Genomic DNA, 57,671 nt, shown 5'->3' with positions numbered 1-57,671 from the left:
AGATGAGATACTCATTAGTTATTTGTTAGATAGTGAGTATCTATTGCAAGGAAGTAAAAAGGAGGCTGCATACGGCCAAGAAGCAAGATATGATGGCTATGCTCAACGTGCTCGAAGCCGACGCCAGAAGCACGACCGCAAGGAAACCAAAGCGTTCGCTAGAACCACGAATGGTAAACAGGAAGAAAGCGAATAGACGACGCACGCCTCCGAATACGATGCCGAGAACCCGGCTGAAGCGAAGAGCAAGGCAACGTTCTCAGATGCTGAGTACAGACGTGTGATGATTCATGTCAACAACCATAGCGTTTACGAGTCCGAGAAAATCATCCGCGATAAGTACGTGCCAACGCCGAATAACGGTAAGACCGTGTATCTGGATTTCTTCAGCTCCGACATCTACCGAAACATCTATCAGGCAACGATGGACAAGACGCACAAGGGCAATGCCGTCTATAGGAACAGTTACGATATGACGATTCTCATCGACGGCCTGCCGAGGGTGCAAATCAAGCTGAAGCGCCCCGGCGCAGGAATCAAAGAGGCAATCAATCGGGTTGTCAGGTCTTTACAGTTAATCGTGAGTATCGCGTCAGGACAGTTATAAAACTCTCGCTAACTAAAACAGGCGACGGATAAACATAAACAAGTAATGCCTATGAAAGAAGCCTCGACGGCAGATTCTCCTTGACACCTGTGGTTAGGTTAACCGACACATCTAGAACGCATCCAGTTCGTTTAAGCGCCTTCACCAACAGCATATACACTTTCTCGAATCTATATATAAACTTACGTGACAATTCGCGCCAACGTAGTCTGTAAATTAAAGAAATAATCGTTACACATCATATAGGAAACAGTGTTATATGCTAGATCTATGTTTCAAAGCACAAACATCGATAAGTTAAAGCAATTAACGAAAGAGCATACTATTCGAACCCAACAGGTCAACTACGATATAAATACGCTTATAAAGCAAATAGATGACAACAAAATTAAACTAAACCCTGAATATCAGCGTAAATACCGTTGGGACGAAGGGAAGTCGTCAAGACTAATTGAGAGCCTGATACTTAATATTCCCATTCCTTTTATTTACTTGTCGAATGACGTAGATATTGATTCTGATGAAACCGCGGGAGATGGATATTACTCAGTTATCGATGGCCAGCAGAGATTGACATCGATCAAGAACTATTTTGAGGATAAATTTGCTCTTACTGATTTAGGGATTATTTTAGAACTAAATGGCCGGAAATTTAGCCAGCTACCCGATTTCCTGAAACGACGAATTAGGGATCGGACAATAAACTGCTTACGTATCGATTCAACTGTTGACGAAACAGTTAAATTCGATGTATTCGAAAGATTGAACACGGGTTCTGTGCAACTTACTTCTCAAGAATTGAGGAATTCAACATATGGTGGCCCATTTAATAAACTGCTACAAGAGCTAGCCAAGGATCCTACGTTTATTGGACTGACGCATTTCTCGCAAAAAAGGATCAGCAAGATGGACGATATCGAATTCATCCTGCGCTTTTTTGCACTTACGAACGGGCGTTATCGTGATTACACCCCCCTGATGTCGAATTTCCTTTCGAATTTCATGAAGAAGCATCAATATGCCGACGAAAAGGAAATAAGCAGCTTTCGAGTGCAGTTTACATCCGCAATGCATCGCATAAAAGAGAACCTAGGTGAAGATGCATTTGCGAAGAAGAATCCTTCTGGCTCAAAACGAGAATTTGCATCGCGCTTTAATGCCGCTGTATTCGACGCGGTGATCATAAGCGATGACGACATGCGCCTCTCCAATAGGCACTATAAGAAAAATGCACGCGCAGAGTTCGCCAAACTCTTTGACGCCGAAGAATTTATTTCAGCGACTAGTGGATCAATTACAGATGCAAATGCCCTGAAAACTCGAACCCAATTAGCTGAGCAGGCCATAATCGATGAGCAGTAATCTTCATGACGAGATCATAGTTCTTGAAGAGCGCTGGAAAGAGCTCTCTGAAATGATCAGATTAGTTAAAGACAAGCGAACTCCTTCACGCAAAAAACCGATTTATCTTAAAGCGGCCTTTTTGATGCTATGCTCGCATTTCGAGGGTGGTTTTTATGGCGTACTAAAAGGGATACTAAGTGACATCAATGAGGCCAGTGACTATGTTTCCCTTCCAGAGCCGCTTGTACGAGCATATGTCAAATATACACTGCTTGGAAACCAAGATGTCAAAGGGCAGCAAATTACTAAAATAACAAAAGAACTACTCCGCCAAGAAGTAAACCTCAAAATCAAAGATGACTTTCTTAACCACTCTAGCAATTTAACGTCAGACACAGTAAAACAATGCTGTGAGCATTTTAGTGTCAGAGACATCAATAGGACACTATATGATTCTGATTTTGAGATTGTATTCAAAAATTCTTTTGAAGATTCAGATAATTTTATTAAGAAAGAGACTGCTTACTTGTCTAGGATGACAGTTTCATTCCCCTACCAAATTAATGAAAACCGTCATGAATTAAAAACTAATGAAAACCGTCATGAGTCAGAATCTGCAAAACAGTCATCTTTATTCACCGATTTCCTTGAATCTTTGATTCAGAACAGAAACGAGGCAGTTCACGGCGGAATGATGAGCGATACTAATTTAACTCTCGAAGAGTTGGAAAATGACTTATTTAAAATTCAGTCGTTAACCCTGGCAGAAATCTATTGCTTTGGTAGCAAAATCCAAAGTGATTACAATCAAAAGTGCAAAAAACGGGAGTAAACTACATATAATATGCAGCTCCTGGAAAATCCCGACTACACGGGCTGCAACTACATTACATGGTCTTCCCTATTACTGTTTATAGCTTGAGCAACACAAATCTGCTATCACTATATACGATATTCGGCGTTCTCAACCCTTGTTCTAGTACTTTACAAGTGAATCACTGCGCTTTGCCCGTTCATTTGTACTTCCTGAACCTACAAGCAGTCGAGAAGATCGATAACGAGACTAATGAAAGACTGATTGAACCGGTCTACATAGACTGCTGAAACTCCACTTGGACGACTCTGCTATGACAATTTGAACTGCGGCTGTTTTAATTTTCTAAGCTAATTTTAAACAGTCCCGAATCACTATTCTTCTATTTCCATAACACAGATAGGCTGAAACTGTGAACCCAATCCGATTATCCAACAACATGACTAATTGAAAAGAGAAAATGATAGATTCCAAATTTATAATTGACCAGCCGATAGACAAGATGCGAATGCGCAACAATCGACGTAATCAGAAACACTAGATTGCATCAGAATCAGCCTATTAGCTACAAAGATTCATACAAATCTTCCACCATCTAGCGACAACAGCCGATTGACCTGGGCCAGGACCGAGGGCCGGTGGGAGACGATCAGGTAGGCCCTGTCACCCTGTTGATCAATCAGGGATTTGAGCACCTTGCCCTCCAGGAGGGCATCCATGTTGCTGGTCGGTTCGTCCAGCAGGAGCAGGGAGGCCTGGCTCAGGAAGGCGCGGGCCAGGGCCACCCGCTGCTTCTGCCCTTCGGAGAGTTCGGATCCGTTGCCGGTCAGAACCTGGTCCAGTCCCTTGGGCAGCTGGTCAATCAGATCATCAAGGCAGGCCTGGCTGGCGGCCTCGGCAATCTCCTCCCGGCTGGCACCAGGTCGGGCTATGGCGATGTTGTCGGCCAGGGTTTCACTGAATATATAGGTATCCTGGCTCACCAGGGTCTGTCGGGCACGCAGATCAGCGGTGTTGATGGTCTCGATGGACAGGCCGGAGACGGTCAGGTCGCCAGCATTCCTGTCTCGGAAGCGCATGAGCAGGTCGATGAGCGTGGTCTTCCCGGCCCCGTTCTCACCCTGGACCCCGACCAGGTCCCCTGGCTTGATGTCCAGTTCCAGGTCATGCAGAACCAGGGAACCGCTCCCATCCTGGTCAGACCCGGTGGCATAACCGAAGGAGAGCCCACCGGCATGGGTGCCTGAATAGGCAGGCAGTCTGGACCCTTCAGCCACCTCTTCAACCTCAGGCTCCTCGTCCAGCAGGCCGAAGACCCTTCGGGCGGCAGCGATGGTGGGCTGCAGGCCCGAACCCAGTCTGGCCACAGGAATCAGGGGACCGAAGGAACTGAGGAAACCAACCAGACCAATCATGGCCGGGGCCAGACCAATCGCTCCTCTGCCTGCGAGCGCGCAGACGGCCAGGGTGAAAGCGGCCATGCAGACGAGGGTGGCCACCTGGGTGGCCAGGTCGTTGTAGAGGGTGTTGCGTGAGGTGCGGCGCCGAGATTCCAGCATGTCACCGGTGGCCTCATCCAGGTTCTGCCTGACCTGATCGGCGGCACCCAGAGCCACCAGCTCACGCCGCCCGTCCAGGGTCTCCAGAAGAAGGCTATGCAGGCGCCCCTGGGCTGTCCGCTCCGCCATGGCCACGCGGAAGGTGGGCGAGGCGCTGAGCAGGGGGATGACCAGGCCTACGATCAGGTAGGAAACCAGGGCCATCAGTCCCATCCACCCGGACAAGACAGTCAGCGTGACCAGGTTGACCACGGCGGTGATCACGGCAATGGCGATGGGTGAAAGGGTATGGGCGTAGAAAATCTCCAGAGCCTCGATGTCATCGGTCAGGACGGTGACCATGTTGCCCCTCCCACGCCGCGACAACTTGGCCGGGGCCAGAGTCCGCATCTTATCGAAAACGGTCACACGGATGTCGCGCAGGACACTGAACGCCATTTCATGGTTATAGTACTGCTCGCCGTAGGCCATAACCCCCTTGAGCACCCCGGCCACAATGGACACCACCGCCCAGGCAATCCAGGTCCAGCTCAGCCAGCTGCCGTTTCCGGCCAGTCCACTCAGACCTATCAGGGCCGCCGTCGCGGCCATGACGCACCACACAGAGCACAGGTGGCCGAGCGACCCGCATCCTATGGCCTTACCTTCGGTGGCTGCCAGGGGCCTCATCAGTCCGGCCATTCGACGCATGATGCTCAGAGAGCCGCCGCCGGCCAGGGGGCCGACCTCCTCCTTGGACATGGCACTTGTACTGGTACCGCTCAACGATCCGGTTCCCTTCTGCTTGGAAGTCCTCTGTCGGCTCATCGTGCGGCCTCCAACTCTTCGTATCGTTCCTGCTCGTTCCACTGGGCCGCAAAGAGTCCGCCCGCTTCCATGAGCTGGTCAAAATCGCCGCTTTCCACCAAGTGCCCCTGATCCAGAAGCAGGATCCTGTCCGCATCCCGTACCCCGGCCAGGCGGTGGGTGATGGTGATGACCAGGCTGGACCTGCCAAGCCGATCCATCAGGGCGGCCAGGCTGGCATCGTGCTCACGGTCGACGGCGCTGGTGGCCTCGTCGAAGATGTAGAGCCTGGATCCACGCAGGAGCCCTCGTGCAATGGAAAGGCGCTGCCTTTGCCCTCCCGACAGGTTTGAGCCGCCTGGCTCAAGTCGAGATTCCAGCCCCTCCGGCCGACTCAACAGGTCTTGGAGGTCCACATCCCTCAAGGCCTGCTTCAGAACCTCATCCGAGTACCCGACACCCGCCGGGTCAAGGTTGGACCGCAGGGTGCCACTGAAAAGATGATCGGTACCCCTGACCACGGTTTGGGAAGTTATCAGGTCCGAGGGGGACATCCGGCTTACCTGATTACCGAATACACTCAGGCTTCCCTCATACCCCTTGAGCTGCCCGCTCAGGATGGAAGCCAAAGTCGACTTGCCCGATCCGGAAGCACCGACAATACCGATATGTCCTTGTTGCGGAAGTTCGAAATTCAGGGCATGCAGTGCAGTGAACCCGTCGGGATACGTAAACCTGAGATTGTCGGCCTTGATCCCGCACTCAATCCCAGCGCCCTCACCATCGTCTGGATCGACCTGCTCAACAGTCGCGCCTCCCTGCCTCGCATCCGTATCGGCACATGCACCCTGGGAGGACTCGGAACCGGCCGGGCCTGAAACCTCTCGGTCGGCCCGGTCATGTGCTTCCTCCTCCTGCCTTTCCCGGCGTATGGCGGCAATGGCCTTACCCTGACGGGTGGCCACCACACCGGCATGTGCCAGGTAGCTCATACGTTGAGCGGGGGCAAAAAGACGGACACCGGTTAGGACGACCACGATGGAGGGCAGAAGCCAGATACGTGGGCCCGAGCCCCACTGGACCAGCACGGTCAGAACGGCAGCCAGGATGACGGTCAGGTGGATCATCATGTCGGCATTGATCAGACTACGCAGCTGCCCGGCCAGAACCGCCATGGTCTGGCGGCGGAAACCTTCGGAGTCCTCTGCCAGGCGGTCGGCTTCGGCCTGGTCAGCGTGGAAGATCTTCAACGTATTCAGGCCACGCAGGGACTCCTCGAAGTGGACCCCCACCTTGTCGTACTTGCGCAGATGCGCCGTTTGGACCTTGGTGTTGCGCTTGGTTCCCATCCTGAGGGTAAAGGGCATGACCACCATGCCCACCAGCACGACGATGGCACCCACAGGGCTGACCGGCAGGAGGACAAGCAGCACGACAGGCAGCATCATGACCGACTGGAAGAGAATGGGCAGGAAATCCGTGAAGTAGGAAGCCACCCGCTTCACGCCCTCCGTGGACAGCATGGCAAGGCTCTGGTTGGGGCGGTTCCCATCAACCTTTCGCTGCCTGCCGTCAAACATGGAAAGGTAGAGATCCTCCGAAAGGGCCGTGCTGATTGAGGTGCCCAGAGAGGCGGAACACCGGCTGATCGCCAGAAGGCAGAGTCCTCGGACCAGAATCAGCACCACCAGGCTGACCGCCAGGGCGGGAATCCGTCCGACAAGGGGGCTCAGCAGCCCCGGAACCGGCAGGCCCCAGAGGAATCCCAGAGCGTAGATGGACAGGATCATGATCACCAGCTCCGCCACGGCCCCCACCGTATGCAGGAGGCCCAAAATGACGCTGCCGGATACCTTGGCACCCGGCAAATGCAGAAGTTCCTTATTGATCATGCTTGATTCCATCCGAAAATTATCATTGCTCGTTTGTAGATGCAGACTAACAAAAGGGCTTTCGGAAGGGCAATACCCGAAATTTGGAAATCCTGAAGAGAAGCATGGAAAACCAGGAAACAGGACCGTAATCAGCGACAGCAAGTCCAGATAGAGTAAATCTTCACGAAATCTTCATTGCCAAATCCACAAGAATCATCTTAGACTCGTTCCACATCCATCAGACCGGCCGGGTGAGCCGCGGATCAAACTGCAGGATTGAGCCTGGGCCGTTTCTGCAGGGAGCCGATACTCCCCGCCCGGAGACTTTGGGGGGACGAGCCAGGAAAACGGTGGATGCCCAGAATAATTGCCATGACGGCCCACTACGCCCGAACGGGAGCATACATACCCATGAACACACTCAAAGCCAAGGACCTCATCAACATCGGCATATACAGTGCCCTGTATTTCATCTGCATGGCCCTGGCCGCCTTCCTCACGGGGTTTGTGACCGGCATGATTCTGCCCGGTTTCTCGTCCATCCTCCTGCCCGGTATCGTCGGCCTGATTGCCGGACCGGTCTATATGCTCATATCCAACAAGGTCCCCCGCTTCGGCGGCATCACCATCATGGGCATCCTGATGGGCCTCTTCTTCCTGGTCTCCGGACACTTCGCCTTCTCGTTCATCCCCTACGTGTTCTGCGGGGTCCTGGCCGACTTCCTGCAGAACGTGGTGGGCAAGGGCAAGTCCGAACCCATGCGTTACCTGAGCTACACCATATTCGCCTTCGGCAACACCGGCCCTGCCCTGCCCCTCTGGTTCATGAAGAACGCCTACGTGGCCAGCCTCGTCAGGAAGGGCAAGAACCAGGCCTACATCGATAAGGTCTTTGCACAGATCAGCACACCCACCCTGATAATCTGTGTGGTTGTCACCATCGCAGGCGCCCTGCTGGGAGCCTGGATCGGATCAATGATCGTCAAGCGCCACTTCGCGAGGATACCTGCCAAGGCATGAAAAGGATATCGATCTACAGCAAGTTCTTCCTGGTTGTCTTTGCCAACGGGCTGCTCTTTTTCACCCTGCCCGACGCATTGACCCTGGCCATCACCCTGTATTTCTGCAGTTTCCAGTTTGTGGATGGCAGAATCAGGAAGGGCTTGAAGTGGGTCGGCATCACCGCCGTATTCGCGGTGGGGACCTATCTGGCATACCTGGCCCCCGAGAACCTCTTCGGACGTTACATACTCTTCTTCTTTGTAGGCCTGGGCAAGATGCTGCCGGTCGTGATTGTAGGGGCCTACATATCCGGAACCACCAAGGTCTCCGAAATCATCTGCAGCCTGCGCCGTCTGCACGTTCCCCAGTGGATAGTCATACCCACCAGCGTGCTCTTCCGCTTCTTCCCGACCGTACGGAACGACTACCGGCAGATTCGCAAGGCCATGAAGTTCAGGGGGATTGCCACCACCACCGGCGACATGGTGCGTCACCCCGTCAGAACCATGGAGTTCATCTACGTGCCGCTGCTGAGCAATGCCACCAATGTGGCATCCGACCTGGCATCGGCTGCCTTGACAAGGGGGCTCACCGACCCTGGCCCCAAGACCTCCCTGGTCCGGGTCAGGTTCACCCTGGCGGATGCCGCCATGTGCCTGCTGGGACTCGTCCTGATTGGAGCTGCCTTCTATGCTCTCCGGTAAGAACATCAGCTTTGTCTACGAAGACGCCGCGCAACCATCGCTGGACCATGTCGACATGGAGGTCGGCAAGGGGCAGCTCCTGGTGATTACAGGCAAGAGCGGATGCGGCAAGACCACCATATCCAGGATTGTCAACGGCCTGATTCCCGAACTCTACGAGGGTGAGCTGGATGGGCACTGCCTTCTGGACGGTACCGAGACCATCGATCAGCCCATATACCAACTGTCCAGAAGGGTGGGCTCGGTATTCCAGAACCCCAAAACCCAGTTCTTCACCACCGACGTGCGCAGCGAACTGGCCTTCCCCTTGGAGAACATGGGGATGGAGCGGGAAACCATCAGCAAGCGCATGGACCAGGTGACCGCCCTCTTCGGCATCGAACGCCTGCTGGATCGCAGCATGTTCTCCCTATCGGGCGGCGAAAAACAGATGATTGCCATAGCCTCATCCTGCATGGCCGACCCCGAGCTGTTGGTCCTTGACGAGCCTTCCAGCAACCTCGATGTAGAGGCCATAGAGGCGCTGACCGCCATTCTCGGCAAGCTCAAGGCCCTGGGGCTGACCATCCTGGTCATCGAGCACAGGCTCTACTATCTGAGGGACCTGGCCGACAGGTTCCTGGTCATCCGTGACGGCCAGGTGGCCGGCACCTTCACCCCGGAATCCATGGCGGCCATCAGCCCCGAAGAACGCGAGCAGCTTGGCCTGCGGGCCCTGGTCCTGCCCGAGCCACACAATGCCGACAGCCAGGCATCGGCCACCGTAACAGCGACCGGTCGGAGTGAATCCAGCCTCCGGGTAACCAATCTCTCCTTCTCTTACGACCACGGACAGACCCCGGCCGTACAGATTGACGATCTGACGGTATCCAACCAGCAGATCACCGGTATCATCGGCAGAAACGGAGCAGGTAAGAGCACCCTGGCCAACCTTCTGACCGGACTGCACAAGGCCGAACACGGCAGTGAGTTCTTCCTGAACGACAAGCGGCAGTCGACAAGGGAGCTGATAGAGAACTCCTACATGGTCTTCCAGGACGTGAACTACCAGCTCTTCTGCGAGAGCGTCCGCAAGGAGCTCCTCCTGGGTGCCAGACGGCCCGAACTCCTCGATGACGTCACCTCGGAACTGGACCTGGACGGCCTGCTTGACCGTCATCCCAACACCCTGTCGGGCGGAGAGAAGCAGCGGGTGGCCATAGCAGCGGCCATCATGGCCGACAAGCATCTGGTCATCCTGGACGAACCCACGAGCGGCCTGGATCTGTATCACATGAACCAGGTGACTCGGGCCATACGGTACATGCAGGACCGGGGCACCATAATCCTGATAATCTCCCACGATGAAGAGTTCCTCCGGCAGACCTGTCAACGCTTCCTGACCTTCCGCCAGGGCAGACTGGTGACCGACCAAAACAGTATGGAAAGCCTGATCGGCGCCCTCTAGTCATACCCTGCGACACGCCTGAACCACAGTGCTTCCCCTTGGACCTGACCACCCCTTGTGTCTACAGTTTTACAGGGGAATACCGGTATCGGGATGCGGAGCAACCATACGCTTCGGTCACCAAACCCGGCTGTCAAGGAAAAGAAGGACACGAATGGGCTACATCGACGTCATCGGAGAAACGAAGCGGTATGTGACCGGTGCAACGACCATTGCGGCCAACAAGGACGTCACCTTCTCCATCGACAAGGGGGAACTGGTCGTCATCCTGGGAGCCTCTGGCGCGGGCAAATCGACCGTTCTGAACATCCTGGGCGGAATGGACACCTGCAGCGAGGGCCAGGTGGTCGTGGACGGCAAGGACATCGCCGGCTATGACGCCCGACAGCTGACGACCTACCGCCGCTATGACGTGGGATTCGTCTTCCAGTTCTACAACCTGGTAGCCAACCTGACCGCCCGGGAAAACGTGGAGTTGGCATCGGAGATTGTGGAAAACGCCGCCGACCCGGTCCAGACCCTGATTGATGTCGGTCTGGGTGACCGGATTGACAACTTCCCCGCCCAGCTTTCGGGCGGCGAGCAGCAGCGGGTGGCCATCGCCAGGGCCGTGGCCAAGAACCCCAAGATCCTTCTCTGCGACGAGCCCACTGGGGCACTGGATTATCGGACCGGCAAGCAGGTGCTGCGCATCCTCCAGGACCAATGCCGCAAGCACGGCGCCACTGTGGTTATCGTCACCCACAATGCAGCCATCGCCCCCATCGCCGACCGGGTGATTCGTATGCATGACGCCCGAGTACAGTCCGTAGAGACCAACAGCAGCCCCGAAGACATCGACAACGTGGAGTGGTGAAGATGCAGACCGTCAGAAGGGTGCTCTGGCACGACATCCGCATTTCCTTCCGCAAGTCCCTGGGACGGTTCATCTCCATCGTCTGCCTGGTCGCACTAGGGTCCTTCGCCCTGGTGGGATTGAGCGTGGCCGGACCGGACATGCGGCAGGCAGGCAACGCCTACCTTTCCGAACACCACCTGGCCGATTTGACGGTCATCAGCAGCTATGGGCTGGACCAGGATGACCGAAAGGCCATAGACACCGCGCCGGGCAGCTCCGGAATCGAGTACGGCTACCTCAAGGACGTGGTCCTGAAAGGGGGCGACCAGAGCCTGCGCATCTACTCGGCCCCCAAACGAATATCCACCTACGAACTGGTGGAGGGGTCCATGCCCACCAGGCCGGACCAGATAGCCATCGATACGGCCCTGGCCGAAAGCCACCCCATCGGCACCAGCATTGAAGTGGACGAAAAGGCCGACCAGCTGGGCAGGAAGATACTCAGACACCGCAGGTTCCAGGTGGTTGGGACGGTCAAATCGACCGAAATCCTGAGCAAGGTCAACATGGGGCCGTCCACCGCCGGGTCGGGATCCCTGGATTCATATGCCGTATCCACACCGGGTGCCTTCGATTCCGACGAGGTCATGATTGCCCGCCTGACCTTCAAGGACCTGGACCGGATTCAGGACCACTACTCGGACCGGTATATCAATGCACTGCAAGGTCACAAGGACGCCCTGAACAGGATTCTGGCCGATCGCCCCACGGCAAGGCTTGCCACCGTCAAACGCCCCCTCAAGGAAAAGCTGGACCAGGGGCAGGACCAGGTGAATCAGGCCAGGAGGGAACTCGAAGGAAACCGACGACAACTGGACGAGGGCCGACAGCAACTGGACCAGGCTGCCCAGAGCCTCCAGGCAGCCAGGGACCAGATGGCATCCCAGACGTCCGAGGCCCAGGCAGCCATCGACCAAGGGCAGCGGCAGGCGGACCAGGGCCAGGCCGAACTGACTCGGCAACAGGCCATATACCAATCTTCGGCGGACCAGGTGGCCCAAGGCAGGGGGCAGGTCGACCAGGGACAGGCGGCCATCAACCAGGGGCAGGACCAGCTTGATGCCTCCCGCCAGCAACTGGAGAACGGGAAGACCCAGGCCGACCAGGCCGTGGCCCAGACCCAGGCGGCTCAGACCCAATGCAGGCAAGGCATCGCGCAGGTCACCAGCCAGATTCAGGCCGTCGACACGGAGCTGTCAGCCCCCGGGCTGACCCCCGAACAGGAGGAGAAGCTCAACCGCACGAAGGCGGAACTCCAGGCCCAGCTAGACGAGCTCAACCGTCAGTCACCCCAAATCGATGCCATGGTGGCCGAAGTCCAGGCAGGCCGCGAGGCCTTCCTGTCCAACCAGTACACCCCGGGCATGGCCCAGGTCGCAGCCACCCAGCAGGAACTCGACGGGCGGCGCCAGGATCTGATTCAGGCGAGGGCAGAGGTGGAAGAGGGCGAGCGCCAGCTGGCCCAGGGGAAAACCCAACTGGACCAGGCCACCGCCCAGCTCGACCAGGGCCGGGCAAGGCTGGATCAGTCCCGGCAGACCCTGGCTGCCAGTAGGGCTTCGGCACAGGAGCAAATCGATCAGGGTCAATCCGACTTAAACCAGAACACCGCGGATTATCAGGCCAAACTGGACCAATTCAACCGGGAGAGCCCTGAGGCCTTGAAGAAAATCGACGACTCCCAGGAGGAGCTGAACAAGTCGGCCGACCGGCTGAAGCGCATGGGGGAGCCCGTCTACGCTCTGGACTCACGCAGGGAAGCGCCCGGTTCAGAGGGCTACAAGGTCTACGTCTCCGTCTCCTTCATCGTGGATTCCCTGGCCAAGATCTTCCCCTACTTCATGTACCTGGTGGCCGCCCTGGTCACCTTCACGACCATGACCCGCTTCGTGGATGAGGAGCGAATCAACGCAGGAACACTGAAGGCCCTGGGTTATCGGGACCGCGATGTCATGGCCAAGTTCCTGGTCTACGGCGGGGTGGCCTCGGCCCTGGGTGCCATCATCGGCATCATCACCGGCCACACCCTCATGCCTTGGATTATCTACCAGGCATATTCCCCTGCCTTCGACATGCCACCCATCCACTACGGCTTCCACCTGCCAATCACCCTCCTGGCCTGCCTGCTGGCCTTCCTGAGTGCCGTGGTCCCGGCCTTCCTGAGTGCCTGGCGGGAGCTGCGCGAGAAGCCCTCCGCCCTCCTCCTGCCCAAACCGCCCAGCGCCGGATCGAAGATTCTCCTCGAACATATTCCGCTGATTTGGAATCGGCTCAATTTCACCCACAAGGTCACCGCACGGAACATATTCCGCTACAAGCAGCGGATGCTGATGACCATCTTCGGGGTCTGCGGCTCCGTGGCCCTTCTGATGACCGGGTTCGGCGTACAGGGGTCCATATCGGCCATCAACGAGCATCAGTTCGGCCAGGTGGTTCGCTACGACCTGATTGCCGCCGAGAGCAGTCAGGCCACCGCCGACCAGCAGGCCACCATCAGGAAGCGGCTGGACAGGGCCGACGTGAACGGGTCCATGAACGTCCGTTACGAGGAAATGAGCAAGACAGCAGGCCACAACGCCGACAAGCAGGCCATCACGATGCTTGCGCCGGCCTCGGTCAGCCACCTGAACGACTTCATCAACCTGGACACCCGCTCGGGCCACAAACCCCTGGACCTCACGGGCGACGGGGTGGTCATCTCCGAGCGGATAGCCCAGCTGACCGGAACCAAGGTCGGTGGGTCCATCACCCTCCAGGATTCCGGAGGCAGGGACAGAACCATGCGGGTGGATGGAATCTGCGAGATGTATCTGGGGCACTTCGTCTTCATGAGTCCGACCACCTACCAGGCCGTTTTCCACCAGGACTACTCCGCCAATGCCCACCTGGTCACCTTCAAGGATTCCAGCGTGGAGAACACCCGGAAGCAGGCCGCCTCCTTCATGCGGATCGACGGCATCCAGGGCGTGGTGCAGAACACCACCATGATGGGCCAGATCGACACAGTGGTCCGGTCCATGAACATAATCATGCAGGTGCTGGTTATCGTGGCCACCCTCCTGGCCCTGGTCATTCTCTACAATCTGACCAACCTGAACGTTGAGGAGCGCATCCGCGAGCTAAGCACCATCAAGGTCCTGGGCTTCTACGACCACGAAGTGACCATGTACATCTACCGGGAAACCATCCTCCTCTCGGCCATCGGAGTCCTTGCCGGGTACGGATTCGGAGCCTGGCTCCACCACTACATCATCACCACCGTCCCGCCCGACAACATCATGTTCGACCCCTCCATCAGGTGGGTGGCCTTCGCCATTCCCCTGGTCATGATCGTGGTCATCACGGCCGTTCTGGGATGGCTGGTCAACCACAAGCTCAGAAACGTAGACATGCTGGAAGCCCTGAAGTCCGTGGATTAGACGGCACCCAGGCTTTACCCATACTTGTGGCGTAAGCTTGAGCTTCTGGAATCGATATCACTGAACAGCCAAGAAGCGGGGAATCATAGTGCTGCAGATTGAACACGTCTCCAAACAGTACAAGACCGGGGATTTTGTCCAGCAGGCCCTGGATGACGTCAGCGTCAACCTGCGGGACAACGAGTTCGTGGCCATCCTGGGCCCATCGGGATCAGGCAAGACCACTCTGCTGAACATCATCGGCGGCCTGGACCGGTACGACAGCGGAGACATGATCATCAACGGGACATCCACCAAGAGGTACAAGGACCGGGACTGGGACTCCTACCGTAACCACACGGTTGGCTTCGTATTCCAGAGCTATAACCTGATTCCCCACCAGACCATCCTCTCGAACGTGGAGCTGGCCCTGACCATTTCCGGGGTATCCCGCAAGGAACGCCATACCCGGGCTGTCAAGGCTCTGGAGCAGGTAGGCCTGGGCGAGCATGTCAACAAGCGGCCCAACCAGCTCTCCGGCGGCCAGATGCAAAGGGTTGCCATAGCCCGTGCCCTGGTGAACAACCCCAGCATCCTCCTGGCCGATGAGCCCACCGGGGCACTGGACTCCGAGACCTCGGTCCAGATCATGGACCTCCTCAAGGAGGTGGCCAAGGACCGCCTGGTCGTCATGGTCACTCACAATCCGGAGCTGGCCCACCAGTACGCCACCCGAATCGTGGAACTGCACGACGGGGTCATTCTCAGCGATTCCAATCCTGTGGTCGAGGAAGAGGTTCCCAAGGAGCAGGCCCAGCACCGCACCTTCGGCAAGGCCTCGATGGGGCTCCTTACCTCCCTCTCCCTGAGCTTCAACAACCTGCGGACCAAAAAGGCCAGGACCCTTCTCACCTCCTTCGCCGGGTCAATCGGCATCATCGGCATAGCGCTGATCCTGTCCGTATCCACCGGCGTGAACCGGTACATCGACAACATCCAACGTGAGACCATGACCTCCTACCCCATCACGATCCAGGAGCAGTCCTTCGACCTGAACAAGATCATGGACTCGGCCCAGGAATCCGAAAAGGAGGCCAAGTCCCACAAGGACCTCAAGGCCATATACCCCGATGATTCCAGCATCAAGGGGGCCTCGAGCCTGACCAGCAGCATCACCCAGAACAACCTGACAGGCTTCAAAAAGTACCTGGACAACCCCAAGAGCGAGATTCACCAGTACGTAGGGTCGGTGGGCATTCAGTACTCCTACGACACCAAGTTCGCTGTCTTCGGGCATGATCCCGAGGGCAAGCTGGTCTCCGCCGACAAGGTGACCATGGGTGCGCAGGACACCGGCTCCGCAGCCAGTCAGATGGCCTCCGCCAACACGAACAGCGATATGGGCGACATCCAGTCCATGCAGATGTCGCACCTGACCGGCAAGACCGACAAGAACAAGGCTCCGGAGATCTTCGGGGAGATCATGCCCGGTGCAGATGCCAAGACCACCATCAGCAAGGTGGTGACCGACAACTACCAGGTGGTTGACGGTTCCTGGCCCAAGGCCAAGGATCAGGTCGTTCTGGTGCTGGACAAGAACAACCAGATCCCCGTCACCAGCCTCTACAAACTTGGCGTCCTGCCCTCCAACCAGTACTCCGACATCATGAGCAAGCTCAACAGCGGCCAGGAGGTCGAAACCGACACCTCCCCCATCGACTACTCCAAGGTCATGCAGCAGAAGCTCTCCATGGTGCCGGCCGCAGACCAGTACGTCAAGGGTGATGACGGCCACTACCGCTACATCGGCGACAACGCGGACGAAATGGCCAAGGTAGCCGACAAGGCCATGCACCTGCAGATCGTCGGGGTCGTCCGACCCAACGAGGACGCCAAGGCCACCCCGCTCAAGGTGGGCGTTGGATACACACGGCAACTGACCGACTACCTGATTGACCAGGCCAAGACCAGCCCCATCGTCACCGACCAGGAGGCCGACCAGGACCATAGCGTCCTGAACGGCATGGCCTTCGCCCCTGCGGACGATGCGGCCAAGGCCAGCGACGCCAAGGATTACATCGCTTCCCTTGGGGTCAGCCAGAAGGCCAGCATGGCCCAGGGCTTCATGAGTGGTTCAGCGGCCGGGGTTCAGATGGGAGCCGGCTCCCAGGGATCTGCAGCCACCGCCCCGTCGGAGCAGGCCAGCGCCTCAGGTGCCATGGCCGAGCAGCAGACCGCGCAGGCCTTCGACCAGTACATCGCCACGGCCCCGCAAGATGTTCTGGTCGCCATATACAACCAGTATGTTTCCACCGGCACATACGCCGACAACCTGAGTGACTTCGGCATGGTCTCCCGGAACGCCCCCTCCCGAATCAGTATCTACACGGACAGTTTCGAGAACAAGAATTCCGTGGGTGATGCCATCAAGCACTATAACGACAAGACCTCGGAGAAGAACAAGATTGTCTACACGGACTACGTAGGCCTGATGATGAACTCGGTGACCACCATCATCAACGTCATCACCTACGTCCTGATTGCCTTCGTGGGGGTCTCCCTGGTGGTCTCCTCAATCATGATCGGCATCATCACTTACATCTCGGTCCTGGAACGGACCAAGGAGATCGGGATTCTCCGTGCCATGGGAGCATCCAAGCGGAACGTCTCCAACGTCTTCAATGCCGAGACCGGCATCATCGGCCTCCTGGCCGGACTCCTTGGTGTGGGAATCACCCTCCTCCTGATAATCCCGGCCAACAGCATCATGCATCACTTCATGGGAACCACTGAAGTCAACGCAGCCCTCCCTGTCTCCGGCGGGGTGGCTCTGGTCGTTCTGAGTGTGGTCCTGACCCTGATTGGCGGCCTGATTCCCTCCCGGAAGGCAGCCAAGCAGGATCCCGCCACGGCATTGCGCACCGAGTAAGGCATAAGGACCCGATGCCGGCAATGACGGATAAGTGAATTCCCACACAGTCGGCCCCGGAGACCGCTCTTCCCGGGCTCTGGAATGCCATAATGGACCCGTGAACGAACAATTCAACCAGATGCCCAACCAAGACGGCGGGTCCGGTAAGTCAGCCCCAGGGGGGCAGCCCCTCTTCCCCGGGCGGGCCTTCATCAGCACTGTCCTGGACGTGGTCGAGAGCAAGAAGACCATGAGCGGCGATCTGACGGGGAAGTACCTCCAGCGGGCCACCGCGGCCGGCCTGTTCATAGGCATCTTCTTTACGGCCTATTTCGTCATCATGGGGCAGGCCGGTCAGAACCCGGACAACCATGGCCTGGTCCTGGCGGGGAAGGTCCTGGCCGCGACCACCTTCGGGTGGGCTCTGGTCCTTATCTACTACACCAACTCTGAACTGCTGACCTCCAACATGATGGTGGTCACCATAGGCGCCTACCACAAGCGCCTGGGCTGGCTGACATCGCTGCGAATCCTGGGCCTCTGCTTCCTGGGCAATCTGGTTGGACTCCTGATTGTGTCCGTCATCCTTCGATTCTCTTCCATCGTCAGCGGGCCGACCCTTGACCAGATGTTGACAGCGGCAGCCACCAAGACCGGCTATGTCTCGGGAGGCCCCATGGGCTTCGCCGACCTCTTCGTCCGCGGTATTCTATGCAACTTCTGCATCAACGTCGCCATGCTCATGGTGTACAACGGCAAGCTCTCCAACGACTTCACCAAGTGCACCATCATGATTGTGTCCGTCTTCGTGTTCTCCTTCTGCGGCTTCGAGCACTCTGTCGCCGATTCCGCCCTTTTCCTCACTCTCGGGGTCTTCGGGCAGGTCAATGCCTGGAAGGCCATCCTGGTGGTCATCGTGGCCATGCTGGGCAACTACGTGGGTGGTGGCATCCTGATTGGACTGAACTTCGCCACCATGAACGACGAGAGGCATTTCAAGGCCTAGAAACGTACGGCACTCATTGCCCGTCAGAGGTGCGGATGTGCTTACAAGGGTGGGTGAAAGGACGTTCCTGAAGGAAATCGAAGTCGGCAAGCGAACCGGCGCTCAGTTCTGATGGATTCAAGGCATTGCTCGCTATTGCTGGGGAGAATGAGCGTCGCCATTTTTCAGATAGCCCTTTATGGATTAGAGTCATTGCCGCGGTAGGATATATCATCGGTCTTCTCTAACACTGCAAGGGTGGCAGTGGACGTAATCAGATGGTTCACCTAAGAATCGAGAGATGCGTATGTTTCTGTTGAAGCTTGTGGTGCGTTCCGTGGCTATTGATGTGGCATCGTGGCTGGCATTGATCGTCACTTCTGCGATTCTGGCGGTGACGGTCACTCTGGACATTGGATTGGTGGTTGCCGGTGCTAACACATCCGGCGAGGCGCAGCAGGCGTTCGTCGCGTTCGGAGGCGTGGCGTTGGGGTTCTGTGTTCTGGTGGGTTTCCTGTCGCTGATGATGGTGATTCGCGTATGTCTGGGATTGCAGCGTCGTTCCGTGGGGCTGTGGCAGTTGGCAGGCGTTCTGCCCCGGACGGTGTTCGTGGTGCTTCTTGGCGAGGTGCTTCTGGTAGGCCTACTGTCCTCCCTGCTGGGAGCGCTAGTGGCGGGACTGGCATGGTTTCCGTTCGCGCGTCTTATTTCTTCCAGCGGGCTGCCCTCGAATGACGTGCTGGCTCAACCTCTTATTCCACTCGCTCTGTGGATCGGCGCCGGATCCACAGGCGTGATCTGCGTTCTGGGCGGGCTGCTTCCGGCCAGGAGAATCGCGCGCGGCGATGTTCTGGAGGCAGTACGCGGTGACGGTCAGACATCGCGGAGTGGATTTTCTTTGTGAAAGCGCATTTTAAGAGCCGTGCTGTCAGTCGCCATTATCGTGGGAACCGCGGCGCTCTACATAGCGATAGGCAATGCGCGACCGCTTATCTCGAAGCGAGCTGAGGGAGATTTCATGACCGTGTACGCGGGTATGGGCATGCTTGTGTGCCTGGTGGTCGCATGCTGCGCCACTCCTCTGATACGAGGGCTGCTCGCACTCATCGGACTGGGTTCCAATCGACTCGGCACTCCGTGGTTTCTGGCAGTAAGTGAAGCTTCCTCGCACCCCGACCTGACCCGCGGACTGATAATGCCCATCGGGCTGGCCGGCGGCGCGGTCGGTGTGATGATGGCGTGGGTCGGCAAACTGAGTTCAGTGCTTTCAGGATCCGGCGAGACCGTGTCTGCGCCCCCGAAACAGATGGCGGTGCTGTTCGGCGGGGCTGTCATCGTCGGATGCGTCGCCGCCTCATCGGTCGTGTTCGCCACCATGCGCAGCAGAGGCAGGGATGCTGCAGTCCTGATCGCCGGCGGCGGCACCAGCAGACTGGTCTGGATGAAGGTCGCATGCGAGACTGTGATTTATCTGGCCCTTTCGCTCGTCTTCGCCTATGCAATCGTGTGGGTCAACGAGCTGGCCATGGACCACGCACTCACCTCGGGTCCGATACCATCCGCACCATTCACCCTGCCAGGCTGGCAGGCCGCAGGAATCGTGGCTTTCGGCATGCTCTTCGTTGTCGTGATGCTCGCCGCCATCACTGCAGGAATCACCCACAGACAGGTAATCGACGTAGTTCTCGACGAAAGGTAGATCATGACATCACCATTGCTCGCAGCCTCAGGGATCCGCAAGGCCTACCACACAAGAAGAGACCGTGTCGAAGTGTTACGTGGCATTGATCTGAGCGTGCACCCCGGCGAGTTCGTGGCCATCGTCGGCAGGTCGGGTTCAGGCAAGTCCACGCTGCTTTATTGCCTGTGTGGACTGCTTAAGCCAGATTCCGGGTCCATCAGTTTGTGTGGACAGGACGTCACAGGACAATCCAACGCGCAGCTCTCACGACTACGACGCGATCACGTCGGATTCGTGTTCCAGGATCTCAACCTGGTCAGTGCACTCAACGTCGCTGACAATGTGCTCCTCCCTGCCAAGATGGCCGGCATCCACGCCTCTCGTAAGCAAGTCTATGCACTCCTGAAACAGGTGGGTCTCGACGGGATGGGCCATGAACGGACGGACAATCTGTCGGGAGGACAGCGTCAGCGCGTCGCCATCGCAAGGGCGCTGCTGCGCAGTCCCGATATCCTATTCGCAGACGAACCAACCGGATCGCTCGATCCTTCGACCGCACAATCGGTCATGCATCTATTGCGACAGACCGTTACACCACGCAGCTCCCTAATCATGGTCACCCATGACCTGGAGATCGCCGCGACCGCTGACCGGGTCGTCGTGCTTTCCAACGGCATCTGCGATGATGTTCTGACCCATCCCACCGTCGAGCAGCTTTTCGAAGTAACCCAAGAGGAAAACGTCAGACCGGCTTGAGAGCAGCGTGAGCCAAAAATACTCACGCCTGATGTAATCGATACATACATTATGACGCCTCAATCGATGCTTTGTCCGCAGAATCATCCGCAGGCATCAGCAGGCCTATTCGCACGTCCCCGTTTGCGATGGCTTCAGCCATTCATAAAGAGCGCAGAACGTGGGTGTGGTGGTGCTTGTGATGCGAGGGGTGCCTTCCATCTGCGGCCGAAGGGGCGGGCGCGGAGCGGGGCAGGCATGGGCCCGGTTGTAGCAGTGTCCGTCAGGGCGGTGTCCGGCGGTTCGGTTGGGTCCCGCAGCGTTGTGGGTGGGGGTGTCGGTGTATGTGGAAGGGGTCCCGTGCGGCGTGTGCCGTGCGGGACCCCTGTCCGATGTTGTGGAGCGGCGGTGTGCTACTCTCCCACACCCTTCCGAGTGCAGTACCATTGCCGTGCTGGGTCTTAGCTTCCGGGTTCGGAATGGGACCGGGCGTCTCCCCCAGGCCATGACCGCCGCAAATTCTGTTGTACCGGCCCTGCGCTTGGCGCGGCGGGCGGGTCGTGGTGACGGTTCGGGGACCGGACGGTGGACGCGTGTTTCGTTGTCGATCGCCTGTGGCCGTTCGTGTTCATTGCCGCAGGTCTCGTTCGCAGTGGTGTCGATGCCTCCACCCCTCGACGGGGGTGGGTGTTGTGTTGTCTTCGACCATTAGTGCCGGTCGGCTTCGCCCCTTGCGGGGTTTCCACGTCCGGTCTATCGACCATGTGTTCTGCATGGGGTCTTCAGGAACCGAGGTTCCATGGAATCCTTATCTTGGAGGGGGCTTCCCGCTTAGATGCTTTCAGCGGTTATCCCATCCGAACGTAGCCAACCGGCCGTGCCGCTGGCGCGACAACCGGCATACCAGAGGTTCGTCCACCCAGGTCCTCTCGTACTATGGGCAGGKCTCCTCAAGATTCCAACGAGCGCAGAGGATAGAGACCAAACTGTCTCACGACGTTCTGAACCCAGCTCGCGTGCCGCTTTAATCGGCGAACRGCCGAACCCTTGGGACCTGCTCCAGCCCCAGGATGCGACGAGCCGACATCGAGGTGCCAAACCATCCCGTCGATATGGACTCTTGGGGATGATCAGCCTGTTATCCCCGGGGTACCTTTTATCCGTTGAGCGATGCCGCGTCCGTACGCCGGCACCGGATCACTATCTCCGACTTTCGTCCCTGCTCGACCCGTCGGTCTCGCAGTCAAGCTCCCTTGTGCGATTGCACTCAACACCCGATTGCCAACCGGGCTGAGGGAACCCTTGGGCGCCTCCGTTACTCTTTGGGAGGCAACCGCCCCAGTTAAACTACCCGCCAGGCACTGTCCCTGACCAGGATGACTGGTCGAGGTTAGAGGCCAGATGAGGACAGAGCGGTATTTCACATTTCGGCTCCACGGATGCTGGCGCACCCGCTTCGAAGCCTCCCGCCTATGCTACACAGTCCGCACCTAACGCCAATACCAAGGTATAGTAAAGGTCCCGGGGTCTTTTCGTCCTTCTGCGCTTAACGAGCATCTTTACTCGTACTGCAATTTCGCCGAGCTCCTGGTCGAGACAGTGGGGAAGTCGTTACGCCATTCGTGCAGGTCGGAACTTACCCGACAAGGAATTTCGCTACCTTAGGATGGTTATAGTTACCACCGCCGTTTACCGGGGCTTGAATTCACCGCTGCCCCCCCGAAGGGGATGACGGATCCTCTTAACCTTCCGGCACCGGGCAGGCGTCAGTGCATATACAGCGACTTTCGTCTTCGCATGCACCTGTGTTTTTGGTAAACAGTCGCTACCCCCTGGTCTGTGCCACCCCCCTCGGCTCCGCGCGCTGGGCGCCTCACCGCAAGGGGTCTCCCTTATACCGAAGGCACGGGAGTGATTTGCCGAGTTCCTTGACCAGGATTCGCTCGATCGCTTTGGTATACTCTACCTGACCACCAGTGTCGGTTTAGGGTACGGGCGGCGACAGCCCTCGCACCGAAGCTTTTCTTGACGGAACGGCACACCGGATTCGGGGCACGAGGCCCCCCATCATCACACCTCACGCTCATGCCGGACGGATTTGCCTGCCCGACGCGCCACATGCTTGACCACGGATAACCACCACCGCGGCCCGGCTCCCGTTCCGTGTCACTCCTGTGCTACCCGCCACGCATCCACACACCGGTCCCGCACCATCGGACGGTCCGAAGACCGCCGCCCGATACGGGTAAGGGCATGCTTCCACGTCTTGGATTGGGCGGTCTGACGCCGGTAGGAGAATATCGACTCCTTCATCCATTCGACTACGCCTGTCGGCCTCGCCTTAGGACCCGACTCACCCGGGGACGACGAACGTGGCCCCGGAACCCTTGGTCATCCAGCGGACGGGATTCTGACCCGTCTCTCGCTACTCATGTCTGCATTCTCACTTCCACACGGTCCACGGCCGGCTCACGCCGCCGCTTCGCCCCATGCGGAACGCTCTCCTACCCAGTACAGCAACTGCACTGCCGCGTCTTCGGTGGTGTGCTTGAGCCCCGCTACATTATCGGCGCGGAACCACTAGACCAGTGAGCTGTTACGCACTCTTTCAAGGGTGGCTGCTTCTAAGCCAACCTCCTGGCTGTCTATGCGACTCCACATCCTTTCCCACTTAGCACACACTTAGGGACCTTAGACGACGATCTGGGCTGTCTCCCTCTCGACGACGGAGCTTATCCCCCGCCGACTCACTGCCGCGATACACCTCACACGTATTCGGAGTTTGGCTGCTGTCGGTACCCGATACGGGCCCTCAAGCATCCAGTAGCTCTACCCCATGGAGACATTGACGCGACGCTGCACCGAAATGCATTTCGGAGAGAACCAGCTATCACGGAATTTGATTGGCCTTTCACCCCTAGCCCCAGGTCATCGGCCCGGTTTTCAACCCAGGTSSGTYCGGTCCTCCACGCGGTCTTACCCRCGCTTCAACCTGCYCAGGGCTAGATCATCCCGCTTCGGGTCCAGGGCACGCGACTCAAACGCCTTTTAAGACTCGCTTTCGCTACGGTTGCCCCACACGGGTTAACCTCGCCACGCACCACTGACTCGCAGACTCATTTTTCGATAGGCACGCCGTCACCCCGAAAGGCTCCGACGGATTGTAGGCACACGGTTTCAGRAACTGTTTCACTCCCCTCCCGGGGTGCTTTTCACCTTTCCCTCACGGTACTCGTACGCTATCGGTCAGACAGGTATATTCAGGCTTACCCCACGGTCGGGGCGGATTCACACGGGATTCCACGAGTCCCGCGCTACTTGGGAACAAGGATCGGCAGACGACGCGTCTTCGACTACGGGGCCATCACCCTCTACGGCCGGGAATTCAATCCCGTTCGTCTCACACGTCGTTTTATCACTGCCGCCGGGTCCGTCGGAACCCGGGCACCAAATCCCACAACACCCATGCCGCAACCCCCGACGGGTATCACACGGCACAGGTTTGGCCATCATCCGCTTTCGCTCGCCACTACTCACGGAATATCTCTTCCTGCAGGTACTGAGATGTTTCACTTCCCTGCGTACCCCCCGCACGAATGCGGTGCCAGCCCATGACGGCTGGCGGGTTTCCCCATTCGGACACCCTCGGATCAAAGCCCTGTCGGCGGCTCCCCGAGGCCTATCGCGGCCCCACGCGTCCTTCATCGGTCCTGTCTGCCAAGGCATCCACCATGCGCCCTTACCGACAACACGACCACAGGCCATGCCACGGCAACAACAACTGCGAACTGCCAGACGACAAATCATCACACTAATAGATCACAAAACGATCGACCCGAACCCACCATGTGGGCTCGGACGAAACAATACAAGCGGACGGACAGGCACAAAGCCAGCCATCCACTCGCGTCCACTATCCAGTTCTCAAACCACCACCACACCACCAGGACCCGCCACGGGACGACACCCGCACAGGAACCCGATGGGCGACAGGAACACCACCCACAAGGGTGGCGGTCCGGGAACCCAACAGCGCATCCATGCCACAGCCCATTCGACCGTTCCACGCCAGCACGCCCACACCATCCGACCGACCGGCCGGACCCATGGACACGACCCCACGACCCAGACACGGGCGGGGGATTTTACTCATATCTCCGTAGAAAGGAGGTGATCCAGCCGCACCTTCCGGTACGGCTACCTTGTTACGACTTAGTCCCAATCGCGGACCTCACCTTAGACGGCTCCCCCCCAAACGGGTTGGGCCACCGGCTTCGGGTGCTGCCCACTTTCATGACTTGACGGGCGGTGTGTACAAGGCCCGGGAACGCATTCACCGCGGCGTTGCTGATCCGCGATTACTAGCGACTCCGCCTTCACGGAGCCGGGTTGCAGRCTCCRATCCGAACTGAGACCGGTTTTMAGGGATCCGCTCCATGTCGCCATGTCGCATCCCGTTGTACCGGCCATTGTAGCATGCGTGAAGCCCTGGACGTAAGGGGCATGATGATCTGACGTCATCCCCACCTTCCTCCGGGTTAACCCCGGCGGTCCCCCGTGAGTTCCCGGCATGACCCGCTGGCAACACGAGGCGAGGGTTGCGCTCGTTGCGGGACTTRACCCAACATCTCACGACACGAGCTGACGACGACCATGCACCACCTGTGAACCGGCCCCGAAGGGAAACCACGTCTCCGCGGTCGTCCGGCACATGTCAAGCCCAGGTAAGGTTCTTCGCGTTGCATCGAATTAATCCGCATGCTCCGCCGCTTGTGCGGGCCCCCGTCAATTTCTTTGAGTTTTAGCCTTGCGGCCGTACTCCCCAGGCGGGATGCTTAACGCGTTAGCTCCGACACGGAACCCGTGGAACGGGCCCCACATCCAGCATCCACCGTTTACGGCGTGGACTACCAGGGTATCTAATCCTGTTCGCTCCCCACGCTTTCGCTCCTCAGCGTCAGTAACGGCCCAGAGACCTGCCTTCGCCATTGGTGTTCTTCCCGATATCTACACATTCCACCGTTACACCGGGAATTCCAGTCTCCCCTACCGCACTCCAGYCCGCCCGTACCCGGCGCAGATCCACCGTTAAGCGATGGACTTTCACACCAGACGCGACGAACCGCCTACGAGCYCTTTACGCCCAATAATTCCGGATAACGCTTGCACCCTACGTATTACCGCGGCTGCTGGCACGTAGTTAGCCGGTGCTTATTCGAAAGGTACACTCACTCTCGCTTGCTCCCAATCAAAAGCGGTTTACAACCCGAAGGCCGTCATCCCGCACGCGGCGTCGCTGCATCAGGCTTTCGCCCATTGTGCAATATTCCCCACTGCTGCCTCCCGTAGGAGTCTGGGCCGTATCTCAGTCCCAATGTGGCCGGTCGCCCTCTCAGGCCGGCTACCCGTCGAAGCCTTGGTAGGCCATCACCCCACCAACAAGCTGATAGGACGCGACCCCATCCCATACCGGTAAACCCTTTCCCACACCATCATGCGATGATGCGGAACACCCGGCATTACCACCCGTTTCCAGGAGCTATTCCGGAGTATGGGGCAGGTTGGTCACGCATTACTCACCCGTTCGCCACTCTCACCAGACAGCAAGCTGCCTGGATCCCGTTCGACTTGCATGTGTTAAGCACGCCGCCAGCGTTCATCCTGAGCCAGAATCAAACCCTCCACAAAAAAACAATGAAGAAGCCGAAACGACTCTCATAATAAATTGACGGATCCGCTTCCATAAGGAGGAAACAGACCCACGAAAAACCCCGACACCCCTCACAACGCTCCCGCGTACCCGGCAAAACCGGGCGGGCATCGGACTGGCAATCAAAAAAGCTATAAAAGTAGCACAAACACGCTCTTGAGTTCTCAAACCACCACCACACCAACAGTCTCAAGTTATCCGGGAGATTCCTTGTCGCTGTCGGGCAGCAAAAGAACAATTTACACGAACTACCTGGTTGTTGCAAATTGGTACGCTTGAGTATCGGAGAAGCTCAATCATTGCAACGGTTTTACGGCGTGTCGGCATTTTGAACGCCGCCCCTTGCAATCCGACCTTCACCTTTTCAGGAATCCCCTCTGCACTCTCCAGCGAGATTCAAACCAGTATCGTCGCTTCCATATATTAGTAGATACTCCCCCATTAAATGCAAGTTACATCCGATCGACTTCCGGAACCGCTCTTAATTCAGGCACAGTTCCCTGACGACAGCGGCGAAGTGAGCAGGCTCATCCCAGTGCGGGCAGTGTCCCGAGTGTTCGAACAGCAGAAAGCAGTGTTCCGTCCGTATCGTGGCCGCATACTGCTCAACCAGCATTGCCGGAAGATGCCGGTCATACCTGCCGCTGATGAAGGTGACGGGCGCACCGAAGGACGTGACCCCGCGGAAATCGACAGCTTCGAGTTCCCCCTTCAGCCGGGCTCGGGACTGCCTCACGCCTTTCTGCTGGTTGACCAGGGCACTCCAGGAATAAAAAGGGGAACGTACGTAGGCCATGGCCCGGTCCAATATGCCGAGCGCGGTTCTGGTACCGCCGCGGTCCATCAGCTCACGCACCAACATGACCAGATCGGCCTGGGAGCTCTCACTGCCCACCAACCGCTGACCCCATTTGGGCAGGGTTCCCCGACTGAGCCTCTGCCTGAGCATCAACGCCCCCTGCATGGTGACCACCTGACCCAGGCCTATGTAGTGCCTCACCAACGAGGAGTACCTCCGCGCCATCTCCAGGCCCAGCACACTCCCCCAGGAGTGCCCGACCAGAACCAGGGAATCCTGCTGGTAGGTCTGCAGAAGAGTGAGCACGAACTGGTGGATGTCCTCGACCATGGAATCGATGGTGACCACCTCATCCAAGGCAAAGCGGTGATAGGAGAGACCGCTGCCGCGCTGATCCAGATTGATGAAGCGGAAGTCTCGTTCCAGCTCGGCATTGCACCTTATGGTCACGGGGATGCAGGCGTCGCCCGGGCCACCGTGCAGGTACAGGATAATCGGCGCCTCACGCGGGGCAGGATTCATGGAGAAGACCAGGCGGGCACCGTTGACCCTGGCCTGGTGGATGTGCGAGTGGCTCGAAACCGTAAGGCCTGACATGCCACCATTCTACCGATTCACAACCGGTTCTGCGCTTATAACCAGGTCGATCCGCGTTCAATCAATCTGTAGTCGGTGACCCGCGAGCGCGCCGGTCCGGCATAACCCTGGATTCGTTCGATCAGCATCTCCACCGCCTGCTTCGCGAAATCCGAGGCATGCGGATCAATCGAGGTCAGAGATGGATTTGCGAACCTTCCCTCGCTGACATTATCGAATCCGACGATCTGCACATCGTCGGGAATCTTGTATCCTCGCCGTTGTAGTTCGTGCATCGCACCCAAGGCAAGGGCATCATTCAGACAGACTATGGCATCCGGCGCATCTGATACCGCCAGCATGTTGCTGACAGCCCGTTCGCCATCGCTGCTGATCCACTTGTTTCCCGATACCACAATGCGCCAGTCGATTTTCTTGTGGACCTGGTCGAAGGCCTCGACATAACCCCGTGTTCTCATCGGCCGACCACCCTCCTTGGCCGTAAACAGGGTCTGCCTATCGGCACCGTCCGGGGCTCCGATAAGACCTATGCGGTCCACTCCACTGTCCAGCAGCCTACCCACGGCATCACGCACGGCAGCGATATTGGGCATCATTACGTTGTCCACCTCGCCGCCGGAAATGTAATCACCGACCAGCACCACCGGGAAGTTCTGATTCAGCAGGGATTTGGGTTCCACCGGGCGGTCCGCGAGGAATATCCAACCATCTGCTCCAAGTCGGGGAATCTCATCCACGAGATCGACGAGTCCCGCGCCATTGGAGTCATAGGTATCGATAACCACGCCATAGTGGGCTTGCCTGGCAGTTTTAACCACCGCATCGACGAACATGGCGGGGAAGGGTTGGGCGAAGTCGAACGTCGCTACACCGATGAGTTTGGATCCGCCGGTTTTCAATCTCCTGGCGGAGATATTGATGGAGTACCCCAGGCGGTCTATCGCCTCTTCGACCCTCTTCCTGGTCTCGGGCCGCATGCTCCCCGACTGATTGATGACATTGGAGACCGTCTTTATGGAAACGTGCGCCTCGCGTGCCACATCCTTGATCGTCGGACGACTCTGCATGTCACCCACCTTACAGAGACCCCATACCAGCGAAGGCTTTCGTCGGAGCGGGCTCCCATACCGCCCCGACGAAACTGACCTAGGCCTTGACCGATCCCGCCGTAAGGCCGCCCACCCAGTATCGCTGCAGGAAAAGGAAGGCCAGAATCAGGGGAATGACCGAGACCAGCGCCCCCGAAGTTATCAGATTCCACACCTGCTCGGACCCTGCGCCAGCATTCGATTTCACCTGCCACTGCGTTAGACCGACGGTGATGGGGAACAACTTGGTATCCGATAGGACCACAGAAGGAAGGAAGAAGTTGTTCCAGCATCCGACCACGGACAGGAGAAAGACCGTGGTGATGGCGGGGGTCATGATCGGAAGGGATACCTGGAAGAAGGTCCTCAATTCACCGGCTCCGTCTACGCGAGCAGCCTCCATCATCTCGTCGGGCAGTGATTGCATGCAGTACACCCGCATCAGATAAGTGCCGAAGGGCGAAAGCAGGGAGGGCAGTATCACCGCCCAGATGGTATCCGTCATACCGAATTGAGACATAAGGATGAAGGTCGGAATGACCAGGGCCGTGGTGGGAATCATCAGAGCGCCCAGCACTATGCTGAAGTACAGGTTCCGACCTCTGAACCTGAATTTGGCGAATCCATATCCTGCCATCACGGAGATGGCTGTGGCGCCGATTCCACCGACGATCGCGTACAGGAACGAGTTGACGAGCCAGTGCCAGTAAATGCCACCCTCATAGGTGGTCAACTGACGAATGTTGCTCCAAAGCGAGAAATCACGGTCGAACCACATGGCACCGTGGGCTCCGGAGAAGAGGCCGGCATTACTCTTCGTTGCGGCAACGATCAGCCACCAGACAGGGAAGAGGAAATACACCAGGCAGATGGCCAACAGAACATAGGCCAGGGTATGCGATGTCTGTATTTTCCTACCGGCCGCAGCACCGTAATTACCGTTTCGAGTCGACATGACTCAGCCCTCCAACCCGGACTGATTACGGGTCAGTCTCATGAAGATGACGCTGAATACCACCACAAGCAATCCCAAAGCGAAGGAGATTGTCGCCGAGTAATTCAGCTGGTTGTAATTGAATGCCAGAGCCTGGGCATACATGTTCGGCGTATATTCAGGCTGAATCACCGATGGGACGTTATTACGCAGGATCATCGGTTCCGTATAGAACTGGAGCGTCCCTATCAGGGCGAACACCGTCACCATGACCAGAGAGCTGGAAATCATAGGGGTCTTGATTCTCAAGGCAATCTGCACCTCTGAAGCCCCGTCGATCCTGGCCGACTCATACAGTTCCGGCGAAACCGACTGGAGGGCGGAATACAGGATGACCATGTAGTACCCGGTCCACTGCCAGGTCACAACATTGACCAGGGAACCGAATATCCCAACCGGTTGCAGGAACCCTGGGGGCTGCAGGCCAAAAAGACCGAATATCGAGGTAAACGGCCCCATCTGCTTCGAGTAGAGGAACCCCCACATCAGAGCACCTATCACCACAGGTATGGCATAGGGAAGGAAAAAGACCAATCGGGAAAACGAGGCGAACCTGTTGGTCATGGTGTCCAGCACCAGGGCCAGAAGGAGGGCAAAACTGAGCTGAACGGGAACCATGACCGCCGCATACAGAACCACCCTCCACATCCCTGACAGGAAGATGGGATCGGAGAATGCACGCGCATAGTTGCTCAGCCCGGCAAAGACGGTACCCTTCAGCTGTGTGTACGAGAACAGGGAAATATACCCCGCATAGATGAGCGGTATCACGAGGAAAAGCAGGAAAACAAGACCGAAGGGGGCTGTGAAGAACCAACCCCAGGCATTCTCCCTACGCCGCCCAGCGTCCTTCGCTTTAATGCCTGATCGCTTTCGCATAGTTGACATTGCTATACCTCCCGATGTGGGCCCGGATGTACCGGGCCCACACCATTTCATTCACTCAACCGTGAACCCTTGCTGACGTGCATAGTCAGGTTCTTGTTCAGGGTGCCCAGGGAAGCAGAGATATCCGCACCGTCGCGGACAATCTTGGTGAAGGTCTTGGTCTGCTCGTCATAGGCATAGGGTTGGAAGGGGAGAAACTCATATCCCTTGTAACCAAGGGCCACCGGAGCGATGACCTCGTTGATTTTCTGATCACCGTAGAAGGGATCCGTCATATCCTTGAAAGACTGGGAATTAAGAACCCCAGTCCAGGTGGGGAAGAGGCCACTGTCAGTGATGGCCGTATGCTGCACCTGATCGTCCTTGAACAGCTCCATGGCGACCTTGGCGGCCATTTCGGTGTGCTTGGCCTGGTCAGTCACAGCGAGTGAGGACCCTCCGAAATTGACGGTCGGAGTCGTCGAATCCCAAACGGGGGCCGGGGCAACCTTCCAGTCGGCCGTGGTATCGGCCCCACTGACACCGCGCAGGGAGCCGACCAGCCATGAAGCACAAACGGCTGTGGCCCATGAACCATCGACTATCTTCTTGTACCACTCGGCCGTATACGCATCATCTGTGGTGACGACCCCCTCTTTGGACAGGCGCTGCCAATACCCCATGACCTTCTGTGCAGGCTTGGAAGTGAAATCGATCCCGACCTTGTCGGGTGCAGAGGCCGAATAGTGGTACACCTTGCCACCGGCCTGGGCCATCAGGGTCACATTGGATCCGTTGCCGCTGGGTTCATAATTCCCGATATGCCCGGTGAAGCCTTTCTCACGCAGCTCCTTGCCGGCCTGCTCATACTCATCCCAGGTCGTGGGTACCTTCACCTCGTACTTGTCGAATATATCCTTCCTGTAGATCATGACGAACGGCCCCTGATCGACGGGAATGGCGTACACGGACCGGCCGCCGCCCAGGCTCACAGAGTTCCAGGATCCGGGCGTATATTCGCTCTTTATCTTTCCTGCACCAAAGCGGGAAAGGTCCACCAGGTGGTTTTCGACGCCGGAAACATATTGCCCCAGAACGTCATACTCAATCTGAACCACATCGGCCAGCCCGGACTTGGCCTTTATCGCGGTCGTGATTTTCTGGTACTGCGTCTGCCCTGAACCTGCACGCGTCCAGCAGACCTGAACGTCATCATGCACCTCATTGAACCTGTCCACCATTTTCTCCATGGACGGATACCAGGCCCAGACCGTCACCTTCTCCACACCCGGCTTTTTGATGGTGTTCTGGCATTTGGCATTGTCGTTCGCTTTGGCGTCGCTGTGAACCGTCTGCTCCTTATCAGCGCCACCTGCCGACGAACCCGATGAGCCACAGGCCCCGGTCCACAGTAGGGCCAGACACGCTACACAAGCTGAAGCAATCCTCATTGATCTCTTCATTTCACTACCTTCTCCGTGGTTGATTGAGCTACCTTTGAATCAATATCCGGGTACCGGTTCCACGGCCCCGTCACTCGTTCCCTCCTTCCATAAGCTGTCAGGGCCGACACAGATCGACCGGATAGTCAGCCGACATGGATGACGTTCCATGACACCGGCGCGAGTTCCGCCACAATCATGTTCCGATCGGGAAGGAACTCGACCTGCCCGTTCTTCCTGGGAAGCACCTGGTCAGGGGCCTCCACGGTGTTGGCCAATGTATAGTCCTCCTCATGAAGGGTGGTCATGCCGACCGTCTTGTACGAACCGGTTGGTCCGATATCAAGGGTGAGTCTATTGGACCTGTCCAGAGAGCGGTTCACTGCGAATACAGCCAAGGAACCATCGGCGCACAGAACCGGAACAGCATTGATGTCATCGACGACCCCATACTTATCGGTCTGGTGGCCGGTGCCGGTCAGCAGGCTCCGGACCACTGTGCCGCCCTTCGAAAGGTGAGCGGCCTGGGAGAACGGGTAGAAGGTCGTCTGCCTCCAGGCGCCGCCTCCGGGAACAGTCATGATTGGCGCTATGACGTTCACCAACTGCGCCAGCGATGCCGCATGAACACGGTCGACATTGCGCAGGAGGGTAACAAGCAGGTCACCAAACGCAACCGCATCGGCGGCCGTGTAGATATCCTCTAGGAGGTGTGGGGCAACCGGCCAGTTGCCGATTCCTTTCGGGGTCTGCGACTGTTCGGCATCCTGATACCAGATGTTCCACTCGTCAAAAGAGATGAACACATCGTGACTGCTCTTCAGCTGGGCCTTGGTCGCATCGATGATGGATCCCACATCCTTGATGAAACCATCCATATCGGTCCCTGAAGCCAGGAAACTGGCCATATCGTTGCACACCGGCTGATAGTAGGCATGGGCGGAAATGAAATTGATGTTCTCGTAGGTCTCTTCCAGAACAGTCCGCTCCCAGCTGCCGAATGTCGGCATGGAGTGGCTCGACGAGCCGCATACAGCCAACTCGATATCCGGATCGATCTGGCGCATCCCCGCAGCCGTTATGGCGGCTATCCGAGCATACTCTTGAGCTGTCCTGTGCCCCAGTTGCCAGGGACCGTCCATCTCGTTGCCCAAGCACCACATGCGAATATCGAATGGTGCATCGCTGCCATTGGCCCTGCGCTGTTCCGACAAGGCCGTACCCGAAGGGATGTTCGCGTATTCCAGCAGATCCAGAGCCTCTTGGGGGCCCTGGGTGCCCAGATTGACCGCTTCCATCAGCTCGTTACCGCCCAACTTGTCCAACCACTTGGCCATCTCATGGAGGCCGAACTCATTGGTTTCCGTCGAGTGCCAGGCAAGATCGAGCCTTCGTGGGCGCTGGCTCTGGTTACCTATGCCGTCACGCCATCTGTATCCGGAAACGAAGTTGCCGCCCGGATACCGGATGGTCGTCACCCCCAGCTCCTTGACCAGCTCCATGACGTCGGTTCGGTACCCGTCTCCATCAGCACTGGGATGCCCCGGCTCATAGATACCGGTATAGACGCATCTGCCCAGGTGCTCCACGAAAGAGCCAAACAGCCTGCTGTCGACCGAGCCGATGGGATCGCGATCCTCAATGACCAACTTGGTCCAACCGTTTTCCTTGGAGTTTGGTGCTTCCACTCTTCCAACCATCCTTTGCACATATAGAGAAACAAAAATACAACGTTGTTTCTTCTGTCAGTATTTATGTTCTGATTTTCCTTGGTTAAGTTAGTACAACCTTGTACTTCTTCCCAATACTATATACCGATCCTTCATAATGGACAAGTCAGGAGCGCGTATCCTCCGGCACCCGTCCTCGCGAGCCCTTCGGCTACCACATGCAGGTTATGACGCAAAATCGACAGTTCATGCCAGGGAAGCCGTCCAGCAAGGTTTCAGCATGGTTCACTGGGGACATGGCATAAAGGCGTGTCGATGAAGCTAAAGGTCGCTCGCCCACCGTGGAGCGGATTGTCAACCTTGAACGTCTGTCTCCTATGTGACCAGGTCTGCCTCGTGTGGTCCGGTTCAGGCTTTAGCAGAGAAAAACAAGAAAGTAGCGAACATGTTCAGTATTAACCTGAGCGATGTAGTCGCAGTGCTCAAATCGCTGATACCCGAATTGGTGGTTATCGGCGTTTTCCTGGTACTGGCGATCATCATCACCATTGCGGTCAACAAGCGCACCGTCAAGAGTGTCGCCAACCGCAAGATGATTCACTCACAGTCCTGGCTGGTCACCTTCGTGGCCATCGTCGTGGCCCTGGCCACGATGCTCCTGGGCCCCCTGTCGAACCTGATCACCAAGTCGACCAACAAGCACGAACTCCAACCGGCCACCGTCACCGCCGCGCGCGACCTTGCCAAGGACATCCAGCGCGAGTCCGTCACCATGCTCCAGAACTCGGATGAGACCCTGCCCCTGAAGGACAGCAAGGTCAACGTCTTCGGCTGGGCCTCGACCAATCCCGTCTATGGTGGCACCGGCTCGGGCTCCATGTCCCCGGACAACCCCACCACCAGCCTCCTGGACGGCATCAAGGAAGCCGGTCTGGAAACCAACACCGAACTGAGCAAGTTCTACACGGACTACCGTGAGGACCGCCCCAAGGTCGAGATGTTCGAACAGGACTGGACCCTTCCCGAGCCGACCGCCGCCAAGTACAGCAACAAGCTCATGAAGGACGCCAAGGACTTCTCCGATACCGCCATCGTGGTCATCGGTCGCGTCGGCGGCGAGGGTGCAGATCTTCCCGTCAACATGAAGTCCAAGGACCTCACCTATCACGACAACGACAAGTCCGACCCCGATTTCCAGGATGGACAGAGCTTCCTGGAGCTGTCCAAGCCCGAAAGCGACATGATCGCCAAGGTCACCGGCACCTTCGACAAGGTGGTCCTGGTCTACAACGGCGCCAACACCTTCGATCTGAACTTCGTCGGCCAGTATCCGCAGATCAAGTCCGTCCTCTGGTGCCCGCCCCCGGGACAGGCCGGCTTCACCGCCCTGGGTGAGGTGCTGAAGGGCACAACCAACCCCTCCGGCAAGACCTCCGACACCTTCGTCCGTGATCTGACCAAGACACCCACCTACAACAACTTCGGTGCCTTCACCTACACCAACATGGACGACCACAAGGCGACCTTCGTCGGCTTCACCGGCAAGTCCGAAACCGTTACCCCCACCTTCATCAACTACAACGAAGGCATCTACGTGGGATACCGCTTCTGGGAGACAGCCGCCAAGGAAGGGCTGATCAACTACGACGAGATGGTGCAGTATCCCTTCGGTTACGGCCTCTCGTACACCAAGTTCAGCCAGAAGATGGGCAACATCAAGCACGCTGACGGCAAGATCTCCTTCGATGTGACCGTTACCAACGACGGCACCAAGGCCGGACGCGACACCGTCCAGACCTACTTCGATCCCCCCTACACCGATGGTGGCATCGAAAAGGCCAGCGCCAACCTCGTCTCCTTCAAGAAGACCAAGGTCCTCAAGCCGGGACAGAGCGAAACCGTCTCCGTCAGCTTCAAGGACGAGGACATGGCCTCCTACGACGCCAACACGGCCAAGGCCTACGTGCTGGATCAGGGCGACTACGGTATCTCCATCCGCTCCGATTCCCACAAGGTCATCGAGTCCCAGAACGTCAGCATCAACAAGACCATCACCTACGATGAGAGCAATCCCCGCTCCATCGATAAGGTGGCGGCCACCAACCGTTTCGATGACGCCAAGGGCACAGTGACCTACCTGTCGCGAGCCAACCACTTCGCCAACTACGAGGATGCGGTTGCGGCCCCCAAGAGCACCGAGATGCCCGAAGAGGCCAAGGCCAACTTCTACAACAACGAGAACTACGATCCCAAGAAGTTCGACAAGGACAGCGATCAGATGCCCACGACCGGGGCGAAGAACGATGTCAAGCTTTACCAGCTGCGCGACAAGAAGTACGACGACCCCATGTGGGACAAGCTGCTGGACGAGCTCACCGTCAAGGAGATGGACACCCTGATCGCCATGGGCGGCTACGGCACCCAGGCAATCAAGAGCATCGGCAAGATCGAGATGACCGACGCCGATGGTCCCGCCGCCCTGAACAACAACTTCACCAAGGTCGGATCCCTGGGCTTCCCGTCATCCACCTCCCTGGCCTGCACCTGGAACCCCGAGCTGGCCACCCGCTTCGGCGAGATGATCGGCACCATGGCCCACGACATGGATGTGGCCGGCTGGTACGCACCGGCCTTCAACATCCACCGCAGCGCCTTCTCCGGCCGTAACTTCGAGTACTTCTCGGAGGACCCGCAGATCAACGCCGTCATGGGATCCAACGAGATCGCCGGTGCCCGCTCCAAGGGTGTCTACTCCTTCATGAAGCACTTCGCCATGAACGACCAGGAGACCAACCGTAACAACATGCTGGCCACCTGGGCCGACGAGCAGACCATCCGCGAGATCTACCTGAAGCCCTTCCAGGCTGCAGTGGTCGATGGTGGCGCACAGGCCGCCATGACCGCCTTCAACTACCTCGGCAACACCTACGTAGCCGCCTATGCTCCGCTGATGCAGGATGTTCTGCGCGGCGAGTGGGGCTTCCGAGGAATGGCCCTGACCGACTACTTCGGAGTCTATGGCTACCAGAACGCCGATCAGCTGATCCGCAACGGAAACGACATCATGCTGGCCACCACCGAGGTGACCAACCATGTGAAGGATCAGAGCGCCACTTCGGTCAAGGCCATGCGTGAAGCCAGCCACAACATCCTGTACACGGCCGTGAACAGCTACAAGTACGCAGATGGCGACCCCAAGGTCCAGACCCCTGCATGGCAGATTGCCCTCTATGTGGCTCTCGCCGTCATGGCTCTGATCTTCCTCGCCCTCGAGTGCCTGGCCTTCCGCAGGTTCAACGCCCGCCGCAGTGCGGTTGACGTGCAGACCCTGACCGACATGGCCGACCAGGCCAAGGATGTCAGGATGCAGGACCCTGCCAGCGAGGAGACCACCCCCGCAGAGGATGGCCCGTCTCACGACACCATTCAGTAAGGGAAGAGCACAGCAAGGCCCGCGGGCATGAATCTGGTCAGGTAATCTGATCGGGCTCCGGGCCTGGGCTCTACCGAGGGGCGGACGACTACAAAGTCGTCCGCCCCTCTTTTTTTATCGTCACCCACATTCCCCGCCGTCTTGTCCGCTGGGCCCGTCTCACAGACGCGCCCATCCTCCTGGATTTAACGGTGGAGTCAGGTGCACCATTCATGCCGGAAAAATGACAGGTTATGCTCTGGTGATTCCAGCGTACGCAACGGTTGACGATACTGGAACTATATATGGCAGAGTTACGCGGTGGAGACACCGGTGCTGACTGTGGAAGCGATGAGGGTTCCAATCCAGGGGCTCATCTCATCAGGGAAAAGGAACACAATGGAAGTCAAAGATCTGACAGTCCTGGAGAAGGCATCGCTGCTCTCCGGAAATTCTATGTGGGGCACCCGCGAAATCAAGCGGGCAGGCATTCCGAGCATGGTCCTGAGCGACGGCCCACACGGGCTGAGGCGGCAGATGGGAGCCGGAGACAACCTGGGAATGGGCGAGTCCAAGCCGGCCACCTGCTTCCCCACCGCCGGAACCGTGGCCTGCTCGTGGGACCCGGATCTGGCCAAGGCCATGGGCGAGGCGCTGGGCCGAGAGGCCAAAAGCCTGGGCGTGAACATCGTGCTGGGCCCGGGTATGAATATCAAGCGCAACCCGCTGTGCGGCCGCAACTTCGAGTACTACTCGGAGGATCCCCAGGTGGCTGGACACATGGCTGCGGGGCTGATTGAAGGCATCCAGTCCCAGGGAGTGGCCGCCACCCCCAAGCACTTCGCCATGAACAGCCAGGAACTGCGCAGGCAGGCCTCCAACTCCGTGGTCGATGAGCGGACCATGCGTGAGCTCTACCTGACCGCCTTCGAGATTGCCGTACGCCAGGCCCACCCCTGGGCCATCATGACCTCCTACAACATGGTCAACGGCACCTACGCCAACGAGAACGGACACCTCCTCAACGACATCCTGCGCAAGGAGTGGGGCTTCGACGGCATGGTGGTATCCGACTGGGGTGGTTCCAACAGTGCCGTGGCAGCAGCCGCCAACGGTTCCTCCCTGGAAATGCCCGAGGCAGGATTCGATTCCGTCCGTCAATTGGCCAAGGCCGTCAAGGAGGGGAACCTGGCTGAGGCCGACCTGAACGCCAGGGCTGAAGAGGTCGCCAAACTGGCCAAGCTGACCTATGACCCGAAGATGGACCCGGACGGAAACCTGACCGACGAGCAGAAGCGGGACCACCACGAAATGGCCCGCAGAATCGCCGAGGAATCGGCTGTGCTCCTGGTCAACAAGAACGGGCGCCTCCCCCTGTCCGCCGGCACCAAGGTGGCCGTTGTGGGCGATATGGCCAAGACCGCACGCTTCCAGGGTTCCGGTTCTTCCAAGGTCAATGCGACCAGGCAGGAGAACATCCTGGAGCTGATTGAACAGGGCCATGCCGGAGGGTTGGAACTGGCATCCTACAGCCAGGGCTACGACCGCCACGGAGACATGAACCAGGACCTGGTTGACCAGGCCGTGAATGCCGTTGATGGATCCGATGTAATCCTGGCCTGCGTGGGTCTTGACGAGCGGAGCGAGTCCGAAGGTCTGGATCGTTCCACCATGGATATTCCCCGGGCCCAGGTGAACCTCCTGCAGGCCCTCGGCAAGACCGGCAAACCTCTGGTGGTTGTGCTGGTGGCAGGGTCCCCCGTCTCAGCAGACTGGGTCGACCTGTGCGATGCCGTTCTGTACATCGGGCTGTCAGGTCAGGCAGGTGCGTCCGCCACCCTGAACATCCTTACAGGCAAAACCAACCCCTCCGGCCACCTGGCTGAGACCTGGCCCAAGTCCTACGCGGATTGCCCCAGCTCCGGTTGGTACCCGGAGTCCGAGCGTGACTCCATTTACCGCGAGGGACCCTTCGTGGGGTATCGGTATTACCTCACCGCCGGAGTAGAAGACCTCTTCCCCTTCGGATACGGCCTCTCGTACTCCCACTTCACCTACTCCAACCTGGCACTGGACGAGAAGGGCGCCTCCTTCACCCTGACCAACGATTCGGAGCACGACGGTGCCACCGTTCCGCAGCTCTACGTCCAGGCACCGGAAGGCGGCGTGCTCAGGCCCATGCGTGAGCTCAAGGGCTTCCGGAAGGTATCCCTCAAGGCAGGCGAGTCCACGACCGTACGTATCGACTTCGATCAGACCACCTTCCGTCACTTCGATACGGACCAGGACTCCTGGCAGACCGAATCCGGCGATTGGACGATCATGATCGGTTCGGATGCCCGGACCATGGAACTGACCGGCACACTGTCCGTAGCGGGCACTGTCCAGCCCCACCAGGCCGACCCCGCCCTGGGCGCCTACCTGACCGGCAAGGTCAAAGAGGTCACGGACGACAACATGACCGCCCTCTTCGGGCACCCGGTCGAGCGTCAGGGTGCCATCAGCACCTTCGGCCCCAACGATCCCATCTCATCCTGGAAGGACTCCAGGAGTGGCCTGGCCCGGTTTGTCGCCAACTTCCTGTCCAAGCGAGAGCGCAAGCAGGAAGCCAAAACCGGCAACCCGGATCTCAATACCCTCTTCCTGCTCAACATGCCCCCCAGGGCCATGAGCAAGATGACCAACGGCATGATCGACATGGCCATGGTCGATTCGATCGTACGTATACCGAACGGCCACGTCTGCAAGGGACTGGGAGGCTTCATTGCAGGCTTCTTCCGGAACATGTCAGCCAACCGCAGGACCAGAAAGGAACTGAACCATGAGTGACCAGAACGCACAGACCGGCGGAAAACCCGCCAGCGCAGAGGAGGCGGCCACCTCCAAGTACGGCATTGTCCGCTGGTGGCAGCGCTTCTCCTTCCGTCACGAGACCGCGGCACAGTTCATCGTCTTCTTCCTGCTCTCCAACGGTGTCACCGTTCTGCAGCTGATCATGATGCCTGTGCTCAAGGCCATCTTCAACGGCACCTCCCTTGTCGGAACCAACTTCCAGATCTGGCACATGGGAACCGTGGGCGGCAAGCCTTACTACCTGTTCGACTATGCCGCAGGTGCCATCAGCAACGGCGGAGGCGGCGGCCTGGCTTACTTCCTGGCTGTGGAAATCACCCTGCTGATTGCGCAGATCATCAACTTCTTCCTCCAGAGGAACATCACCTTCAAGTCCAATTCCTCTGTTTGGAAGGCCGCTTTCTGGTATCTCCTCGCCTACATCATCATCACCATCATCGCTGCCGCCCTTCAGGGCTGGTACAAGGACCCGATCTACGGCTTCTTCCAGCACAGCCTGAACTGGGGAACGGTCGGCACCACCGTGGCCGATCTGGTGACGATGATCATCAACTCGGCCATATCCTTCTGGGTCTTCTTCCCCATCTTCAAGGTCATCTTCAAGCAGGTGCCCGATGAGGAGACCAAGCAGGAAGCCTGAGTAACCAACCAATACGTGGCCTCGATCGTCCCCTCCCGTTAGAACCGGCATTCAGGGAGATTCGGGACGACCGGGGCCCATTCCATATATACAATTGGTACGGTGCAGTACAGTGGTCGGATACGGCAGCGCGGTCGATCCGCCTGTTGATTCGGTTCCCTTGAATCGGGAATCCCCATCACTCCCCTGCCCTCACACAACCCGTCATACACATGAGGTGATTCCGTTCATGACATCGTCCACACGAGCCGACGACCGACCTGTCATCACCTTCATCATCCCGGCCTACAACATGGCCGATCATCTGGATACCTGCCTGAACTCCCTACTGTCGCAAGCGGCCGAGGACCTGGAAATCATCGTCGTGGATGATGGATCGACCGACGACACAGCGAAGCTCTCCCACGATTATGAGGTAAGGCACCCTGGGATTGTTCGTCTGATCAAGCAGGAGAACAAGGGCCATGGCGGTGCGGTCAACGCAGGATTGTCACAGGCGCAAGGCCTGTATGTAAAAGTGGTGGACGCCGACGACTGGGTCGATACCGACTCCCTGGGACTCGTACTCGACAGGCTGCGGACCCAGGCCACCAGCTCGCATCCTGTCGATATGGTCGTAACCAATTACGTCTATGAAAAAGAGGGGCGGCACCACAAGCAGGTCATCAACTTCCGGAGCGTCATGCCGTCGGACAGGGTTCTGGATTGGAATCATCTCGGCAGGTTCGGAATGGCCCAGTACATGATCATGCACGCCCTGATCTTCCGCCGCGAGGTTCTGCAACGTGCCGCAACCCACCTGCCTGAGCATACATACTACGTTGATTTCATCTATTCGTATCAGCCCCTCCCCTATGTGACAAGCCTGATGTACCTGGATACGGACTTTTACCGCTATCACACAGGCCGTGAGGGCCAGTCCGTCCAGACCTCGGTCATGGTTTCCAGAGTGGACCAGCTGCTCAGGGTCAACGGTCTCATGGTCGAGGCCACCCCCGAGCCGGGCCAGGTGTCGGATGGGCTGTACCGCTACATGATTCACTATCTGGCCATCAACTGCGTGGTCACCTCGGTCTTCCTGATTCTGTCCAAGGATCCGCAGAATTATCAGAACAAGGACATGCTCTGGAGCCGACTGGAGGACCACTCCTCCGCCATTTCGCATGATGTGCGCTCGACCCTACTCTGCAAACTCATCAACATGCCGGGCAGACCGGGACGAGTGGCCATTCGGCTGGGTTACAGGGTGGCCGAGGCTGCTGTAGGCTTCAACTGACCATTGACCATGGGCAGGAGCACACACAGGTGGAACCAGTGGTCCTTCGCCCTCAGGGTCATCTCCCCCTGGTACTTGTGGGCTATATGGCGTATCGACTTGACGCCGTATCCATGCAGGACATTGTCCCTCTTGGTGGTGGCCAGTTCCCCGTTGGCCTTCCAGTTCAGGTGGGAGGCATAGGTGTTATCGATTTGCAGGACCGCGAATCGGTCCCTGGAGAAGAGTGCCACCTTGATCAGTCTGCGATCCGGATTGTCCACCTTCTTCAACGCCTCGATGGCGTTGTCCAGGGCATTGCCGAACAGGGTCGATACATCAATGGGGGTCATACCGGCCAGGAGGGACCCATCGGCCACCACAGTCAGGGTAATCCCACTGTCGGCACAGATGCGTTCCTTGGTCGACAGAACCACATCCAGGACGGGGTTGCCGGTGTGCTGCTGAGATCCGTACCGCTGTATGGAGGCCTCGAGTTCTTCGAAGTTGCGTGACTGCCTCTCAGGGTCGATTTCAGTCCTCAATGCGGCTATCTGGTGCTTCAGGTCATGAGCCAGCCGCCCCATCGCCTCAAGGTTCTCCTTTGACCGCATATACTCACGGTGCTGACTGTAGGCCCGGGCGTTGATGGAGGCCAGCTCGGCACTGGCCTGGTTCTCCCTGACCTGCTCTTGCTGGGCATAGAGCAGGGCGAAGCCGCACAGGTCAACCAGGGTCCTGATGTAGAAGACCTCCAGGCCGACCCGGCCCGAAAAGGGGGTATTGGTCGAAACGAAGCTCAGATTGGACATGGCGAAGGTGACGACCGATATGGTGGCCGCAATGAAAACGCTACGCCCGGGCGGGTCTATATCCCCGACACCGAAATTACGGCGCTCCCCCCACCAGGCAAGGAAACCGCAGCCGCCGTATATCGCCACCAGCAGGGCAATCGAAGCCGGCGCATGGATCGTGCTCGTGGGAGGACGCAGGAATGAGTCAATCTGCCAGTGGAGGGAGGCAATGAGCTCTGCCAGGACAAAGGCCCTTGCAAGCACGTAGGCACCGGTCAGGGCCTGCATGGAGGAGGCCAGCATGATGATGCTGTACATACAGGCCACGGCCACGCACATGCTGAAAATCCAGAAGGCTATGGGTAGCGACCCCGCCCAGTACTGGACCCCGATAAGTACACCAAGCCCTACAACCAGGACCGGTATCGTCCGTTTGGGCGGTTTACGGCAGCTGATGGACATGAGGTAGACCAGGCACGCCACCCATTCGCTGATGGCCGTGTACAGGCGCGGAATGTCAGGTAGGGCGTTGAGTATCTGGTTCATATACGGCCGCCCACGTAAGCGGCCAAAGCTGTCATGAAGGCCTTTTTCCGTGGGCGGCTGACCCTGAGTCGTTCACCGGTCGACATGATGCAGTCCTGGGACTCCATCCCGACCACGTGGGCCAGGTTGACCAGATAGCAGGAATTGGACCGGAAGAAGTCCTGATCGGCCAACTGGGTTTCGAGGTTTTTCAGGGTGGCCGTGATCGTCAACCGGTCAGAGAGGGTGTGCATGACGCAGCTGTGCCTGACCGACTCCACAAACACGATGTCACTGAGAGGCACCCGCCTTGACTTGGCTCCCTCGCTGACCAGGAGGGACCGTTCCACCCTGCCGCGTACCTGGGCTATGCACCGCTCCATTTCCTGGGAGAAGGCGAACCAGGGGAGCGGCTTGAGCAGGTAGGACAAGGCACCCACCTTGTACCCGTTGATGGCATACTGCGGCGCTGAGGTGATGAAGACTATGACGACCGAATCATCCCGCGAGCGCACACGGCGGGCAACTTCAATGCCGTCCATGCGCTTCATCTGAATATCCAGCAGGAGGATGTCGTAGATGGGGGAGTAGCCTTCAGCGAATTCCCTGCCGTCGTCGAAGACGGAAACGGCGAATTTCTCCTCCTTGTCCTTTTCATATTTATGGAGATAGTCCACCATGCGCTGGCTACTGATTGAATCGTCGTCCACTACCGCGATTCGAATCGTCTCCATGTGCCATCCTCGTTCCCGTGGTTCCTGCCGCATCCAAATGTTGGGCTCAGCGAATTTCGTATCCTTTATTATCACACATATGGTCTTCCATAGGGCATGAGGCGAGGCTCTTGCGCACAGGGCGGACAGGTTCAATCCCTACCATGGAGCGGCAAACGCACCGGCATCGGCGACCGGCCGTGAGCGATTAGACTTTATGTGTGCGTATCGTTGAGTCCCCCGTGTGGAAACCGTCACCCTGGCTGGCCAGATTCATGCTGATCCTCGCAGCTGCCGCCTGGGGAGCCGGGTACACCTTTGAGAAAATCGTCTTAGAGACCCTTTCCGTTCGTTGGTTGATGGGCATCAGACTCCTGTGTGCCTTGATTATCATGACACCCTTCCTCATGCCCCGGCTCCGGCGGGTGAACCTGGTCAACATGCTGGTCCCAGGATTGATTCTGGGGGTAACGTATTGGGCTGCATTCAGCCTGCAGACGATGGGACTGACCACAATCGCACCCGGGAGGAACTCCTTCCTGACTGCGATCTACTGTGTGTTCGTACCGTTTTTGGTCTGGATCATGACCAGACGACGGCCGGCCATACGAAACTTCGTTGCCGCAGCCATCTGCATCGTCGGCGTGGCTCTGATATCGCTGCCTGCCCATGGGGGAGTGGGGGAGATAGGGTTATCGCTGAGTATCGGAGACCTGTTGACCCTGGGCGGGGCGCTCCTTTACGGGGTGAACCTGGTCGTGACCGGCTTCCTGACCAAGGAGTTCGACGTCCCGACCCTGACCTACCTGGAGCTCTTCATCGCCGCCATCCTCTTTTTGGGATGTGCCCTCTTGTTCGATCCTGTGCCGGGCCTGGCCAATTTCCCTCCACGGACACTGTGGTCCATGGTTTATCTGACATTGGTTTCCACGCTGATTGCGCAGAACTTCCAGAACATCGCCTTCTCACAGGTACCTGCGGCCCAAGGTTCGCTGATTCTGTGCTCTGAGAGCCTGTTTGGGATGCTGGTCTCGGTTCTGGTCATGCACGAGGAGCTGGCTGGAACCCACCTGATCGGTTTCGCCGTCATCTTCATTGCCATCCTGATTTCGGAGGTCCGCATTCAACGGCACCCGAAGAAGACCAGGCAATCAGAATCATCCTGATGCCGTGCGGATGGCGTTGTTTCGGATATCCGCCCGGCAGACCGATTCCTTTACCGGGTTCAGCGCACTGCGGGGGAGGGCTGATGGGACCAGTCCTGCCCGGGCAGCAAGTCGTAAGGCATCTGCCGCTTGAACAGGTAGAAGATGAAGAGAACCACCGCAAGCAGGAGGGTCCATTGACGCATGGTTCCCGTCCATGGACCGAAGATGGCCAGAATCACCGCCGTGCGGAAGGCATAGAAGACAACCCGCGACCAGCCCCTTCGGACCTTGGTCTCCACGGTCATGTGGGTGAAGGTGGCACCCAGTGTCTTGCCTCTCCTGAGCAGGGGAATCAGCAGCTCAAAAAGCACGAGCAGCAACACATCCAGGATGGTCACCATGCCCCTCAGATGACTGGGATCCACCACCAGAAGACCCAACCGGTAACTTCCGTCCAGCTGATAGGTGGCCAACTTATGCACGGCATAGGTCAATCCCAACCCCAGTGACATGGAGAGGGTGTAGCACAGCACCAGGTCCACCGCCAGGGCCACACAGCGATGCAGGAAGCCCGGCCTGGTGACGAGTTCCGCCGCGTCGGTCTGCTTGGTGGGCAGAAGGCGGTTGACCACCAGGGCAACCAGATACCCGATCAGGGCACCGGAGGTGTTCCATATCAGGTCATCCACATCAAAAAGGCGGTAGGCGCACCCTACAAGACCGAAAGCCCCTGTGCCCTGGGCTGTTTCAATGAAGAGCGAGACCAGGAATCCGACCGGCAGGGCCAGTCGCAACCTCCACCGGCAGACCCTGCCCATAATGAAGCCCAGAGGGAGGAAGAAGACCACATTCAGCAGGATCTGGAGGAGGGCCATACGCCCACCTGCGCTCAGATCCGTCATGAACTGCAGAGGGTTGAGTTGGGGATGCAGGTGGTGGGTGGCACAGAACGCCTCCCTGTCGTCCGGCATCGGCCAGAGTGTGAAGAAGACCAGGGCAAGGAGATAGAGGATGACCAGGTAGGCCGTCAGGGCCGAAACCAGGCGTAGGCGGTGATAGCGGTTGTATATCAGGGCAAGGATGGGCAGCGTCAGCAGGAGCGAGGTAAGGGGCCAGAAAATCAGGGATATGCCGAAGGACCCGCTGAAATAACCCAGATATGTCGAAAGCACACCTCCAGCTTATGACAAGACCGCCGTCGGCGCGATCATTCCCAGGGAATGAAGACACCGGCGGCGGTCGGCACGGTAGTGCAAGAGGTCAGTCGTCACCCAGGGTCACATGGATACCACCCACCAGAGAGCTGACCATGTTATAGAGGAAGGCGAAAATCGTCACCAGGACCACAACCACGACAATCTTGAAAATAGAGTAGATGGTGACCGAACTCAATACCGTACCCAGGCTCATCACCTGGCCGAAGTCGAAACCACCGGCATCCAGGCCGGTCTTCGATACGACCTGGGTCAGATTATCGAAGAGCCCTATCATGTTGAGGAGAATCCAAAGCAGGGCCGCTGCCACCACCCGGATAATGCCTGCGGCAATGGACAGGAGGAAGGTGACCTTGGCCACCGACCAAGGATCCAAGCGTGTCAAGGAGAGCTGCATGCGCCTGGCCCTGGGAACATGGGGTTTTGAACCCGTCGAAGTCGATGTCCGAGCTTGAGCCGATGTGGAATCCTGGGCTGTGGTCCTGGCGGAACGCGCGGCAATCGGCTGAGCGGTGCTCTTGGCCCCGCCTGCAACCGACGACCTGAGCGGGGCCGGTACCGTACCCGCCACCGGTGCACCATTCCGAGCCAGCTTCGAAGCCGGAGCCGCAGACTTGCCCGAAGACGCCGAGGTCCTGCCTGGAGTCGACGCGGCGGCCGAAGCCGTTGACGTACCTGGCTGTGGCACAACAGATGAAGTCGAAGATGACGACCTGCGCTTGGATGGAGACGCACCTGTAGCCGATGACTTGCCGCCACTCACCCTGGGCCCGGTAGCTGACTTGTCAGACTGAACCTTAGCCTTGACCGTCTGAGACTTTTCAGCCTTGGCCTTTTCCTGTTTGTTCTGGCTCATCGGCACTCCTTGACTGTTGCGGACCCACCACCCGGGACCTGGATACCTGTATTGAGACTACCAACCTTTGTAGACGGGCCATCCCACCGGATGGGCGGCATTACACCGCCCATCGCAGCAGATGTCATTCCCCGTCACCCTCGGATCCGCTGTCGGCAGGGGCGGATTCGCCGGTACCCGTAGTGGCGATGGGCTGTTCCTGTGCAGCCAGGGGAGCGGCCTGGGCGATGACCTCGCCCTGATCGGAGGAGGCACCATCCGTCTCCTGGTCGGCCTCGTCCTTTTCGGCGTTCCTGGCAATCGAGAGAATCTCGTCACCCTTGTCGGGCTTGGCCAGTGTCACGCCTTGTGTGTTGCGTCCGGTCCGCTTGACCTCGGCCACGTCGGAACGGATTACCTTGCCTGACTTCATGATGGCCATGATCTGGTCATCCTCATCCACCACCAGGGCACCCACCAGTGATCCACGGCCTTCGACCATGGCAATGGCCTTGACCCCGTATCCATTACGTCCTTGGAGACGGTACTCGCTCAGGGCCGTACGCTTGGCAAAGCCCTCATCGGTGACCACCAGGAGGTCCTCGTCGGACTCCTCGGTGACAACGTCCATGCTGAGCAGTTCATCACCCTCGCGGAACTTCATTCCCTGAACACCGGTGGTCTGCCGGCCCATGGGGCGCAAGGTCTCGTCGTTGCCGGGGAACTTGACACTCATACCCTTGCGGGAAACCAGGATGATGTCATCCTTCGCGTTGCAGAGTGCGGCACCAACCAGTTCATCGGTCAGCACACCGTCCTGCCCATCTTCACCGCCCTCGGCCGCGCCGAGTTCCATCAGACGAACGGCGATCAGGCCGCCCTGGCGGGGCGAATCGTACTCGGCCAGGCGGGTCTTCTTGACCTTGCCGGACCGAGTGGCCAGGACCAGGTACTCCGCGTCGTCATATCCGTGCAGGGAGAGGACCTGTTCGATATTCTCGCCCGGACTCAGCTGGAGGAGGTTGGCCACATGCTGACCCTTGGAGTCGCGGGACCCCTCGGGCAGCTCATAGGCCTTGATCCGGTACACCCTGCCCTTGTTGGTGAAGAAGAGCAGCCAATTATGGGTACTGGTCAGGAAGAAGTGGTCCACCACATCGTCCTCACGCAGCTTGGTGCCGCGGATACCCTTGCCTCCACGGTGCTGCGCCCTGTACTCATCCGCCTTGGTCCGCTTGACGAACCCGGAATGGGTGACCGTGACCACAACGTTCTCGTCGGCAATCAGGTCCTCGACGTTCATCTCGCCCGAGTAGGGAACAATCTTGGTGCGGCGCTCATCGCCATACTTGTCGACGATTTCATCGAGCTCTTCGCCCACGATGGAGCGCTGACGTTCCGGATGGGCCAGAATGTCGTTGTAGTCCGCGATCTTGCGCATGAGTTCCTCATGCTCGTCCAGGATCTTCTGCCGTTCCAGAGCGGCCAGACGGCGCAGCTGCATGGCCAGGATGGCATCGGCCTGGACCTCGTCCACATCCAGGAGGTCCATCAGACCGGTCCGGGCCGATTCGACGTCCTTGGAGGACCGAATCAGGGCAATGACCTCATCGATCATATCCAGGGCCTTCAGGTACCCCTGGAGGATGTGATCGCGTTCCTCGGCCTCGCGCTTGAGGTAGCGGGTACGGCGCTCAACCACATCCAGCTGGTGGTCCACCCAATGCCTGATGAAGGCATCGAGGCTCAGGGTGCGCGGCACCCCGTCGACCAGGGCCAGCATGTTGGCACCGAAGGTCTGCTGAAGCTGGGTGTGCTTGTACAGGTTGTTCAGAACCACCTTGGGCACGGCATCACGCTTGAGCACCAGAACCAGACGCTGACCGGTACGGCCGGAGGTCTCGTCCCGCATGTCGGCAATACCCTGGATCTTCCCATCACGCACGGCCTCACGGATGGAGGAGGCAAGCCGGTCGGGGTTGACCTGGTAGGGGAGCTCGGTGACCACCAGGCACATGCGGCCACGGATCTCCTCGGTGTTGACCACGGCCCGCATGGTGATGAGACCACGGCCGGTCCGATAAGCCTGTTCGATGCCCTTGTGTCCCAGGACGGTTGCACCCGTGGGGAAATCAGGCCCCTTGATGATGCTAATCAGGGCATTGAGGAGTTCCTCCTTGGAGGCTTCCGGATGGTCCAGGGCCCAATGCACGCCCTGGGCGACCTCACGCAGATTGTGGGGCGGAATGTTGGTGGCCATACCCACCGCAATACCGGCCGAACCGTTGACCAGGAGGTTGGGGAAGCGGGAGGGCAGAACGGTCGGTTCCTGTGTCTTGCCGTCATAGTTGGGGATGAAATCGACCGTGTCCTTGTCGATATCGCGGACCATCTCCATGGCCAGGGGCGCCATGCGGCACTCTGTGTACCTCATGGCGGCGGCCGGATCGTCGCCAGGGGAGCCGAAGTTGCCCTGTCCGTCGATCAGGGGGTAACGCATGGACCAGGACTGGGCCAGTCGCACAATCGTGTCGTAGATGGCCGCGTCACCGTGGGGGTGGTACTTACCCATCACGTCGCCCACAACGCGGGAGCACTTGTTGTATCCCCTGTCGGGGCGGTAACCGCCGTCGTACATGGCGTAGATGACCCGCCTGTGCACCGGCTTCATGCCATCACGGACATCGGGGAGTGCACGCTCCACAATCACGGAGAGGGCGTAGGAGAGGTAGGACTCTCGCATCTCCTGCTGCAGGTCAATGGGCTGAATCCGCTCACCCTGGAGAAGACCATAATCGGTGTTGTCCATCTCCTGGGGGCTCAGCGGTTCGCGCGACCCGTCGGGCAGGTTGATGCCCTCCTGGTCCGAACTATTGCCGTTGTTGTTGTCGTCTGCCAAAATCGATCCTTAACTCAAATGGTGAACAGAGGAGGCGTCCTGCTCAGGCGTCGATGAACCGTGCGTCATGGGCGTTGCGCTGGATGAAGAGACGGCGGGGTTCGACCTCGTCTCCCATGAGCATGGTGAAGGTCTCATCGGCCTGTTCGGCATCCTCGATGTGGATCTTCTTGAGGATGCGGTTCTCCGGGTCCATGGTGGTCTCCCAGAGCTCCTGGTAGCTCATCTCTCCCAGACCCTTGTAGCGCTGGATTCCCTCACCCTTAGGGAGCTGACGGCCGGAGGACTTGCCCTCGGCCAGCACCCTGTCGCGCTCGGCATCCGTGTAGACGAAGTCATGGGGGCCCTTGGTCCACTTGAGCCGGTACAGAGGAGGCATGGCCACGTACACGTAGCCGGCCTCGATCATGGGCCTCATATAGCGGAAGAAGAGGGTCAGGTTCAGGGTGGCGATGTGGGCACCGTCAACATCGGCATCGGCCATGATGATGACCTTGTGGTAGCGCACCTTGTTGATGTCGAATTCCTCGCCGTAACCGCCGCCGACGGCCGTAATCAGGGATTCGATTGTGTCGGACTTCATCATGCGGTCCAGGCTGGCCCGTTCCGTGTTGAGGATCTTGCCTCTCAGCGGCAGAATGGCCTGGGTCATGGGATTGCGGCCCTGAATGGCGGAACCGCCTGCGGAATCACCCTCCACGATGAAGAGCTCGCACTCCTCGGGGTTGCTGGACTGGCAGTCCTTGAGCTTGTCGGGCATGCCCGCCGTCTCGAAGATGGACTTGCGCCGGGTGTTCTCACGGGCCTTCTTGGCGGCAAGACGGGCGTGCGAGGCCTCAATGGCCTTCTGGATGATGCTCTTAGCTTCGGATGGGTGGGAATCGAACCAGTCGGTCATCCGCTCGGTCATCACCCGCTGCACAAAGGCCTTGGCCTCCGAGTTGCCCAGCTTGGTCTTGGTCTGACCTTCGAATTGGGGGTTGGTCAGTTTCACCGAGATGACGGCCGTCAGTCCCTCACGCACATCGTCGCCGGAAAGGTTGTCGTCCTTCTCCTTGAGGATGTTCTTCTCCCGGGCGTACCTGTTGACCATGGTGGTCAGGGCAGCACGGAAGCCCTCTTCGTGGGTTCCGCCTTCGGTGGTCGAAATCGTGTTGGCGAAGGTGTGGACCGACTCGGAGTAGGAGGTTGTCCACTGCATGGCGATTTCGGCCGATATGCCCATATCGAGGTCCTCGGCCTCGAAATCGATGATGTCCTCCTCGACCGGAGAAGCCTTGCGGACCTTGACCATATAGTCTACATAGTCCTTGATGCCGTTGGCATACTGATAGCTGACGGTCTGACCCTTTTCGTCCGGGTTCTCCTCTTCGCCGGCGACCTCGTCACCGGTCTCTTCATTGGGACGCAGGTCGGTAAGGGTGATGCGAAGCCCCTTGTTGAGGAAGGCCATCTGCTGGAAGCGGCTGCGCAGGGTCTCGAAGTCATACTCCGTTGTTTCGAATATCGCCGGATCCGCCCAGAAGGTGACCGAGGTGCCGGTATGCTCGTCCGGCCCCAGGGGTTCATCCTTGGAAAGGGGAGCGTTGGGGGTCTGGTCGCGGAAGCTCTGATGCCAGTGATAACCCTGACGCCGCACCTGAACATCGATGCGGGTGGAGAGGGCGTTGACCACGGAGATGCCCACGCCGTGCAGACCTCCGGAGACCGCGTAGCCGCCGCCACCGAACTTGCCGCCCGCGTGGAGCTTGGTCATGACCACCTCAACGCCGCTCTTCCCCTCGCCGGGGACCTCGTCAACGGGGATGCCACGACCGTTGTCGACAACGCGGATGCCGTTATCGGGAAGGATGGTCACTTCGATATGGTCCGCATACCCGGCGAGCGCCTCGTCTACCGAATTGTCGACGATCTCATAGACCAGGTGGTGCAGGCCGCGGGGACCTGTGGAACCGATATACATACCGGGACGGATGCGCACGGCCTCCAGCCCCTCCAGAACCTTCAGATCGCTGGCGTCATAATGACCAGGGGAGAGGGAGTCATCCAGCTGGGCACTGTCCAGCTGTTCCTGGGGCTTCAACCCCTCCTGCTCAGGTGAATCTTCAGACGGATCAGCATTAAGATCTGCCACGGTATTCCTTTCTGCACCTTCGCACCATCCCGGTAATCAGATACGTACACGGTTGCACGAAGGACTTTGCCATGGTCATTACATTCCAAATCGTCCATAAAGGGGTCTTGAAAGCGTTTGACCGTCTGTCCTATAGATTACCAGCCTTATATGACTTTGGGCTCTCAGAAAGCTCAGGAAGTACCTTGATTGATTCACTCCTCCTCGGAATCACCCATAGGTGTCGCGCACACCCCGGCCGGGTGGATCAAAACGTCCCCTCCTGAAGGAGTAGTTGTGGGGACCTGTCACCCTGACCTCCGTCACAGGCATCTGCAGGCGCTTGGAAATCGCTTCCTTGAGCTGTGGGACCAGGTAGGTCAGCTGGGTGGCCCATACCGTGGTCTGGGCCTGGACGACCAGGACACCGTCCTTGTAGGAGACCACCCGCGAGTGGGCGGCTATGCCGGGCCCAACCACCGTATCCCATCGGTTCCGTAGACTGGCCACCTTCATATGGGGCATCCATCCGCCACCGGTGGCCAAGGAAGTAATCACCCCGCCCAGGCGATTGGGATCCCTGCCCGGCTTGCCGAATTCAAACCAGGACTGGAGGGATCTCTCTTTCATATCCTTCTGCTTGGCCGCCTGGCGGGTGTACTCCTCGAAGATCCGTGCCGGAAGGAGACGTTGATCGAGATGCAGTGTTTCAACGACGGGAGCCCTCATGACCTGCCACTCTCCCGTACGGAACCGTTCCGGGTCAGATCCGCCAGGGCCTTCCTGATTTCCTCGTCCTGCTCCTGTTCGGAAGAGTCGGTCTTCAGGGAATCCACATCCACCAGACGGGCCCCATCCAGCGAGGGGATGTCCCCATCCGCCGCAGCGGTTATCAGAACCTGGTCCTGATCCCGGGCAAAGGCAAGGATCTGACTCCTACGAGCCTCGTCAAGCTGGGCGAAGACATCATCCAGGACCACAATCGGCCTGATCTGTTTGGACTGGATAATCACTTTGAAGAGGGCCAGTCTCAAGGCCAGGGCCAGGGTCCACATCTCGCCATTGGAGGCGAATTCACGGGCTGGCATCCCGTTCAGTCCGAAGACCAGGTCATCGCGCTGGGGACCTATCAGATTGGTTCCCCGGGCCACCTCACCCGGATAGATTCGTTGGAAATGAAGGCTGACGGCCTCCTCTACCGAACCTTCGGATACCGTCTGATTGCCGATTTCATCCAGGGATGGGGCATAGTCCAGGCTGGCTTCCTGACCAGGACCGGCAAGGTCGGCATACAGGGCCCTGAACGGTTCCGCGAGCGCAGCCACCAGGGCCACCCGCCGTCTGGTCAGGTCCAACCCCGCTCGAATGAACTGCCCGGTCCATATTTCCAGACTTGCAAGGATGGCATTGCGTTGGTCGGCCCCCTGGTCGCCCTGTTTGAGCAGCTGCCTGAGCAGGGTCGAACGTTGCTGGGCGATATGGGCGAAGTCCTGTCGGCTCCTGAAGTAGTCAGGATCCAGAAGGGCGCCGGCCTGGTCCAGGAAGGCGCGCCGGACCGAGGGTTCTCCCGAAACCATGCGCTGGTCTTCCGGCGAAAAGGCCACACATGGCACCTGACCCACCAGACTGCGCATATACAGGGACGGCCCGCCGTTGATACGGCCCCTTTTGGCCCCCTTGGCTACGATGGTCAGCTCGTAGTCGTCCGATTCACCGTCTCCCTGAACCCGTGCCCTGACCGTGGCCTTGCTCTGTCCTCGCTCCACCAGGGGCAGGGAGGAGGATACACGGTGGCTGGTTCCGGTTGAAAGGACCTCGATGGCCTCGACGAGATTGGTCTTGCCCAGCCCGTTCCTGCCCTTGAGGATGGTTACACCTGGTTCCAGATCCAGGAGGCATGTGCTCCAGGAACGGTAATGGTCCAGTACCAGGCGGGATATGTACACGGAACGCTTCCTCGGATGGGGGAGGCCCACTTGCCCTGCTGTCGGTTGCGGATTCCTCGAAAAGAGGTCCGCAACCGGTGCAGACCAAAAGCGGGCGGGTGACGGATCAGTTGTTGAATCGCATGGGAACCAGCAGGTAGCGATAGTCCATGGACTCATCGGAGTCCTTCTCCTGCTGCCCGTTGAACTCCACGGCCTTGACGGCCGAGGTCATCTTGACCCGGACGAACGGTTCGGTAATGGCGCTGAGACCATCAATCAGATAGCCGGGGTTGAAGGCCACGGTGATTTCCTCGCCATCCAGGTCCACGGGGAGGACCTCGTTGGCCTGGGCCTCATCAGCACTTCCTGCACTGAGGGTCACCTCCTGGCCTGAGAAGAGCATCCTGATCGGGGCATTTCGTTCGGCCACCAGGGCAACACGTTTGATGGCATCGATCAGCTCCTGGCGGGAGATGACCGCCTGAATCGGATATTCGTCCGAGAAAAGCCGATCAACGGCAGGAAACTCACCATCGATCAGCTGGGAGGTCGATATCTTCCCGGCGTTCTCAACGCCCATGATGGTGGGGTTGTCCTGCTCATAATCCATGACAACGTTCTGATGCTCGTCCAGGGATCGGGCGATGTCGCGCAGGAGGGAGCCTCGAATCAGCATGGAGGTGGAGAAGTCGTTGTCCTTCGGAGTCCAGGTGAAGCTGGAACGGGAAAGGCGGAAACGGTCGGTGGCGGTCATGACCACCTTGTCCCCGTTGATTTCGGTCTTGACGCTGGTCAGGACCGGTCGGCTCTCCTCACGGGAAACGGCGACGATCGCCTGGGAGATGGACTGCACAAAGGTCTCGGCATCCACCTGGCCCATGGTTCGGGGAACTGCAGGGAGGTCCGGATACTCTGTATCGGGCATCAGCTGCAGTGAGAAGGTCGACTTTCCTGAGGTGATGGTGAGCTTGGAACCCTCCGTCGACAGGTAGGTCTTCTGCGCAGGAAGTGACTTGGTTATGTCTGCGAGGAGTTTGCCCAGAACCAGTGCGGTTCCTGGTTCGTCGACTCCTGCTTCGATGTGGTTCCGTGCGGAAACCTCGTAATCGAAAGCGGAAAGTTTCAGTGTTCCATCGCCTGCTTCAAGCTTGATGCCGGCCAGGATGGGCGATGCCGGACGCGACGGGATGACGCGCGTCGTCCAGGCGATGGCGTCCGATAAGGCTGCTGAGTTGACTTCGACTTTCATGTGGGCCTTCTTTTCGATGAGTGATCTGGATTCATTCTATCGAACCGGTCTGCTTTTCAATCAGGACTGCCCTGGTTGTCTGATTGAGACGATGATGAGTTGCATAAATATTCATGAGTTCGTAGTAGTAAGCATGGTGGATTGTGTGGATAAGTTTTAATTTCCGTGCAACCAGGTGGATAAGAGCAGATTGGTGATTGTGGATAAGCTGGTTAGGAAGTGTGCATAAGAAGCCGATTTATCCACAGGAGCCGAGGAATTCTGAAATATCCACATTTTCAGGGTGCTTATTCGCGGGTACTCCACCACTTTTCCACGAAAAATCGGTGGGTTATTCCCAAGGTTTGCCCACATCTGGGGATAAGTGAGTGGATAACTTTTCTGATTCATCCCCCGCATACCAGCGTGTCGCTATGCGTTTGTGGGCTGTTTGAGTCTGACCGTCAACTCCATGACATAGTTGTAGATTTCCCGCTTCTCCTGCATCTCATTGGATATTCGGGTATAGGCATGCATGACCGTGGTGTGATCCCTGCCTCCGAAGACCTCACCGATATCGACCAGGGACATGCTGGTCATCTCCCTGGCCAGGTACATGGCAATCTGCCTGGCCAAAGCGATGTTCTTGGTCCTGGTGCGGCCCACGATGTCATCAAAGGTCAGATGGAAGTACTTGGCCACCTGGGTAATGATGTCGGTCGGCTTGATTTCTATGTCGGTTGCGAAGAAGTCCTGCAGGGTCTGTTCGGCCAGTGCCGGGGTGACCGGCTGATTGTTCAGGCTGGCTACGGCCGTGACCCTGGTCAGGGCCCCCTCCAGTTCCCTGATGTTCTCGGTGAACCGCTCGGCTATCAGATCCAGGACCTCGTTGGGGATGCTGACCCCGTTCATCGAGGCCATCATGCGAAGGATGGCCACACGGGTTTCACGGTCCGGGGGCTGGACATCGACGGTCAGTCCGGAATCGAAACGGGAAATCAACCGTTGCTCAAACCCTTTGAGGTTCTTGGGTGGAACGTCCGAGGCGATGACGATGCGCTTGTTGGCATCATGCAGGGCATTGAAGGTATGGAAGAACTGGTCCAGGGTAGCTTCCTTGCCGCCCAGGAACTGGATGTCGTCGATCAGGAGGACATCCACCTCCCTATAGCGTCGGTTGAACTCGGCGATCTGCCCGTTCCCCTGGGTGGAATTCTGGAGGGCGTCAATGAACTCGTTGGTGAATTCCTCGGAGTTGACGTATCTCACCCGGAGCGACGGATCCTTGACCAGGGCGTAATTTCCGATGGCATTGAGCAGGTGGGTCTTGCCCAGGCCCGAACTGCCGTAAATACAGAGCGGGTTGAAATTCTGCCCGGATCCTTCAGCCACGGCCAGGGCGACGGTTCTCGCGAAACGGTTGGAGTCGCCGGGGACGAAGGTGTCAAAGGTCGCGTTCTTGTTGAGATGGGTTTCGGAGTCCCTCTCCACCCTGTTCTGACCCATGGGGAACTGGGGGACCGAGAAGGGTTGGTGCTTCTGAGGTAGGGAGGTCTCACCCGGTTGCTCACCCTCATGTATCCCAACGGGAACAACGGAAGGCTGTTCAGCGAGTTCCGCCTGCATATCAAGGGTCATGGGTACATAGGTGCCCTGATGGAAGTCGCTGCTCGAAATAATCGGGGTCTTTTGACCGGTGTCCTGAGCGGCCCCTGCCTGGGAGACGGGGTTTCCCTGGTTCGGCTGCCATCCGGTTGAAGTCTGCTGCTCGCCCTGATCGGTTTGGGCCGGCTGGGAGGGCTGATATGAGGGAAGGGCATCAGCTTCCTTGGCTGCATCCGGCTGGGTGTTGGGGACCTGCCTGAATTCCCCGCTGCCCACGAAGCCTGCCTGAGGATTCTCGCCCTGTTCCGAATTGGCCTGCTGGGGGTAGACGATTTTGATGGCGGGGAACATTTCCTGATTGGTGACCAGTTGGAGGGCGTTGAAGAGGGGCTGGCTCAGCGGACCCTGTACCGCCTCCTGGGTTTCCCTTGAGGAGACACGCAACACGATAGTGGTGCCGAACACGGCCTCGGGGGTGATGTCCTCCAACCATCCCTTATCGCGGGAGGTGAGTGAGTTGCTGTAGCGAAGCACCTGCAGAACCGCGTCCCAGATTCTCTTGGCCTGGGCCGTGGCATCCAGCGGATCCTGCGCCAT

At 58.2% G+C, this 57,671-nt stretch carries 36 protein-coding genes and 3 rRNA genes; 18 read left to right on the top strand and 21 right to left on the bottom strand.

The features are described 5' to 3' along the window. Nucleotides 1-283: 283 nt before the first annotated feature. From bcor_RS00185 to bcor_RS00175, 3 genes are all read left to right on the top strand, one after another. Entirely contained in the window at nt 284-607 is a 324-nt protein-coding gene (locus tag bcor_RS00185; RefSeq protein WP_033498615.1) for a type I restriction endonuclease, read from the top strand. A 270-nt stretch (nt 608-877) separates the two neighbouring features. Beyond that, a complete protein-coding gene (locus bcor_RS00180; protein WP_033498616.1) occupies nt 878-1,969 on the top strand; it encodes a DUF262 domain-containing protein in 1,092 nt (363 codons plus the stop codon). Continuing rightward, complete coding sequence (locus bcor_RS00175) at nt 1,959-2,783, top strand: MAE_28990/MAE_18760 family HEPN-like nuclease (RefSeq protein ID WP_148303919.1); 825 nt, start codon at nt 1,959-1,961, stop codon at nt 2,781-2,783. Before bcor_RS00180 ends, bcor_RS00175 begins: the two co-directional genes overlap by 11 nt. A gap of 557 nt (nt 2,784-3,340) precedes the next feature. Here the strand turns inward: bcor_RS00175 and bcor_RS07135 are convergent. Both bcor_RS07135 and bcor_RS07130 read right to left on the bottom strand, forming a co-directional pair. Further along, on the bottom strand, nt 3,341-5,131 hold the full coding sequence (locus tag bcor_RS07135) for an amino acid ABC transporter ATP-binding/permease protein (RefSeq protein ID WP_051875552.1): 1,791 nt from the start codon (nt 5,129-5,131) through the stop codon (nt 3,341-3,343). Next, nucleotides 5,128-7,014 carry an ATP-binding cassette domain-containing protein gene (locus bcor_RS07130; protein WP_081870281.1) on the bottom strand — a complete coding sequence of 629 codons (1,887 nt, stop codon included), beginning with the start codon at nt 7,012-7,014 and terminating at the stop codon, nt 5,128-5,130. The genes bcor_RS07135 and bcor_RS07130 overlap by 4 nt, the downstream gene beginning before the upstream one ends. A 324-nt stretch (nt 7,015-7,338) precedes the next feature. Here bcor_RS07130 and bcor_RS00165 point away from each other — a divergent pair, with 324 nt between their 5' ends. The 10 genes from bcor_RS00165 (at nt 7,339) to bcor_RS00125 (ending at nt 20,766) form a co-directional block, all read left to right on the top strand. After that, nucleotides 7,339-8,004, top strand: a complete 666-nt coding sequence (locus tag bcor_RS00165; protein ID WP_238548554.1) for an MptD family putative ECF transporter S component — start codon at nt 7,339-7,341, stop codon at nt 8,002-8,004. After that, complete coding sequence (locus tag bcor_RS00160) at nt 8,001-8,690, top strand: energy-coupling factor transporter transmembrane component T (RefSeq protein WP_033498618.1); 690 nt, start codon at nt 8,001-8,003, stop codon at nt 8,688-8,690. Before bcor_RS00165 ends, bcor_RS00160 begins: the two co-directional genes overlap by 4 nt. Further along, nucleotides 8,677-10,137 carry an ABC transporter ATP-binding protein gene (locus bcor_RS00155; protein ID WP_033498619.1) on the top strand — a complete coding sequence of 487 codons (1,461 nt, stop codon included), beginning with the start codon at nt 8,677-8,679 and terminating at the stop codon, nt 10,135-10,137. Before bcor_RS00160 ends, bcor_RS00155 begins: the two co-directional genes overlap by 14 nt. A 154-nt stretch (nt 10,138-10,291) precedes the next feature. After that, on the top strand, nt 10,292-10,993 hold the full coding sequence (locus bcor_RS00150; RefSeq protein ID WP_033491531.1) for an ABC transporter ATP-binding protein: 702 nt from the start codon (nt 10,292-10,294) through the stop codon (nt 10,991-10,993). A gap of 2 nt (nt 10,994-10,995) precedes the next feature. After that, nucleotides 10,996-14,454, top strand: coding sequence for an ABC transporter permease (locus bcor_RS00145; RefSeq protein ID WP_033498620.1), 3,459 nt, complete (start codon nt 10,996-10,998; stop codon nt 14,452-14,454). Nucleotides 14,455-14,542: 88 nt separating this feature from the next. After that, the gene (locus bcor_RS00140; protein WP_033498621.1) at nt 14,543-17,362 is read left to right on the top strand and encodes an ABC transporter ATP-binding protein/permease; all 2,820 of its coding nucleotides are present in this window, start codon (nt 14,543-14,545) and stop codon (nt 17,360-17,362) included. Nucleotides 17,363-17,462: 100 nt separating this feature from the next. Further along, entirely contained in the window at nt 17,463-18,350 is an 888-nt protein-coding gene (locus tag bcor_RS00135) for a formate/nitrite transporter family protein (RefSeq protein WP_238548553.1), read from the top strand. A gap of 280 nt (nt 18,351-18,630) precedes the next feature. After that, complete coding sequence (locus bcor_RS07125; protein ID WP_051875550.1) at nt 18,631-19,233, top strand: FtsX-like permease family protein; 603 nt, start codon at nt 18,631-18,633, stop codon at nt 19,231-19,233. Between the two features lie 114 nt (nt 19,234-19,347). Then, the gene (locus tag bcor_RS07120; protein ID WP_148303918.1) at nt 19,348-20,028 is read left to right on the top strand and encodes an FtsX-like permease family protein; all 681 of its coding nucleotides are present in this window, start codon (nt 19,348-19,350) and stop codon (nt 20,026-20,028) included. A gap of 3 nt (nt 20,029-20,031) precedes the next feature. Further along, the gene (locus bcor_RS00125; protein WP_033498622.1) at nt 20,032-20,766 is read left to right on the top strand and encodes an ABC transporter ATP-binding protein; all 735 of its coding nucleotides are present in this window, start codon (nt 20,032-20,034) and stop codon (nt 20,764-20,766) included. 379 nt (nt 20,767-21,145) lie between these two features. Here bcor_RS00125 and rrf read toward each other — a convergent pair. The 9 genes from rrf to arfA form a co-directional block, all read right to left on the bottom strand. Beyond that, nucleotides 21,146-21,262: ribosomal RNA gene (gene rrf, locus bcor_RS00120) — 5S ribosomal RNA — on the bottom strand. 172 nt (nt 21,263-21,434) lie between these two features. After that, nucleotides 21,435-24,498: ribosomal RNA gene (locus bcor_RS00115) — 23S ribosomal RNA — on the bottom strand. Nucleotides 24,499-24,908: 410 nt separating this feature from the next. Beyond that, nucleotides 24,909-26,433, bottom strand: a 16S ribosomal RNA gene (locus bcor_RS00110). Together the 16S, 23S and 5S rRNA genes form the textbook arrangement of a ribosomal RNA operon. A gap of 503 nt (nt 26,434-26,936) precedes the next feature. Continuing rightward, a complete protein-coding gene (locus tag bcor_RS00105; RefSeq protein ID WP_051875548.1) occupies nt 26,937-27,851 on the bottom strand; it encodes an alpha/beta fold hydrolase in 915 nt (304 codons plus the stop codon). 35 nt (nt 27,852-27,886) lie between these two features. Continuing rightward, a complete protein-coding gene (locus tag bcor_RS00100) occupies nt 27,887-28,918 on the bottom strand; it encodes a LacI family DNA-binding transcriptional regulator (RefSeq protein ID WP_033498490.1) in 1,032 nt (343 codons plus the stop codon). 79 nt (nt 28,919-28,997) lie between these two features. Beyond that, nucleotides 28,998-29,894, bottom strand: coding sequence for a carbohydrate ABC transporter permease (locus tag bcor_RS00095; protein ID WP_081870280.1), 897 nt, complete (start codon nt 29,892-29,894; stop codon nt 28,998-29,000). Between the two features lie 3 nt (nt 29,895-29,897). Further along, a complete protein-coding gene (locus bcor_RS00090) occupies nt 29,898-30,812 on the bottom strand; it encodes a carbohydrate ABC transporter permease (RefSeq protein ID WP_033498489.1) in 915 nt (304 codons plus the stop codon). Nucleotides 30,813-30,868: 56 nt separating this feature from the next. Continuing rightward, nucleotides 30,869-32,251, bottom strand: a complete 1,383-nt coding sequence (locus tag bcor_RS00085) for an ABC transporter substrate-binding protein (protein ID WP_158332611.1) — start codon at nt 32,249-32,251, stop codon at nt 30,869-30,871. A gap of 137 nt (nt 32,252-32,388) precedes the next feature. Continuing rightward, nucleotides 32,389-33,942 (bottom strand): arabinosylfuranosidase ArfA, encoded by a 1,554-nt coding sequence (gene arfA, locus bcor_RS00080; protein ID WP_051875546.1) that lies wholly within the window; start codon nt 33,940-33,942, stop codon nt 32,389-32,391. Nucleotides 33,943-34,357: 415 nt separating this feature from the next. Here arfA and bcor_RS00075 point away from each other — a divergent pair, with 415 nt between their 5' ends. From bcor_RS00075 to bcor_RS00060, 4 genes are all read left to right on the top strand, one after another. Beyond that, entirely contained in the window at nt 34,358-37,345 is a 2,988-nt protein-coding gene (locus bcor_RS00075) for a glycoside hydrolase family 3 protein (protein ID WP_081870279.1), read from the top strand. A 378-nt stretch (nt 37,346-37,723) separates the two neighbouring features. Beyond that, a complete protein-coding gene (locus tag bcor_RS00070; protein ID WP_033498488.1) occupies nt 37,724-40,153 on the top strand; it encodes a glycoside hydrolase family 3 C-terminal domain-containing protein in 2,430 nt (809 codons plus the stop codon). Beyond that, entirely contained in the window at nt 40,146-40,817 is a 672-nt protein-coding gene (locus bcor_RS00065; protein WP_197068958.1) for a hypothetical protein, read from the top strand. Before bcor_RS00070 ends, bcor_RS00065 begins: the two co-directional genes overlap by 8 nt. 229 nt (nt 40,818-41,046) lie before the next feature. Continuing rightward, on the top strand, nt 41,047-42,093 hold the full coding sequence (locus bcor_RS00060) for a glycosyltransferase family 2 protein (RefSeq protein WP_033498487.1): 1,047 nt from the start codon (nt 41,047-41,049) through the stop codon (nt 42,091-42,093). Here bcor_RS00060 and bcor_RS00055 read toward each other — a convergent pair. After that, entirely contained in the window at nt 42,057-43,412 is a 1,356-nt protein-coding gene (locus tag bcor_RS00055) for a sensor histidine kinase (protein ID WP_033498486.1), read from the bottom strand. The genes bcor_RS00060 and bcor_RS00055 overlap by 37 nt on opposite strands. Continuing rightward, nucleotides 43,409-44,125, bottom strand: a complete 717-nt coding sequence (locus bcor_RS00050) for a LytR/AlgR family response regulator transcription factor (RefSeq protein WP_033491024.1) — start codon at nt 44,123-44,125, stop codon at nt 43,409-43,411. The genes bcor_RS00055 and bcor_RS00050 overlap by 4 nt, the downstream gene beginning before the upstream one ends. Before the next feature lie 200 nt (nt 44,126-44,325). On the opposite strand from bcor_RS00050, the gene bcor_RS00045 reads away from it, so the two are divergent. Continuing rightward, on the top strand, nt 44,326-45,270 hold the full coding sequence (locus tag bcor_RS00045) for a DMT family transporter (RefSeq protein WP_148301941.1): 945 nt from the start codon (nt 44,326-44,328) through the stop codon (nt 45,268-45,270). A gap of 59 nt (nt 45,271-45,329) precedes the next feature. On the opposite strand, the gene bcor_RS00040 is transcribed toward bcor_RS00045, so the two are convergent. The 8 genes from bcor_RS00040 to dnaA all read right to left on the bottom strand — a co-directional run bounded on the left by bcor_RS00040 (nt 45,330) and on the right by dnaA (nt 57,671). Further along, a complete protein-coding gene (locus tag bcor_RS00040) occupies nt 45,330-46,424 on the bottom strand; it encodes a VanZ family protein (RefSeq protein ID WP_238548551.1) in 1,095 nt (364 codons plus the stop codon). An 88-nt stretch (nt 46,425-46,512) separates the two neighbouring features. Continuing rightward, a complete protein-coding gene (locus tag bcor_RS07470; protein WP_045920943.1) occupies nt 46,513-46,968 on the bottom strand; it encodes a DUF3566 domain-containing protein in 456 nt (151 codons plus the stop codon). A 478-nt stretch (nt 46,969-47,446) separates the two neighbouring features. Next, nucleotides 47,447-50,200, bottom strand: coding sequence for a DNA gyrase subunit A (gene gyrA / locus bcor_RS00030; RefSeq protein ID WP_033498485.1), 2,754 nt, complete (start codon nt 50,198-50,200; stop codon nt 47,447-47,449). A gap of 43 nt (nt 50,201-50,243) precedes the next feature. Further along, nucleotides 50,244-52,283 (bottom strand): DNA topoisomerase (ATP-hydrolyzing) subunit B, encoded by a 2,040-nt coding sequence (gyrB, locus tag bcor_RS00025; protein WP_202961036.1) that lies wholly within the window; start codon nt 52,281-52,283, stop codon nt 50,244-50,246. Between the two features lie 261 nt (nt 52,284-52,544). After that, nucleotides 52,545-53,042, bottom strand: a complete 498-nt coding sequence (locus bcor_RS00020; protein ID WP_033491027.1) for a DciA family protein — start codon at nt 53,040-53,042, stop codon at nt 52,545-52,547. Next, nucleotides 53,039-54,259, bottom strand: coding sequence for a DNA replication/repair protein RecF (gene recF / locus bcor_RS00015; RefSeq protein ID WP_033498483.1), 1,221 nt, complete (start codon nt 54,257-54,259; stop codon nt 53,039-53,041). Before recF ends, bcor_RS00020 begins: the two co-directional genes overlap by 4 nt. Before the next feature lie 106 nt (nt 54,260-54,365). Next, nucleotides 54,366-55,490 carry a DNA polymerase III subunit beta gene (dnaN, locus tag bcor_RS00010; protein ID WP_033498482.1) on the bottom strand — a complete coding sequence of 375 codons (1,125 nt, stop codon included), beginning with the start codon at nt 55,488-55,490 and terminating at the stop codon, nt 54,366-54,368. Between the two features lie 411 nt (nt 55,491-55,901). Beyond that, nucleotides 55,902-57,671, bottom strand: coding sequence for a chromosomal replication initiator protein DnaA (gene dnaA / locus bcor_RS00005; protein WP_033498481.1), 1,770 nt, complete (start codon nt 57,669-57,671; stop codon nt 55,902-55,904).

Source organism: Bifidobacterium coryneforme, assembly GCF_000737865.1.
Lineage (GTDB): Bacteria > Actinomycetota > Actinomycetes > Actinomycetales > Bifidobacteriaceae > Bombiscardovia > Bombiscardovia coryneformis.
The sequence above is the reverse complement of the archived record's forward strand: the minus strand, read 5'-3'. Positions and strand labels throughout refer to the sequence as shown.

Bases quoted from the DNA above. Each gene is read 5' to 3' on its own strand.
- bcor_RS00185 (WP_033498615.1), top strand. From the start codon at position 284: ATGATTCATGTCAACAACCATAGCGTTTACGAGTCCGAGAAAATCATC.
- bcor_RS00180 (WP_033498616.1), top strand. From the start codon at position 878: ATGTTTCAAAGCACAAACATCGATAAGTTAAAGCAATTAACGAAAGAG.
- bcor_RS00175 (WP_148303919.1), top strand. From the start codon at position 1,959: ATGAGCAGTAATCTTCATGACGAGATCATAGTTCTTGAAGAGCGCTGG.
- bcor_RS07135 (WP_051875552.1), bottom strand. From the start codon at position 5,131: ATGAGCCGACAGAGGACTTCCAAGCAGAAGGGAACCGGATCGTTGAGC.
- bcor_RS07130 (WP_081870281.1), bottom strand. From the start codon at position 7,014: ATGGAATCAAGCATGATCAATAAGGAACTTCTGCATTTGCCGGGTGCC.
- bcor_RS00165 (WP_238548554.1), top strand. From the start codon at position 7,339: ATGCCCAGAATAATTGCCATGACGGCCCACTACGCCCGAACGGGAGCA.
- bcor_RS00160 (WP_033498618.1), top strand. From the start codon at position 8,001: ATGAAAAGGATATCGATCTACAGCAAGTTCTTCCTGGTTGTCTTTGCC.
- bcor_RS00155 (WP_033498619.1), top strand. From the start codon at position 8,677: ATGCTCTCCGGTAAGAACATCAGCTTTGTCTACGAAGACGCCGCGCAA.
- bcor_RS00150 (WP_033491531.1), top strand. From the start codon at position 10,292: ATGGGCTACATCGACGTCATCGGAGAAACGAAGCGGTATGTGACCGGT.
- bcor_RS00145 (WP_033498620.1), top strand. From the start codon at position 10,996: ATGCAGACCGTCAGAAGGGTGCTCTGGCACGACATCCGCATTTCCTTC.
- bcor_RS07125 (WP_051875550.1), top strand. From the start codon at position 18,631: ATGCGTATGTTTCTGTTGAAGCTTGTGGTGCGTTCCGTGGCTATTGAT.
- bcor_RS07120 (WP_148303918.1), top strand. From the start codon at position 19,348: ATGACCGTGTACGCGGGTATGGGCATGCTTGTGTGCCTGGTGGTCGCA.
- bcor_RS00125 (WP_033498622.1), top strand. From the start codon at position 20,032: ATGACATCACCATTGCTCGCAGCCTCAGGGATCCGCAAGGCCTACCAC.
- bcor_RS00105 (WP_051875548.1), bottom strand. From the start codon at position 27,851: ATGTCAGGCCTTACGGTTTCGAGCCACTCGCACATCCACCAGGCCAGG.
- bcor_RS00100 (WP_033498490.1), bottom strand. From the start codon at position 28,918: ATGCAGAGTCGTCCGACGATCAAGGATGTGGCACGCGAGGCGCACGTT.
- bcor_RS00095 (WP_081870280.1), bottom strand. From the start codon at position 29,894: ATGTCGACTCGAAACGGTAATTACGGTGCTGCGGCCGGTAGGAAAATA.
- bcor_RS00090 (WP_033498489.1), bottom strand. From the start codon at position 30,812: ATGCGAAAGCGATCAGGCATTAAAGCGAAGGACGCTGGGCGGCGTAGG.
- bcor_RS00085 (WP_158332611.1), bottom strand. From the start codon at position 32,251: ATGAGGATTGCTTCAGCTTGTGTAGCGTGTCTGGCCCTACTGTGGACC.
- arfA (WP_051875546.1), bottom strand. From the start codon at position 33,942: ATGGTTGGAAGAGTGGAAGCACCAAACTCCAAGGAAAACGGTTGGACC.
- bcor_RS00075 (WP_081870279.1), top strand. From the start codon at position 34,358: ATGTTCAGTATTAACCTGAGCGATGTAGTCGCAGTGCTCAAATCGCTG.
- bcor_RS00070 (WP_033498488.1), top strand. From the start codon at position 37,724: ATGGAAGTCAAAGATCTGACAGTCCTGGAGAAGGCATCGCTGCTCTCC.
- bcor_RS00065 (WP_197068958.1), top strand. From the start codon at position 40,146: ATGAGTGACCAGAACGCACAGACCGGCGGAAAACCCGCCAGCGCAGAG.
- bcor_RS00060 (WP_033498487.1), top strand. From the start codon at position 41,047: ATGACATCGTCCACACGAGCCGACGACCGACCTGTCATCACCTTCATC.
- bcor_RS00055 (WP_033498486.1), bottom strand. From the start codon at position 43,412: ATGAACCAGATACTCAACGCCCTACCTGACATTCCGCGCCTGTACACG.
- bcor_RS00050 (WP_033491024.1), bottom strand. From the start codon at position 44,125: ATGGAGACGATTCGAATCGCGGTAGTGGACGACGATTCAATCAGTAGC.
- bcor_RS00020 (WP_033491027.1), bottom strand. From the start codon at position 53,042: ATGAGGGCTCCCGTCGTTGAAACACTGCATCTCGATCAACGTCTCCTT.
- dnaN (WP_033498482.1), bottom strand. From the start codon at position 55,490: ATGAAAGTCGAAGTCAACTCAGCAGCCTTATCGGACGCCATCGCCTGG.
- dnaA (WP_033498481.1), bottom strand. From the start codon at position 57,671: ATGGCGCAGGATCCGCTGGATGCCACGGCCCAGGCCAAGAGAATCTGG.